Annotated in this window: 42 protein-coding genes and 2 pseudogenes (1 of these 44 running past the window's edge); 19 read left to right on the top strand and 25 right to left on the bottom strand. The window is 71.8% G+C overall.

Annotation, left to right across the window (positions count from 1 at the left end):
* Together ACIPWY_RS24715 and ACIPWY_RS24710 are read right to left on the bottom strand one after the other, a co-directional pair.
* Nucleotides 1-990: the 5' portion of a hypothetical protein gene (locus ACIPWY_RS24715; protein ID WP_393705896.1), read on the bottom strand. 648 nt of this gene lie to the left of the window's left edge; 990 of the gene's 1,638 nt are visible here — the first part of the coding sequence; the start codon lies at nucleotides 988-990; its stop codon lies off the left edge, out of view.
* 37 nt (nucleotides 991-1,027) lie between these two features.
* Nucleotides 1,028-1,222, bottom strand: coding sequence for a hypothetical protein (locus tag ACIPWY_RS24710; protein WP_266668277.1), 195 nt, complete (start codon nucleotides 1,220-1,222; stop codon nucleotides 1,028-1,030).
* 282 nt (nucleotides 1,223-1,504) lie between these two features.
* On the opposite strand from ACIPWY_RS24710, the gene ACIPWY_RS24705 reads away from it, so the two are divergent.
* The 5 genes from ACIPWY_RS24705 to ACIPWY_RS24685 all read left to right on the top strand — a co-directional run bounded on the left by ACIPWY_RS24705 (nucleotide 1,505) and on the right by ACIPWY_RS24685 (nucleotide 6,927).
* Nucleotides 1,505-1,897 (top strand): ankyrin repeat domain-containing protein, encoded by a 393-nt coding sequence (locus ACIPWY_RS24705; protein WP_362908985.1) that lies wholly within the window; start codon nucleotides 1,505-1,507, stop codon nucleotides 1,895-1,897.
* A gap of 278 nt (nucleotides 1,898-2,175) precedes the next feature.
* Complete coding sequence (locus tag ACIPWY_RS24700; protein WP_393705895.1) at nucleotides 2,176-3,594, top strand: HEAT repeat domain-containing protein; 1,419 nt, start codon at nucleotides 2,176-2,178, stop codon at nucleotides 3,592-3,594.
* Between the two features lie 140 nt (nucleotides 3,595-3,734).
* Nucleotides 3,735-4,859 (top strand): glycosyltransferase family 4 protein, encoded by a 1,125-nt coding sequence (locus tag ACIPWY_RS24695; RefSeq protein WP_393705894.1) that lies wholly within the window; start codon nucleotides 3,735-3,737, stop codon nucleotides 4,857-4,859.
* Complete coding sequence (locus ACIPWY_RS24690) at nucleotides 4,856-6,073, top strand: glycosyltransferase (RefSeq protein WP_362908980.1); 1,218 nt, start codon at nucleotides 4,856-4,858, stop codon at nucleotides 6,071-6,073. Before ACIPWY_RS24695 ends, ACIPWY_RS24690 begins: the two co-directional genes overlap by 4 nt.
* The gene (locus tag ACIPWY_RS24685; protein ID WP_362908978.1) at nucleotides 6,070-6,927 is read left to right on the top strand and encodes an SGNH/GDSL hydrolase family protein; all 858 of its coding nucleotides are present in this window, start codon (nucleotides 6,070-6,072) and stop codon (nucleotides 6,925-6,927) included. Before ACIPWY_RS24690 ends, ACIPWY_RS24685 begins: the two co-directional genes overlap by 4 nt.
* A 117-nt stretch (nucleotides 6,928-7,044) precedes the next feature.
* Here ACIPWY_RS24685 and ACIPWY_RS24680 read toward each other — a convergent pair whose 3' ends face one another.
* The 5 genes from ACIPWY_RS24680 to ACIPWY_RS24660 all read right to left on the bottom strand — a co-directional run bounded on the left by ACIPWY_RS24680 (nucleotide 7,045) and on the right by ACIPWY_RS24660 (nucleotide 11,535).
* Nucleotides 7,045-7,914, bottom strand: a complete 870-nt coding sequence (locus ACIPWY_RS24680) for a biotin-dependent carboxyltransferase family protein (protein WP_393705893.1) — start codon at nucleotides 7,912-7,914, stop codon at nucleotides 7,045-7,047.
* Entirely contained in the window at nucleotides 7,911-8,531 is a 621-nt protein-coding gene (locus ACIPWY_RS24675) for an allophanate hydrolase subunit 1 (protein WP_393705892.1), read from the bottom strand. Before ACIPWY_RS24675 ends, ACIPWY_RS24680 begins: the two co-directional genes overlap by 4 nt.
* Nucleotides 8,528-9,283, bottom strand: coding sequence for a LamB/YcsF family protein (locus ACIPWY_RS24670; protein ID WP_393705902.1), 756 nt, complete (start codon nucleotides 9,281-9,283; stop codon nucleotides 8,528-8,530). The genes ACIPWY_RS24675 and ACIPWY_RS24670 overlap by 4 nt, the downstream gene beginning before the upstream one ends.
* A 96-nt stretch (nucleotides 9,284-9,379) precedes the next feature.
* Nucleotides 9,380-10,237, bottom strand: a complete 858-nt coding sequence (locus tag ACIPWY_RS24665; protein WP_362908970.1) for a putative hydro-lyase — start codon at nucleotides 10,235-10,237, stop codon at nucleotides 9,380-9,382.
* A complete protein-coding gene (locus ACIPWY_RS24660) occupies nucleotides 10,234-11,535 on the bottom strand; it encodes an MFS transporter (protein ID WP_393705891.1) in 1,302 nt (433 codons plus the stop codon). The genes ACIPWY_RS24665 and ACIPWY_RS24660 overlap by 4 nt, the downstream gene beginning before the upstream one ends.
* Before the next feature lie 160 nt (nucleotides 11,536-11,695).
* On the opposite strand from ACIPWY_RS24660, the gene ACIPWY_RS24655 reads away from it, so the two are divergent.
* The 4 genes from ACIPWY_RS24655 to ACIPWY_RS24640 all read left to right on the top strand — a co-directional run bounded on the left by ACIPWY_RS24655 (nucleotide 11,696) and on the right by ACIPWY_RS24640 (nucleotide 19,813).
* Nucleotides 11,696-12,400: a GntR family transcriptional regulator gene (locus ACIPWY_RS24655; RefSeq protein WP_383894711.1), complete on the top strand. Its 705-nt coding sequence runs from the start codon at nucleotides 11,696-11,698 to the stop codon at nucleotides 12,398-12,400.
* Between the two features lie 103 nt (nucleotides 12,401-12,503).
* Entirely contained in the window at nucleotides 12,504-14,030 is a 1,527-nt protein-coding gene (locus ACIPWY_RS24650) for a hypothetical protein (protein WP_362908965.1), read from the top strand.
* Between the two features lie 100 nt (nucleotides 14,031-14,130).
* Entirely contained in the window at nucleotides 14,131-15,027 is an 897-nt protein-coding gene (locus ACIPWY_RS24645; protein ID WP_362908963.1) for a hypothetical protein, read from the top strand.
* 82 nt (nucleotides 15,028-15,109) lie between these two features.
* On the top strand, nucleotides 15,110-19,813 hold the full coding sequence (locus ACIPWY_RS24640) for a hypothetical protein (RefSeq protein ID WP_401534997.1): 4,704 nt from the start codon (nucleotides 15,110-15,112) through the stop codon (nucleotides 19,811-19,813).
* A 12-nt stretch (nucleotides 19,814-19,825) separates the two neighbouring features.
* On the opposite strand, the gene ACIPWY_RS24635 is transcribed toward ACIPWY_RS24640, so the two are convergent.
* From ACIPWY_RS24635 to ACIPWY_RS24600, 8 genes are all read right to left on the bottom strand, one after another.
* Nucleotides 19,826-21,376, bottom strand: a complete 1,551-nt coding sequence (locus ACIPWY_RS24635; protein ID WP_401535249.1) for a GMC family oxidoreductase — start codon at nucleotides 21,374-21,376, stop codon at nucleotides 19,826-19,828.
* An 8-nt stretch (nucleotides 21,377-21,384) separates the two neighbouring features.
* Nucleotides 21,385-22,956: an APC family permease gene (locus tag ACIPWY_RS24630; RefSeq protein WP_362908959.1), complete on the bottom strand. Its 1,572-nt coding sequence runs from the start codon at nucleotides 22,954-22,956 to the stop codon at nucleotides 21,385-21,387.
* Nucleotides 22,953-24,455 (bottom strand): aldehyde dehydrogenase family protein, encoded by a 1,503-nt coding sequence (locus ACIPWY_RS24625; RefSeq protein WP_393705888.1) that lies wholly within the window; start codon nucleotides 24,453-24,455, stop codon nucleotides 22,953-22,955. The genes ACIPWY_RS24630 and ACIPWY_RS24625 overlap by 4 nt, the downstream gene beginning before the upstream one ends.
* On the bottom strand, nucleotides 24,448-25,578 hold the full coding sequence (locus ACIPWY_RS24620) for an aromatic ring-hydroxylating dioxygenase subunit alpha (protein ID WP_393705887.1): 1,131 nt from the start codon (nucleotides 25,576-25,578) through the stop codon (nucleotides 24,448-24,450). Before ACIPWY_RS24620 ends, ACIPWY_RS24625 begins: the two co-directional genes overlap by 8 nt.
* Before the next feature lie 128 nt (nucleotides 25,579-25,706).
* Complete coding sequence (locus ACIPWY_RS24615) at nucleotides 25,707-28,175, bottom strand: FAD-dependent oxidoreductase (protein WP_362908953.1); 2,469 nt, start codon at nucleotides 28,173-28,175, stop codon at nucleotides 25,707-25,709.
* A 33-nt stretch (nucleotides 28,176-28,208) separates the two neighbouring features.
* The gene (locus ACIPWY_RS24610) at nucleotides 28,209-28,829 is read right to left on the bottom strand and encodes an MBL fold metallo-hydrolase (RefSeq protein ID WP_401534991.1); all 621 of its coding nucleotides are present in this window, start codon (nucleotides 28,827-28,829) and stop codon (nucleotides 28,209-28,211) included.
* Nucleotides 28,826-29,911, bottom strand: coding sequence for an S-(hydroxymethyl)mycothiol dehydrogenase (locus ACIPWY_RS24605; RefSeq protein WP_362908949.1), 1,086 nt, complete (start codon nucleotides 29,909-29,911; stop codon nucleotides 28,826-28,828). Before ACIPWY_RS24605 ends, ACIPWY_RS24610 begins: the two co-directional genes overlap by 4 nt.
* A gap of 203 nt (nucleotides 29,912-30,114) precedes the next feature.
* The gene (locus ACIPWY_RS24600) at nucleotides 30,115-30,933 is read right to left on the bottom strand and encodes an IclR family transcriptional regulator (RefSeq protein WP_362908947.1); all 819 of its coding nucleotides are present in this window, start codon (nucleotides 30,931-30,933) and stop codon (nucleotides 30,115-30,117) included.
* Nucleotides 30,934-31,108: 175 nt separating this feature from the next.
* On the opposite strand from ACIPWY_RS24600, the gene ACIPWY_RS24595 reads away from it, so the two are divergent.
* Nucleotides 31,109-31,429 (top strand): bifunctional 3-phenylpropionate/cinnamic acid dioxygenase ferredoxin subunit, encoded by a 321-nt coding sequence (locus ACIPWY_RS24595; protein WP_362908945.1) that lies wholly within the window; start codon nucleotides 31,109-31,111, stop codon nucleotides 31,427-31,429.
* A gap of 32 nt (nucleotides 31,430-31,461) precedes the next feature.
* Complete coding sequence (locus ACIPWY_RS24590) at nucleotides 31,462-32,649, top strand: NAD(P)/FAD-dependent oxidoreductase (protein ID WP_393705900.1); 1,188 nt, start codon at nucleotides 31,462-31,464, stop codon at nucleotides 32,647-32,649.
* Between the two features lie 25 nt (nucleotides 32,650-32,674).
* Here the strand turns inward: ACIPWY_RS24590 and ACIPWY_RS24585 are convergent.
* Nucleotides 32,675-33,070 (bottom strand): annotated as a pseudogene (locus ACIPWY_RS24585) (hypothetical protein); the annotation flags it as partial.
* A 467-nt stretch (nucleotides 33,071-33,537) separates the two neighbouring features.
* On the opposite strand from ACIPWY_RS24585, the gene ACIPWY_RS24580 reads away from it, so the two are divergent.
* The 5 genes from ACIPWY_RS24580 (at nucleotide 33,538) to ACIPWY_RS24560 (ending at nucleotide 41,574) form a co-directional block, all read left to right on the top strand.
* A complete protein-coding gene (locus ACIPWY_RS24580; RefSeq protein WP_393705884.1) occupies nucleotides 33,538-36,417 on the top strand; it encodes a nitrate- and nitrite sensing domain-containing protein in 2,880 nt (959 codons plus the stop codon).
* A complete protein-coding gene (locus ACIPWY_RS24575) occupies nucleotides 36,414-36,854 on the top strand; it encodes a roadblock/LC7 domain-containing protein (protein WP_100597501.1) in 441 nt (146 codons plus the stop codon). The genes ACIPWY_RS24580 and ACIPWY_RS24575 overlap by 4 nt, the downstream gene beginning before the upstream one ends.
* A gap of 9 nt (nucleotides 36,855-36,863) precedes the next feature.
* Complete coding sequence (locus tag ACIPWY_RS24570) at nucleotides 36,864-37,268, top strand: DUF742 domain-containing protein (RefSeq protein WP_393705883.1); 405 nt, start codon at nucleotides 36,864-36,866, stop codon at nucleotides 37,266-37,268.
* A gap of 72 nt (nucleotides 37,269-37,340) precedes the next feature.
* Nucleotides 37,341-40,988, top strand: a complete 3,648-nt coding sequence (locus ACIPWY_RS24565; protein ID WP_393705882.1) for a hydantoinase B/oxoprolinase family protein — start codon at nucleotides 37,341-37,343, stop codon at nucleotides 40,986-40,988.
* The gene (locus ACIPWY_RS24560) at nucleotides 40,969-41,574 is read left to right on the top strand and encodes an ATP/GTP-binding protein (RefSeq protein WP_362908935.1); all 606 of its coding nucleotides are present in this window, start codon (nucleotides 40,969-40,971) and stop codon (nucleotides 41,572-41,574) included. The genes ACIPWY_RS24565 and ACIPWY_RS24560 overlap by 20 nt, the downstream gene beginning before the upstream one ends.
* A 144-nt stretch (nucleotides 41,575-41,718) precedes the next feature.
* Here the strand turns inward: ACIPWY_RS24560 and glpK are convergent, their stop codons facing one another.
* The 6 genes and pseudogenes from glpK to ACIPWY_RS24530 all read right to left on the bottom strand — a co-directional run bounded on the left by glpK (nucleotide 41,719) and on the right by ACIPWY_RS24530 (nucleotide 48,745).
* Entirely contained in the window at nucleotides 41,719-43,236 is a 1,518-nt protein-coding gene (gene glpK / locus ACIPWY_RS24555; RefSeq protein ID WP_362908933.1) for a glycerol kinase GlpK, read from the bottom strand.
* A gap of 71 nt (nucleotides 43,237-43,307) precedes the next feature.
* Nucleotides 43,308-44,061: pseudogene (locus tag ACIPWY_RS24550) on the bottom strand (MIP/aquaporin family protein).
* Nucleotides 44,062-44,432: 371 nt separating this feature from the next.
* Nucleotides 44,433-46,121 carry an EAL domain-containing protein gene (locus tag ACIPWY_RS24545; protein ID WP_393705881.1) on the bottom strand — a complete coding sequence of 563 codons (1,689 nt, stop codon included), beginning with the start codon at nucleotides 46,119-46,121 and terminating at the stop codon, nucleotides 44,433-44,435.
* A gap of 106 nt (nucleotides 46,122-46,227) precedes the next feature.
* Nucleotides 46,228-47,418: a lipid-transfer protein gene (locus tag ACIPWY_RS24540; RefSeq protein WP_393705880.1), complete on the bottom strand. Its 1,191-nt coding sequence runs from the start codon at nucleotides 47,416-47,418 to the stop codon at nucleotides 46,228-46,230.
* The gene (locus ACIPWY_RS24535; protein ID WP_393705899.1) at nucleotides 47,415-47,840 is read right to left on the bottom strand and encodes a Zn-ribbon domain-containing OB-fold protein; all 426 of its coding nucleotides are present in this window, start codon (nucleotides 47,838-47,840) and stop codon (nucleotides 47,415-47,417) included. The genes ACIPWY_RS24540 and ACIPWY_RS24535 overlap by 4 nt, the downstream gene beginning before the upstream one ends.
* A gap of 80 nt (nucleotides 47,841-47,920) precedes the next feature.
* Entirely contained in the window at nucleotides 47,921-48,745 is an 825-nt protein-coding gene (locus ACIPWY_RS24530; RefSeq protein WP_393705879.1) for a M15 family metallopeptidase, read from the bottom strand.
* Nucleotides 48,746-48,817: 72 nt separating this feature from the next.
* On the opposite strand from ACIPWY_RS24530, the gene ACIPWY_RS24525 reads away from it, so the two are divergent.
* Nucleotides 48,818-49,351, top strand: a complete 534-nt coding sequence (locus ACIPWY_RS24525; RefSeq protein WP_362908923.1) for an NUDIX domain-containing protein — start codon at nucleotides 48,818-48,820, stop codon at nucleotides 49,349-49,351.
* Nucleotides 49,352-49,389: 38 nt separating this feature from the next.
* Here ACIPWY_RS24525 and ACIPWY_RS24520 read toward each other — a convergent pair whose 3' ends face one another.
* Nucleotides 49,390-51,747 carry a TIM-barrel domain-containing protein gene (locus tag ACIPWY_RS24520; RefSeq protein WP_393705878.1) on the bottom strand — a complete coding sequence of 786 codons (2,358 nt, stop codon included), beginning with the start codon at nucleotides 51,745-51,747 and terminating at the stop codon, nucleotides 49,390-49,392.
* Nucleotides 51,748-51,961: 214 nt separating this feature from the next.
* Here ACIPWY_RS24520 and ACIPWY_RS24515 point away from each other — a divergent pair, with 214 nt between their 5' ends.
* On the top strand, nucleotides 51,962-53,938 hold the full coding sequence (locus ACIPWY_RS24515) for an acetoacetate--CoA ligase (protein WP_393705877.1): 1,977 nt from the start codon (nucleotides 51,962-51,964) through the stop codon (nucleotides 53,936-53,938).
* Nucleotides 53,939-54,016: 78 nt separating this feature from the next.
* Nucleotides 54,017-54,919, top strand: a complete 903-nt coding sequence (locus ACIPWY_RS24510) for a hypothetical protein (protein WP_393705876.1) — start codon at nucleotides 54,017-54,019, stop codon at nucleotides 54,917-54,919.
* Nucleotides 54,920-54,981: 62 nt separating this feature from the next.
* On the opposite strand, the gene ptsP is transcribed toward ACIPWY_RS24510, so the two are convergent.
* Entirely contained in the window at nucleotides 54,982-56,652 is a 1,671-nt protein-coding gene (ptsP, locus tag ACIPWY_RS24505) for a phosphoenolpyruvate--protein phosphotransferase (protein ID WP_362909051.1), read from the bottom strand.
* 74 nt (nucleotides 56,653-56,726) lie between these two features.
* Nucleotides 56,727-57,176 carry a PTS glucose transporter subunit IIA gene (locus ACIPWY_RS24500; protein WP_362908917.1) on the bottom strand — a complete coding sequence of 150 codons (450 nt, stop codon included), beginning with the start codon at nucleotides 57,174-57,176 and terminating at the stop codon, nucleotides 56,727-56,729.
* Nucleotides 57,177-57,671 lie beyond the last annotated feature (495 nt).

Raw genomic sequence — 57,671 nt, 5'->3', positions numbered from 1 at the left:
GGCGCCGGCGAGACCGCACTCGACGGCCAGGACACCGCTGCGCCCGGTCAGGCACGCGTAGTCGCCCGTTCCGTTGCCCTCCACGATGAGGACGTCACCGTGCTGCAGGGCCTGGAGCGCGATGGAGCGCAGGAGTGAGGTGGTCCCGCTGCCGGGGTGGCCGACGGCGAGGAGGTGCGGCTCGGTGGAGCGCATGCCCGTACGCCAGACGACGGGCGGTACGTCGCGCGGCTCGTCGCCGTCACCGAGGGGCAGGGTCCGCTGCGTGCCGCTCTCGTCGGTGAAGCCCAGGACCATTTCGCCCGGTGCCGTGACGAAGCGCTGGGCGGCGATGTCGGTGGCCAGCGGCGGCAGGACGGTGACCGTCAGCCGGTTGCCCTCCTCGTCCCACTCGAAGCGGTACTCGCGGCCCCGGCCCGACTTGGCGTGCAGGAGTTGTTCGATACGGGCGCGGGAGTCGGCCTCGCCGTCCGTGAAGTACGCCGGGTAGCACACCACGATCCGTGAAACGCGCCCGTCGTCGTCGAAGTCGTACGACTCGAAGGCCTTCTCCCACTCGCCGCCGTGGGCGAAGAGCGGGCTCGGGTCCTCTGGGACGGAGAAGTACGGGACAAGTGCTTCGTAGAGCGAGGTGAGCCGCTTGACCTGGGACTCGTCCGGGCCGGTCGGCGCCGGCGGAGTGAGATCCCTGCCCTTCCACGCGGCCGCTGCCATCAGGGTGATGAGCGCCAGCAGCGGCCCGTACGGAATCATCATCACGACCAGCACCACGGCCACCATCAGGAACAGCAGCGGTCCGCGCCGGTCCTTGGGGGTGTCGGCCCACTTCTGCCGCCCGGCGGATGCCAGGCGGCCCATGCCTTTGCTGATCGTGATGAGGGGATGGAGTACGTCGATGGCCCCGTCGGCTGCCGTCCGTGCCAGTTCCCGGCTCCGGGCGATGGGGGCGCTGCCGTTGCTCAGAATGCGGGGGAGGGGGCGCCGGGCCACGTCTGTCTCCTGAAGGTGCGTGCGAGGGAGGAGGGGGTCAGAACTTGATCCCGCCGAGCAGGCCGGCCAGGCTCGCGCCGCCGGCCTTGATGCTCGGGGCGATGGCGGTGCCCGCGAGGTAGAAGCCGAAGAGGGCGCAGGTCAGGCCGTGCGAAGGCTTGAGCCCGTCTTTGCGGAAGAAGAGGAAGGCAATGATTCCGAGCAGCACCACGCCTGAGATGGACAGGATCATTTGAGTTCTCCTGGTCGATGGGGACAGTCACCATGAGTTCTTCCAGGCTCACAGCATGTATCTATACGACAAAAGGTGCAAATGGGTGGAATATTCTTTATTTCACCCGTTCGGCAGGCGCTCGGTGAGCCTCCTGAGTGCGTGCCGTACCGCCGTCAGGGCCCGCCGTGATCTTTGCCTCGGGCGGCGCCGCTCATGTGCCGAACCGGGCAGTACGCTGTCGATTCACTCGTACGGCCGCACGGTCGTAGCACTCCGTATACGCAAAGGCGGTCTGTTCCGATGAGCGAAGCCCCCGACCCGGAGGTCGTGGAACTGGCTACCAAGATCTTCGATCTTGCGCGCCGGGGCGAGAGCGAACAGCTCGCCTCTTATGTTGACGCGGGCGTCTCGCCGAACCTCACGAACGACCGCGGCGACTCCCTCGTGATGCTCGCCGCCTATCACGGGCACGCCGAGGCGGTCCGTGCCCTCCTGGCGCGTGGCGCCGACGCCGACCGCGCCAACGACCGGGGCCAGACCCCGCTCGCGGGCGCCGTCTTCAAGGGTGCGGACGACGTGATCCGGGCGCTGCTCGACGGCGGGGCCGACCCGGCCGCGGGGACCCCGTCGGCCATCGACACCGCCCGCATGTTCGCCAAGGCGGAGCTTCTGGAGCTCTTCGGCGCATCCTGACGCACACGCTTTGACCAGGCAGAACGGGGGAGCAGGAAATGTGGTCGCGGTGGGAAGAACCGCTGGGTCATCATGACGACGTGATTCACGGACGCGACGGTGGGGCAGATGGTGCCACACCGCGCGGGCCGTGAACGGTCCGCTTCGGACCACAGACGAGAGGCAGAGGAAGATGGTCTACAGCAAGCAAGAGACGGCGGGCGCCCCGCAGTGTTGTCGCGCGGCCAGGTAGTGCAGTTCCCCCGGTTGCGTCGACGCTTGATGTGAGGCTGTTTCCCATGTTCGATCCGTTCATAGCGCCCAGCGGCACGCTGCTCGGCCTACTGCAGAGGGGCCGCGGCGACGGCACCCTGCACGCGCTGACGGCGCCGCGCGCCGAAGCGCTCGCGGCTCTCAACCACTGTGTGCTGAGCGACCCCCGCCACGACTGGCAGGTGGAGAACCGCTCGCTCTACTACGCCCGTCTCTACCTCGACCTCCACGGAGAGCTCGGGGAGATCGAGCGCCACCTCTTCGACCCCGACGACGTCCTCGATACGGACGAGTCACGCACGGGCCTCGCGCTCTCGGTCCTCGGCCACCTCGCCTCGTACGGCAGGCGCGACGCCCTGGAGCTGCTGCGCCGCTATGCCGCCTTCGGCTCCAGCTGGGCCTGGGCCCTCGACGAGCTGGCCCTGCGCGACGACGACGCGGGGCTGCGCATACTCGCCGCCCCCATCCTCGACAGATTCCCCGAGGACCCCGAGGGCGACGCGGAACTCGCCGCCGCCGTGCGCGACGCATACGAACCGCGCCCCTGGCGGCTGTGGGCCGACGACCCCAGGGAAGCCATCGGCGCCCGCGTGCGCGCCGCCCAGGACCGCGGCTCCTTCGACCAGTGGCAGCGCCAGATGCGCCCCGCCGGGCCACGCCCCGGATGGAGCGTGCAGGCCGTCTTCGACTGGGCCCAGGAAGGCCTCGAACGGGGCGCCGTCCTGTACGTGCCCGCCGCGCGCTGCCTGACCGCCGTCGCCGGACCCGACGACAGGGACGAAATCGTCCGGGCCGCGCTCACCGGGCACGACGGCGCCCGCTGTACGGCCCTGCGCTACCTCGCCGACACCCATGATCCGGGCGTGCTCGATCTGATCGAGGCCGCCGTGGAGAGCCCCTCGCACGCGGTCGTGGACGCCGCCCTCGACGCCTTCGAACGCATGCGGACGGTCTCCTCCCTGGAGCGCGCCCGCCGCTGGGCCCCCAGGCCGGACGCCCTCGGCGCCGCCGCGGGACGCATGCTCGCCTGCCGCGGTGGCGCCCAGGACACCGAACTCGTCCTGGCCGCACTGCGCGAGGCGGTGCGCGGCGAAGGCGCCGACGCACCGACCCTGTGGCCCCTGGTCGACGGGGCAGGACGCCTCGGCATCGCCTGCGCCGCCCCCGTCCTGCGCCACGTCTACAGAGAGACCGCCTCGTCCCACCTGCGCGGCCATGCCGCCAAGGCCCTCGCCGCCACCGACCCCTCCTTCGCCGCCGGATTCGCCGTCGAATGCCTGTGGGACTGTGAGGAGTCCACCCGCGAGGTCGCCGCGCGCCACGCGGAGACCGGCGACGCGCGCGTCGTGGACCAGCTCAGGAGACTCGCCGCCGACCCGGCCGAGGAGGCCGAGGTGCAGACCGCGGTGCGCAGCAGAATCGGACCGGACGCGACGGCTTTGTGACCGGCGGCTTTCCGGGAGGCAACGCTCGAAGGTCGCTGCCTCCCGGTCGCCGACGGGCGAGGGCCAACGCTCATGGGACGTTCCTCGCCAGGAAAGATCCACGTTGACGTGCCCACGCTCGACGCGACGACAACACCGGTATGCGTGTCGTCATCGTCACCGAGTCCTTTCCCCCCGACATCAACGGTGTGGCTCACTGCGCCCTGCAGACCGCCCGGCATCTCGCCGCCCGCGGCCACGACCCCCTCGTCATCGCCCCGGCCGCAGCGTCGGGCCCTGACGCCGACACCGACGCCCCCTGCCCCGTCGTACGCGTACCGTCCCTGCCCCTGCCGGGTTACCCGCAGGTCAGGGTGGCCCTGCCGAGCCGCCGGGTGGCCGCGGCCGTGGCCGCCCACGGCGCCGAACTCGTCCACCTGGCCAGCCCGTTCATCCTCGGCGTACGCGGCATGGCCGCCGCCGCACGGCTGCGGATCCCCGCCGTCGCCGTCTATCAGACCGACCTCGCCGGTTACGCGCGTACGTACATGGGGGCCGGAGAGGCCACCGCGTGGCGGCGGATCCGCGGCGTCCACGGCGCCGCCGACCGCACGCTGGCCCCGTCCAGCGCCGCCGTGCGCGACCTGGAGGGGCACGGGGTGCCGCGCGTGCGCCTCTGGCCGCGCGGGGTGGACACCGTACGGTTCCGGCCCGACCTGCGCGACGAAGCGCTGCGGCGCGAACTCGCCCCCGACGGGGAGCTGATCATCGGCTACGTCGGCCGGCTCGCCCCAGAGAAACAAGTCGACTTGTTGGCAGGTGCGTGCGGCCTCGAGGGGGTGCGCGTGGTCGTCGTCGGCGACGGCCCCAGCGAGCCCGGCCTGCGCGAGGCACTGCCCGGCGCCGTCTTCCTCGGCCGCCGCACCGGCGCCGAACTCGCCCGCATCTTCGCCTCGTTGGACATCTTCGCCCACACGGGCCCCTACGAGACGTTCTGCCAGACCGTGCAGGAGGCCATGGCCAGCGGCGTGCCGGTGATCGCGCCCGCCGCCGGCGGGCCGCTGGACCTCGTCGCACACGGCCGGACCGGGCTCCTCGTCACGCCCGGCGACGCGTCCGCCGTACGCGACGCCGTCTGGTCGCTCGCCGAGGACCCGCTGCGCCGCCTCGCCTACGGGGCGGCGGGCCGCAGCACGGTCGAAGGACGGACCTGGGAGGCCGTCGGGGACCAGCTGGTCGGCCACTACGAAGAGGTCCTCGACGCGCGGACGGCGGTGGCGGCATGAGCGGCCTGCGGATCGTGCGTCTCGCCAACTTCGTCGCGCCCGCCTCGGGCGGACTGCGCACCGCCCTGCGGGAGTTGGGGACCGGCTACCTCGCCGCCGGGCACGAACCCGTCCTGATCGTGCCGGGGGAGCGGGCCGGCGAGCACGAGAGCACGCAGGGCCGCGTCATCACGCTGCCGGGGACGCTGCTCCCCGGCACCGGCGGCTACCGCGTCCTCACCGACCGGCGGCGCGTGGCCGAACTGCTCGAACGCCTCGCCCCCGACCGCATCGAGGTGTCCGACCGGACGACCCTCAGGTGGACGGGGGAGTGGGCGCGGCGCGCCCGCGTGCCCGCCGTGATGGTGTCCCACGAGACGGCCGACGGGGTCCTGCGGACCTGGGGCCTGCCCGAGAAGTTCGCCCTGCGCGCCGCCGACGCGCTCAACTCCCGCACCTCGCACGCCTACGCGCGCGTGGTCTGCACGACCGAGTACGCCGAACGCGAGTTCATCCGCATCGGTGCGCGCAACGTCGTACGCGCCCCGCTCGGCGTCGACCTGGAGCGCTGCCACCCGGCCTTGCGGGACCCCGCCGTACGGGAGCGGTACGCGCGCGTGGGTGAGGTGCTGCTCGTCATGTGCTCGCGACTCTCCGTGGAGAAGCGCCCCGGCACCGCGCTCGACGCCCTGGACGCCCTCCGCCGCCGGGGGACGCAGGCGGTGCTCGTCGTCGCCGGGGACGGGCCGCTGCGGGCGCGTCTCGAACAGCAGGCACGCGCACGGAGGTTGCCGGTGAGGTTCCTCGGGCACGTGGCCGACCGCGGACACCTCGCGGCGTTGCAGGCAGCGGCGGACGTGTGTCTCGCGCCGGGGCCCGCGGAGACGTTCGGGCTCGCCGCGCTCGAGGCGATGGCCTGCGGCACCCCCGTCGTCGCCAGCGCGTCGTCGGCGCTGCCCGAGGTCGTGGGTCCCGCCGGGGGAGTCGCGCAGGACACCGGCGAGGCGTTCGCCGCCGCCGTGCAGGAGCTGGTCGCACGGCCCAGGGACGAACGCCGGGAGGCGGCACGCGCGCGTGCGGAGTGCTTCGGGTGGGGCGCGGCGGTGGACGCCTTCCTGCAGGCACACGACGCCGTACGGGTAACGGCCGACGTGCCGCGCCGGACAACCGCCGACGTGCCCTTCCGGGAAACGGCGGACGTGCCTCTGCGGGTGACCGGGCGGGATGCCGTATGAGCGCGGTCCTGCGGTTCGCCGCCCTCGGGGACTCCCTGACCGAAGGGGTCGGCGACCCGGTGGGTGACGGCTGGCGCGGCTGGGCCGAGCTGCTCTCCGCCGGGCTCGCCCCGGACGGCGTACCCGTGGAGTTCCACAACTTCGCGGCGAGCGGCGCCCAGACGCACGACGTCCTCGACCGGCAGATGGCGGCGGCGCTGGCCCTGCGGCCCGACATCGCCTCCGTCCTCGTAGGCGTCAACGACACCTTGCGCCGCACCTTCGACATCCACGCCGTGGCCGCCCGCCTCGACCATGTGTACGCGGCTTTCACGGAGCAGGGCGCGGTCCTGCTCACGGCGTGCCTGCCCGACCCCGGCACCATGCTGGGGCTGCCCGGCCTCCTCGGTCAGCCTCTCGCGAGGCGTCAGCAGGCGGTGAACTCGGTCGTCCACGCCCTGTCCGAGCGGTACGGCGCCGTGCATCTGCACGCGGCCGAGGGGGCATGGGTCACCGACCGTTCCATGTGGAGCGCGGACCGGCTGCACCCCGGGGAGCGAGGGCACCGGATGCTCGCCGCCCGGTTCCACGCCCTGCTCGCGGCCGACGGGCGTGCCCTGGGCACGCCGCCGTCACCGGAGCCCGAACGGCCCGCGCCCACGCGCTCGGCGAGCCTGTTGTGGCTCGCCACGGCGGGCACGGGCTGGGTCGCACGGCGGTGCACCGACCTGCTCCCCCAGCTCCTCACCCTCGCCGCGGACGAACTGCGCCACCGGGCACGCGGCACCAGCGCCCGCCTCGACCTGCGGGCGTCCAGCTCGGTGGTCTCGGCGCTCGCGGCGCTGGCGGCTGTGGAACAGGTGGACGCGGCCTGAGGGGCGCAGTGGGTGCGAGGTGACGTGGCGACGGGCGCGTCCGGCCACCGCACGAGGGTGGGCAGCCGGCTGGGAGTCGGGTGGCCCGGTGGTCGGTGGTCGCTGTGAGGGCTGCCGTCAGCGGCCCGTCGCCGGGACGAAACGGACCGGTGTGCCAGGGGGCGCCTGTGCGGCCGCGGGCAGGTCTTCCTGGCGTACGACGGCGACCACCGGATAGCCGCCCGTCGTCGGGTGGTCGGCGAGGAACACGACGGGCCTGCCGTCCGGCGGAACCTGTACGGCACCCAGGACCATTCCCTCACTGGGGAGTTCGCCCTCCAGTGCCCTGAGCAGAGGCGGGCCCTCCGTACGCAGCCCGATGCGGTTGCTCGCCGACGACACGCGGTACGCGCGCGTGGTCAGCGTGCGCAGGGCGTCCGCTGTGAACCAGTCCGCGCGCGGCCCGAGCGAGATCCGCAGGACCAACTCACGGGGCGGCCCCGGCAGTGGGGCCACGTCCACGCGTGCGTGCGCCGACGACACCGCTCCCAGGGGAAGCACCGTGCCGTCCGCGAGGGGGGCCGGTCCGAGCCCGGAGAGCAGGTCGCTCGACCGGCTGCCGAGGACCGGCTCGACGGCCACCCCACCGGCGAACGCCGCGTAACTGCGTACTCCGAAGAGCGCGGGTCCGAGATCGAGCAGCGCCCCGGCCGGGACCCGTACCGGCGCGCCCCAGGCGACAGGGCGCCCGTCCACCGTCACCGCGCACGGCGCTCCCGCCACGGCCACCGTCACATCACAACGCGGCCGCACGGCACATCCGTTGAGGGTGGTCTCCAGGACGGCGGCCTCGCGCGCGTTGCCGACGAGCCGGTTGGCGAGGCGGGCCGCCGGGAGGTCGAGCGCGCCGGAGTGCGGCACCCCGAGATGCGCGTGCCCCGGACGGCCCTCGTCCTGCACGGTGGTCAGCGCTCCGGCCCGGACGACGGCCATGGCACGGTCCGTCATGCGGCCACCTCCGGAACGAAGCGGACCCGGGTCCCCGGGGCGAGGAGGGCGGCAGGCACGCGCGCGTGGTCCCACAGCACGATGTCCGTCGTGCCGATCAGCTGCCAGCCGCCGGGCGACGAGCGGGGGTACACGCCCGTGTAAGGCCCCGCGAGCGCGACGGAGCCCGCCGGGACGGAGGTGCGCGGCGTCGGCCGGCGTGACACGTCGTACCGGGCGGGCAGCCCTGTCAGATAGCCGAAGCCGGGCGCGAACCCGCAGAAGGCGACCCGGAACTCGGCCGCCGCGTGGATGCGCGGCACCTCCTCCACCGGAACGCCCCACAGCGCGGCGACGTCCATCAGGTCGGGGCCGTCGTAGCGGACGGGGATGTGGACGGCGTCGCCCCCGCGCGGGGGCAGCGGTGGGACCTCCCAGTGCGGCAGCTGCGCGGCGAGCCGGGCCGCGGGCTCGTCGAGGCCGTCGAGGAGCACCGTGCGGGCCGCGGGCACGATCTCGCGTACGCGCAGCTCGCCCGCGGCGCGGCGGCGCAGCAGCTCGGCGTGGAGCGCGGCGGCCTCCTCGCCTCCGGAGACCTCGACGAGCAGCGCCCGGTCGCCGACCGGAAGGGCCTTCACGCGAAGGCCTCCACCCGGACGCCCGCCGACTCCAGCCGCCCCCGCACCCGTCGGGCGAGGTCCACCGCGCCGGGAGTGTCCCCGTGCAGGCACAGGGAGCGTGCGCGTACGGAGATTTGCTCGCCGTCGTGCGAGGTGACCGTCCCGAAGCGGGCCAGGCCGACGGACCGCTCGACCACGGACTCGGGGTCCGTCACCACGGCGCCGTCGCTGCCGCGCGGCACGAGCGTGCCCCGCGCGGTGTAGGCCCGGTCCGCGAACGCCTCGGTCACGACAGGCAGTCCGGCCTCGCCGGCCACCTCCAGGAGGCGTGAACCGGGAAGCCCGAGGACGGGCAGCGTGTCATCCGCAAGGCGGACACCGTCGACGACCGCCCAGGCCTGCTCCTGGTCGTGGACGACACGGTTGTAGAGCGCTCCGTGCGGTTTGACGTAGGCCACGCGCGTGCCCGCCGCGCGCGCGAAGACCTCCAAGGCGCCGATCTGGTAAGCCACTTCGGCCGCCAGCTCCTCGGGCGGCACGTCCATGGCGCGCCGCCCGAACCCGGCCAGATCCCGGTACGAGACCTGGGCGCCGACCCGGACACCGCGCTCGGCCGCGAGGGCGCACACCCGGCGCATCGTGGCCGCGTCCCCGGCGTGGAAGCCGCAGGCCACGTTGGCGCTCGTGACGACGGACAGGAGCTGCTCGTCGTCGGTCAGGCGCCAGCGGCCGAAGCCCTCGCCCAGGTCGGCGTTCAGGTCGACGGTCACCGCCGTGGGCGGGGCCTGCGCGGTCAGTGAGGTCGGTGAGGTCGGTGAGGTCGGTGAGGTCACGGAACCCTCTTCTTCCGGTGGGGTGTTGCGGGATCAGGCGACGCGGTACTGCTCGTCGCGCGCGTCGGTCAGGAACATCCGGCCGGGCGCGTGCGTGATGGCGAACGGCGGCCGCGAGGCCATCACCGCGGCCTGGGGAGTGACGCCGCATGCCCAGAACACCGGGATGTCGCCCGGCTGCGCGGCCACGGGATCGCCGAAGTCCGGCCGCCCGAGATCCTCGATGCCGAGCCCGGACGCCTCCCCGCAGTGCACCGGGCTGCCGTGCACGGCGGGCAGCAGCGCGCTCTCCCGGATGGCCGCCGCGAGATGCTCCGGCGGCACCGGGCGCATCGACACCACCATCGGCCCCCGCAGCCGCCCAGCGGGCCGGCACTGGCGGCTGGTCGTGTACATCGCGACATTGCTGCCCTGTTCGATGTGGCGCATCGGCACACCGGCCTCGGACAGCGCCCACTCGAACGTGAAGCTGCACCCGATGAGGAACGACACGAGGTCGTCGCGCCAGTGGTCGACGACGTCCGTGGGCTCGTCGGTCAGCTCGCCGTGCTCCCACACCCGGTAGCGCGGCAGGTCGGTGCGCAGATCGGCGCCGGGAGCCAGCGGGGTGGTCCAGGAGCCCGCGTCCGTGACGTCGAGGACGGGACAGGGCTTGGGATTGCGCTGGCAGAACAGCAGCATCTCGTACGCCCAGTCGATGGGGACCGAGATGAGGTTGGCCTGTGTGTGGCCGCGCGACCAGCCCGCGGTCGGCCCCGACGCGCCGGCGCGGATGCGGGCGCGGGCCTCGGCCGGGCTCCACGCGTGCGCGTGGCTGTCGACGAGTTCCGTGGCGGCCGGGGACCTGTCGCGGCTGACGGTCTCCGTCGGGAGGGCTTGCGTGCGGTTCACAGCAGCTCCCTTCCGCGGGTCTCGGGCAGTCCGAAGAGGGCGATCACGGCAAGTGCGTACCCCACCGCACCGAAGATCAAGGCGCCGCCGACACCCCAGCTGTCGGCGAGGTACCCGACGAGCGTGGGGAAGACGGCTCCGACGGCACGCCCCGTGTTGTACGTGAAGCCCTGTCCCGTGCCGCGCACGGCCGTCGGGTAGAGCTCGCTCAGGAACGAGCCGAAGCCGCTGAAAATCGCCGACATACAGAACCCGAGCGGGAAACCGAGCACGAGGAGAAGGCCGTTGGCCCCGTCGGGGATGCTCGTGTAGGCGGCGATGCTCACCGCGGACAGCACCGCGAAGAGAGCGATGTTGCGCTTACGGCCGAGCAGGTCGGTGAGGTAGCCCCCGGCCAGGTAGCCGGCGAAGGCGCCGGAGATCAGAAACGTGAGATAGCCGCCGGTGCCGACGACGGTCAGGCCGCGCTCCGTCTTGAGGTACGTGGGCACCCAGGTGGCGAGCGTGTAGTAGCCGCCCTGGACGCCCGTCGACAGGAGGACCGCGAACAGGGTGACGCGCCGCAGGTCCGGGGCGAAGATGGCCGAGAAGGACCCCTTCTGCGCGCTCGTGCCCAGCTGTTCGGTGGCCTTCGGGGCGTCGTGCACCCGGCGCCGTACCCACAGCACGAGGAGCGCCGGGAGCGCGCCGGTCCAGAACATCACGCGCCATGCGAGGTCGTCGCCGAGGAACTGGAACACCAGGGTGTAGACGACGGCGGCGAGCGCCCAGCCGATCGCCCACGCGCTCTGCACCGCTCCCAGGGTGCGGCCGCGGTTCCTGGCCGTGGCGTACTCGGCGACGAGGATCGCGCCGACCGCCCACTCGCCGCCGAAGCCGAGGCCCTGGAGAGCGCGGAAGACCAGCAGGGTTTCGTAGTTGGGAGCGAAGCCGCAGGCCACGGTGAAGACCGCGTAGGTGATGACCGTGATCAGCAGGGCCTTCACGCGGCCGATGCGGTCCGCCACGACGCCGGCGACGGCGCCGCCGACCGCGGAGACGACGAGCGTGACCGTGGTCAGCAGGCCCGTCTGGCCGCTGTCGAGCCCGAAGTACGCGGCCAGCGCGACCATGCTCAGCGGCAGTGTGAAGTAGTCGTACGAGTCGAGCGCATAGCCCCCGAAGGCGCCCCCGAAGGCGCGTCGGCCGCGCGGGCCGAGATCGCGCAGCCAGCCGAACGCGCCCTCGGAGGGCGGGAGTTCACCAGGGCGTGTGGGGGAGTCGGCCAGGGTCGCGTCGGGCGGTGGAGTCGTGCTCATGGGCACCTCGCGGGAGGGGGGATGGGTGCTTCCTGAGTGGGCTGAACCGAGGGGCGCGGAACGTGCGGGGATCCGCGTCTGACCGACAAGGTAGAGGATCGTTGAACGATCCCTCAATACCCATGTTGTTTCGTTCTGGTATCTGCGCTTGAATTCGGGCGTGGCCGAACTGAACGGACTGGCGGACGATCGCGCGCTCCTTGGGCGCACCAGCACCGCCGAGCGGGTCGCCGACATCCTCAGGAGCCGCATCGCGGAGGGGTACTTCCCGCCCGGCACCCGCCTGTCGGAGGACAGCATCGGCGGCGCACTCGGCGTCTCGCGGAACACGCTGCGAGAGGCGTTCCGACTGCTCACCCACGAGCGGCTCCTGGTGCACCAGCTCAACCGCGGCGTCTTCGTGCGCGTGCTCACGGTCGAGGACGTCGAGGACATCTACCTCACACGCCGCCTCGTCGAGTGCGCCGTCGTACGCGGCCTCGGCCGGCCCCCTTACGACATCGGGCCCCTGGCCGACGCGGTCACCGAAGGGCACCGCGCCGCCGAGGCGCGGGAGTGGAAGGGCGTCTCCACCGCCAACATCCACTTCCACCGGGAGCTCGTGGCGCTCGCGGGCAGCGCGCGGACCGACGAGCTGATGCGCAGCGTCTTCGCCGAACTGCGCCTCGCGTTCCACGTCGTGGACGATCCGCGCCGCCTGCACGAGCCCTATCTCGCCCGCAACCGGCAGATCCTCGAAACCCTGGGGGCCGGGCGCCGCGACGACGCCGAGCGGCTGCTGGCCCAGTACCTCGACGACTCCCGCGAAGGCCTGGTCGACGTCTACGGCCGCCGGGTCGCCAAGGGTGAACAGCCGGACGCCTGACGGCTGCCGACCCGGTGGCGCGGCCCGCGCGGAGCGTGCGGTGCGGGCGGTCGCTTCTGCGCCGTTTCGACCGTTGTCAGACCTAGGACCTAGTCTGTGCTCCGTGACTTCGCCTGCCACCACGGAATCCGTTCCGCCCCAGCTCAGCGCGGGGCCGCGGCCCGCACCGGGCCCGGCCGCCGACGAAGGGCTCGCGCGCCGCCTTCGCGCGCTCGCCTGCACCGCGCCGCTGCACGACCTCGACGTGCGCAAGGCCAATCTCGCGGGCGAGTATTCCGGATACGGCATGGCCGAGGTGGCGCTCTCCGCCATCGACCTCGTCACGCTCAACATGGACTTCGACACGGGCGCCGACCACGAGCAGATAGTGGCCAGGCTCATCCCCCGGGTCGGCGCACAGGCCCCGCAGCGCCCCGCCGCCGAGCACGAGCGCGTGGCCCGCTGGGTCCTGGAGAACCTGATCAACGTCGGCAGCGTCGACCGCGGCTTCCGCGCCGTGTACGGCACGTTCGCGCCCGACGGCTCCTACGTCCGCAGGGACTACGACTTCAAGCTGATCGAGGAGGTCCCCGGCTACGGGGGCAGCGTCTACCTCCGCACCACCGACGAAGCGGTCAACGTCCTGGTGGGCGCTCTCGACACCGACGTCACCAGCGCCCAGATCGCCGCGGAGGTGAAGCTGGAGGTGCTGATCAACCGCGGCCGTCTCGCCGACGCCCAGCTCGCCGCCGAGCAGGCCAGGTACCGGACGGTGCAGTATTCCGAGACCCTCCGAAGGGCCCTGGACGCGACCCGGAGGAACGTCCGCGCGGTGGACTGGCTGAACGCCGTCCCCGACATGATCGCCGAGGCCCTCGACCACGTCGCCGACCGGTACCGCCACGAGAACGCGATCCTCACGAACATCCGCAAGGCCCGCGACGAGTCCGAGGACCCCGAGCACAAGCGGCGCGCCGCCGAGCTCGTCGACATCGTCAAGGACTGCATCCGCCGCCACACGCAGCTCCAGTCCCGCCTCCTCGAAGCGGGCCCCCTGTTCCGCGCCGAACAGGACCGGCAGGCGTTCGCCGCGCCGTCCGCGCGCGCGGGCCTCGACCTGTACGGGCAGCTCGTCGCGCCCCTGCTGCCGCTGCCGGTCGAGCAGGCGAGCCGCGTCACCGACGCGTTCTTCGCGCGCGGGACGGGCATGCGGACGCCCGTGTCCGTACGGGTCGGGGACCTGATCGACATACTGCTTACGCCGCCCCAGGAGCGGGAGCACCTCGGCGTCGAGATGCCCGAGCCCGACCTGATCGCCACGCCCGACGACAGCCGGTTCAGCGAGGAGCAGCTCGCGAGCGCCATGGAGCTGCTCGACCTGCCCTCCGACGCGCCGCGCCGGCTCTCCGGACTGCTCGCGGAGGCGCGCCGCCGCGACCCCGAACTGCCTTATCTGGTCGCCCTGTTGTCCGTCCACGCGGCCAGCCCTCCGGTCGGCACGGCCTATCGGCAGGGCGAGGAGAAGCTGCTGTTCGCCGTGGACGACGGCACCGAACTGGACGACCCCGAGTTCGGCGGCGCCGACCTCATCGTCGGCACGGCCCTCCTGGACGCCGCGGGCATGGCGGCCGACCGGACGGAGGCCGCGTAGTGCCGATCACAGCGCACACAGCGCACCAGGCCCCCGCGCCGCACGCATCCGCCGACGTAGACCCGAGCTTCGCAGCAGACCTGACCGAGGAGCACCAGCCGTGACCACCGATCACCCCGCAGAGCACACCGCGTGGGGCGAGGCTGAGCCCTCCGAGGCTCCGGCGGCCGGCGCGCCCGTCACCCCGGGCGACGCCGCCGACGCGGCCCGGCTCGTGGCCTTCGGCCTCCAGCCCAAGCTGCAGCCCGCCCGCGACCAGGAGTACGCCGAGCTGCTGCGCCGCTACCGCGAGGACCCGCCGTTCGCGCGGCTCGCCGATGCCGTCGCCGCCGGGCTCGGCCTTGTCGTCCTGGAGGTCTCCACGCGCGCGGGGATGGCCGTCACCGCCGCCGAGGACTCCGTCTTCGCCGTCCGGATGGGCGACTACGCGCGCCGCACCTCCGCCGACGGAACCGACCGCTTCCTGCACGGCCTCGCGCACCTCGCCGTCGCCGCCATGGCCTTCCCGCGCCCCGAGGACCTCGCCGACGACGGATACATCGGCCGCGTCACGGTGAACGGCGTGGACGCCTTCGTCCGCCAGGCCTGCCGCCGCCTGGAGGAGCGCGCCGAGGAGCAGGGCGAGAACACGGACCCGGTCTCCGACGCCCCCGGCCTCGAGGCCGCGTGGCGCATCTGGGCCCGGCGCAGCTCGACGGGCGCCACGAAGGACGCGCGCCGCCTCGCCGGATCCACCACCGGCATCGTCGCCAAGGCCGTCGCGTTCCTCACCGACTCCGGGTTCCTGCAGAGAACGGGCGACGACTCGGGCGGCACCTACCGCACCACGGCCCGCTACCAGCTCCAGGTCCGCGACCTGGCCGGCACCGCCGCCCTCTCCGAGCTGGCGGACCTCGGCATCGTGCCCGTCACGGACGGCTCCGCGAGCCTCCTGCCGCCCGCGGACGAGGACGACGGGGAGCTCGTGGCCGACGCGGGACTCCCCTTCCACTCCTGACCGGCCGCGCACCACCGCCCCACGACGCACCCCCTTACCGACGTACCGCCTCACCGACTTACTACGACGAGAGTCCGCCGCCATGTACGAGCTGTCCCGGATTCGCCTCTACTCCATCGGGCCCGCCGGTGCGCGCTACGCCGACACCGTCCTGGACCTGCGGGGCGTGGGCGAGCCCGTGCCCGACCCCGCGCCCACTCAGGCGGAGTTCTTCGAGGACGAGCCCGTCGGGCTGCCGCGGCGCCCCGCGCCCGCGGGCGTGCTCTTCCTGGAGAACGGCGGTGGCAAGTCCGTCCTCCTCAAGCTGATCTTCTCCGTGATGCTGCCGGGCCACCGGAACACGCTCGGCGGCGCGAGCTCCGGCGTGCTGCGCAAGTTCCTGCTCGCCGACGACTGCGGGCACGTGGCCCTGGAGTGGCAGCACACCCTCACGGGCGAGTGCGTCGTCGTCGGCAAGGTCAGCGAGTGGCGGGGGCGGCAGGTCTCGAACGACCCGCGCAAGTTCGCCGAGGCCTGGTACTCACTGCGGCCCGGACCCGGCATGAGCCTGGACTCGCTGCCCGTGGCCGAGTCCTCCGCCGTACGGGCCTCGGCCGAGGGCGTCTCGGGCGCGCAGGGGCGGCGGCGCACCATGAAGGGATTCCGGGACGCTCTCACCGACGCGGGCAAGGCGTACCCGCACCTCGAAGTGCACTGGGAAGAGATCCACGACCGGTGGAACGAGCACCTGGGCGACCTCGGCCTCGACCCCGAACTCTTCCGCTACCAGCGCGAGATGAACGCGGACGAGGGTGAGGCCGCCGGCCTCTTCGCCGTCAAGAAGGACTCCGACTTCACCGACCTGCTGCTGCGTGCCGTCACCGACACGCGGGACACGGACGGGCTGGCCGACCTGGTCAGCGGGTTCGGCAACAAGCTGGGGCGGCGCGCCGAGCTGATCGCCGAGCGCGAGTTCACCGCCGGCTCCGTGGATCTCCTCGGCCGCATCGTGGACGCCGCGGACAGCCGGGCACGCGCGCGTGACGTGCACGCCGGGGCCGAGCGCCGCACCCGCACCCTGGCCCGCAGGCTCGCCGCCCGCGCCGCCCTGGAGCGCGGCCGTGCCGCCGACCTCGCCCAGCAGGTCACCGCCGCCGCGCACACCGTCGGCGAGGCGGAGCAGGCTCGCGGCCGCAGCGCCCTGATCGCCTCCGAACTGGCCTACAGGCACGCCTCGTTGGCACTCGCGGGAGCCGAGAAGGCCGCCGCCGCACAGAAGCGTGAGCTCGCCGACGCGCGCACCCTGCACGCGGCCTGGCAGGCCGCCGAGGCAGTCCTGCGCCACCGCGCCGCCGCAGACCGCTCCGCGCGCGTGGCCGTCGCCATCCGCGAGGCCGAGCGGGACGCCGCCCCGGCCCTCGCCGCCCGCGCCAAGGCCGCCGCCGACCTCGTACGCGCCCTGCACGGAGCGGCCGAGAGCGCCGAGCAGCTGGCGAACGAGGGCGAGGAGCGATCCGCCGCGCTCCAGGAGGCGGGCGAGACCGCTCACCGTGACGCGACCGTCGCCGCGACGGAGGCGCAGCGCGCCCGCAGCGAGGTCGGACACCTGCGGCAGCGGCTCTCCGAGGTCGAGCAGGAGACCGCCGAGGCGGTACGGGCCGGCTGGCTCGACGACACGGCGCCCGACGCCGACCCCGCGCGCGCGGCGCTCGCCGCGAGTGACGCGGAGAAGACCACGGTCGCCGCCTGGGACACGGCGCGCGACGCCGCGCGGCGCGCGAGCGAACACGCCCGGGAGACGGCGGGCGCCGAGGCCCGCGCCGAACTCACCGCGGCCCGCGCCGCGAACGCCGCCACGGCCGCCGAGAACGCGTACGCGGCCGAGCACCGTGCCGCCGATGCCCTCGCGCGCGAAGAGCGCGTCGCCGAGCTGCTCGGACTGTCCGGGGCCCCCGGGATCCCCGCCGCAGGGGTGCCCGCACCCCGGGGCGCGGGGGCCGACGGAGCCGCCGCGACCGGGCATGCCCGCGTGGCGACCGTCACCCGCGATCTCACCGAAACCCCGCTCACGGCCGAGGAGCTGGACCGCGCGGCCGACGAGCTCAAGGCACTGCTCGACGACGGCGTGGCCTCCGCCGAACGCCAGCTCTTCGACCTGCGCACGGCCGCCGCCGACGACGCACGCATCCTCGGCGCGCTCGGCGACGGAGGGCTCCTGCCGCCCGGACCCGACGTCCTCGCCACCGTCGAGTTCCTCGGCGAGCACGGCATCCCCGCCCTGCCCGGCTGGCGCTATCTGGCCCAGGCCGTCGACCCCGCGGACCACGCGCGCGTGCTCGCCGCGCGACCCGAGCTCGTCGACGGCGTCGTCATCACCGACCCCGACACGCACGCTCGCGCCCGCGAGGCACTCGCCGGCGCCGCCCTGCTGCCCCGCTCCGCCGTCGCCGTCGGCACGGCGGCCGCCCTCCTCGCCCCGACACCCCACACCGAAACCGGCGACGGCCGCGTCTCCAGTGTCTTTCTCGTGCCGCCGAACCCGGCGATGCACGACGAGCACGCCGCCGACGAGGAGCGGCAGGCGCTGCGCACGCGCGCGACCGAGCGCGACGAGGAGATCCGTGCCCTCGCCGCCCGGCTCTCCAAGGACCGCGAACTCGCCGCCCGGATCGGCTCCTGGCGCACCGGCTGCCCGGTCGGACGCCTGCCCGAGCTGGCCGCCGCAGCGCAGGAGGCACGCGCCTTCGCCGACGAGACCGAGGCAGAGCTCGCCGAGGCCCGCACGGTCCGCGCCGAGGCCGACGAGACCGCGGTCGAGGCGACCCGCGTACGTGACGAGCGGCAGGACGCGGCCCAGCGGGCCCGGCGCGTCGCCGACGCCCTCGCGGGCCTCGCGTTCCGGCTGCGCGAGCGCGCCGGCTGGCAGGTCAAGCTGCGTGAACTCGCCGACGAGGCCGTCGAGTCGGAGGCACGCGCCCAGACCTGCCTGGAGCGCGCCCGCGCCGCCGACGAGGACCGCAGGGCGGCCCAGCGCGCCGCCGACGACGCCCGCCGTACCGCCCGCGCCCTGCGTGCCGAACGCGCGGAGATCGCCGGCGCCCCCGACGACGTACCCGAGGACCCCGAGCGGCCCGCCCTCCAGGCGCCGAAGCCGTCGCTGCCCGCCCTGCGCGAGGCGTACCGCGCGGCCTCCCAGGTCTACGAGAAGGTCGGCGTCGGCGCCGACCTGCGCGCCGAGCAGGCCCGCGCGGAGAGCGACGAGAGTGCCTCGCTCGCCGAGCTCGACCGCCTCAGCAACAAGGTCCGCACCCGCGCCGCCCAGCTCCTGGAGTCGCCCGACGGCTCCGACGGGCCGTCACGGCAGGCCGCCGCGGCCCGCGCCGACGAGCTGGTCCAGCTCCTGGAGGCCCGCGTCTCCACCGCGAGCGAGCAGCTCGGACGCCTGCGCGGCGAGGCCGAGCGGCACGCCCCCCAGGACGGCGACGACGCCCACACCGAGCTGCCCGACGACCTCGTCCCCACCGGCGCCGAGCACGCCCAGATGCTCCTGCGCACCGCCACGGGCGAACTCGCCGCGCGCACCGACGCGTTGACCGTCGCCCGCGCCGCCCACACCGAACTCCTCGACGCCCACCGTGCAGCCGAGGAGGCCACCGGCGGGTTCGAGGAGACCGCCGCGCTCCTGAAGGACCTGCTGCGCGAGCACCCAGACCGGCACGAGGCCGAGCAGGACGAGCCGGAGCCCTACCCCGGGACCCTCGAAGAGGCCAGGCAGGCGGCGGCCGAGGCCCGGCGCTCCCTGCGCGGCTGCGCCGCCGACCTGTCCGCCGCCGAGGCCGCCGTGCGCGACGCGAGCGACATCCTCGTACGGCACGCGAACGCCACGCGTTACGAGCAGGTGCGCACGCCGGCCCGGCAGCAGATCCGCGAGCTGCCCGCCTCCGCGCTGCCGGAGCACGCGCAGAAGTGGGCGGACGCGTTCGCGCCCCGGCTGCGCGTCCTGACCGACGAGCTGGAGCAGCTGGAGCGCAACCGCGACTCGATCGTGGACCGGCTGCGCGGGCTCGTCGAGTCGGCGCTCGCCACGCTGCGGTCCGCCCAGCGCCTGTCCCGCCTCCCGGAGGGGCTCGGCGAGTGGTCGGGCCAGGAGTTCGTGCGGATCCGCTTCGAGGAGCCCGACCAGGCGACCCTCGTGGAGCGGCTCGGCGAGGTCGTCGACGAGGCGACCCGCGCCGCCCTCAAGAAGAACTCCGACCTGCGCCGCGACGGCATGTCCCTGCTCCTGCGCGGCGTCGCCGCGGCCCTCCAGCCCAAGGGCATCGCCGTGGAGATCCTCAAGCCGGACGCAGTGCTGCGCGCGGAGCGGGTCCCCGTCGGGCAGATGGGCGACGTGTTCTCCGGCGGCCAGCTGCTGACCGCGGCCATCGCCCTGTACTGCACGATGGCCGCCCTGCGCTCGAACGACCGGGGCCGCGACAAGCACCGGCACGCGGGCACGCTGTTCCTCGACAACCCGATCGGCCGCGCCAACGCCACGTACCTGCTCGAACTCCAGCGGGCCGTGTCGGACGCGCTCGGCGTGCAACTCCTGTACACCACGGGCCTGTTCGACACGACGGCGCTCGCCGAGTTCCCGCTGGTCATCAGGTTGCGCAACGACGCGGACCTCAGGGCCGGCCTGAAGTACATCAGCGTCGAGGAGCACCTGCGGCCGGGCCTGCCGAAGCAGGACCCGGGCGAGGAGACCGTGCACGGGGAGATCACGGCGACGCGCATGTACAAGCGCCCTGCCCACCAGGCGACCTAGCCCGCCGAACAGCTAGGCGTCCGCGCGCAGCAGATCGGCGCACTTCTCGCCGATCATCATGGTCGTGATACACGGGTTGACCGTGACGAGGTCCGGCATCACGGAGCCGTCGGCGACGCGCAGGCCCTCGGTCCCCTTCACGCGCAGCCGCGCGTCGAGCGGCGCCGAGGCGTCGTCGTCCGCGCCCATCTTCACCGTGCAGGCCGGGTGATAGACGGTGTTGTGCGTCTTGTGGATGTAGTCGAGCAGTTCGTCGTCGGTGCGGACGTCGGGCCCCGGAGCCAGCTCCGCCCCGCCCCAGCCGCTGAGCGCCGGCTGCTCCGCGATGCGCCGCGCCAGCTTCAGCCCGTACGTCATCACGCGCGCGTCGTGCTCGTGAGTGAAGTACCGCGGGTCGACCAGCGGCTTGTCCCGGTAGTCGCGGGTGCGCAGGCGGACGGTGCCGCGCGACTTCGCCCGCGTCACGTTGGGCGTGAGACAGAAGGCGTTCTCCGACGTGGGGTAGCCGTACCGCGCGGTGTTCATGTCGAAGGGCACGGAGCCGTAGTGGAACATCAGGTCGGGCCGGTCGAGGCCGGGCTCGGTGTCGTAGAAGATGCCGGCCTCCCACCACTGGCTGGACGTGGTGGTCATCGGCTGCTTCGCCTCCCACATGATCACGCCCTCGGGGTGGTCCTGGAGGTTCTCGCCGACCCCGGGGGAGTCCACGAGCACGTCGACGCCCCTCTCGCGCAGATGGGCTTCCGGGCCGATCCCGGACAGCATGAGGAGCTTGGGTGAGTCGATGGAGCCGCAGGAGAGAATCACCTCGCGGCGGGCCCGTACCGTCCGGGTGTGGATGAGATCGGGGTCGAGGTACTCGGCGCCCACGCAGCGCCGGCACTCGAAGACGAGCCGCTTGGCCCGTACCCCGGTCCGCACCTCCAGGTTGGGCCGCTTGCCCATGACCGGGTGCAGATAGGCGACCGAGGACGACTGGCGGATGTTGTTCTCGTCGGAGTTGATCTGGAACCAGTTGGCTCCGCGCACCACCGTGCTGCCCGAGTTGAACGGCGTGGTCGGGATGCCCGCCTCGGCGCAGGCCGCGAGCAGGGCGCTGCCGCAGGGGTCGGCGCCCTTGAGGGTGCGCAGCCTCACCGGGCCGGAGCGGCCGTGGTGGTCCCCGGGGGCGTCGTTGTTCTCCAGTCGCTTGTAGAGGGGGAACACGTCGGCCGCGCCCCAGCCCGTGCACCCCGCCGCCGCCCAGTCGTCCAGGTCCTCGGCCGGTGCCCAGAAGGCGATGCACGAGTTGTGGGACGAACAGCCGCCGAGGACCTTGGCGCGCGCGTGACGCATGAAGCTGTTGCCGCTGGCCTGCGGCTCGACCGGGTAGTCCCAGTCGTACCCCGACTCCAACAGGCCCATCCAGCGGTCCAGTTGGAGGACGTTGTCGTCGCCGACGTCGCTCGGTCCCGCTTCCAGGACGCACACGCTGACGGACGGGTCCTCGGACAGACGCGCCGCGACGACGTTCCCGGCGGTGCCGCCGCCGACGACGACGTAGTCGAAGACGTCAGAGTTCATGGGCTGGTTCACGGGGTGGTGACCTCCTCCAGGGCAGCGGAATCATCGGACGGGGCAGGCTCGGCCGCGTGCTCGGCCAGGACGCCGGTGCGGTGTCGCTGGACGAACCAGTAGTAGGCGAAGCCGCCGCCCGCGATCACCGCGATGAACAGGACGGCGCCCCAGCGCAGGTACCAGTGGTAGGGGGCGGCGGCGTTGTAGACGGCAGATCGCGGCCAGATCAGGTTGAGCGTCATCGCGCCGCCCCACAGCACGGCGACGATGTTGACGGGCAATCCCCAGCGGCCGAGGGAGAACTTCCCGTCGCCCGCCGGCTGCCACCTGCCGCGCAGCCGCGCCACCAGCATCGGACCGGTGACCAGCAGATAGGCGAGGTAGATCATGATGATGCCGATGCTGGTGACCACGGTGAAGATCTGCGGCTGGCGGATGTTGACGATCAGGATCGCGAGCGCCAGTACGCCGATGACGACGGCCGGGACGACCGGCGTTCTGAAGCGCGGGCTGACCCGGCCGAGTACCGACGACGCCGGCAGGTTGTTGTCGCGCGACATCGCGAAGGCGAGGCGGATCGCGGCCGTGTGCACGGCGAGGGCGCACACCGTGACCGCGATCAGGACACACCACAGCATCGCCTTTCCGGCCGTCGGGCCGAGCACGTCCAGGACGACGTACTGGAGGCCGTCCGTCGACAGCTTCTTGCCGCTCAGGCTCGACACGCTCATCAGGGCGAGCAGCAGGATCAGCCCGCCGAGGACGAACGAGGCGACGATCGCGCGGATGATGGCCCGCGGCGCGCCCCGCGTCGGGTCGAGGGACTCCTCGCCGAGCGAGGCCGCCGTGTCGAAGCCGTACATCACGTACGCGGAGGCCAGCGACGCGACCAGGAACGCGCTCAGGTAGCCGAACGGCTGGCCGTGGCCCGCCCCCGCCGTGTGCGTCACGACCTGCGGGCCGCGCACGATGTGCACCGCGAACAGCACGATCAGGACGACGGTCGCGATCAGTTCGAGGAAGACGCCGGCTGTGTTGATGGTGGCCATCAGCTTCACGCCGAAGGCGTTGACGAGCGTCGTGAACAGGATCAGAACGGAGGCCAGGACGACGGCGTTGGTCGCGACGTCGTACGGGCCGGTGCCGTCCCCGATGAACTGGAAGGCCGACGAGATCTGCGGCAGCGTCAGCTGGTAGGCGAGCGCGACGGCCGCGATCGACACGACCGAGGCGAGCAGCATCATCCACCCGGCGAGCCAGCCGACGTGCGGATTGCCCACCTTCTTCGCCCAGTTGTAGACGGAGCCCGCGACGGGATAGCGGGCGGCCAGTTCGGCGAAGCAGAGGGCGACCATGAACTGGCCGCCGAACACCATCGGCCAGGACCACCAGTAGGCAGGGCCGCCATTCGCGAAGCCGAAGTAGAAGAGCTGGAAGGTGCCGGTGAGGATGGAGATGTAGCTGATGCCCGCGGCGAAGGTGTGGAAGTTGCCCAGCGTGCGCTTGAGTTCGGGCCGGTAGCCGAACTCGGCGAGTTCGGCGTCGTCCCCGCTCCGCGTCTCCTGTGTGTTCTCGTCCTGGCTCATGACGGCTCACCGTCCTCGGAACACTCCGGCGGCGCACCGAACCAGCCCTGAGCGACGGGCCGCGTATTGCGCCAGATGTGCTTGGTCTCGCGGTATTCGGCGAGCCCCGAGGGGCCGAGCTCGCGCCCGGTGCCGGACTGCTTGTAGCCGCCCCACTCGGCCTGGGGGACGTACGGGTGGTAGTCGTTGATCCAGACCGTGCCGAGGCGCAGGGCGCCCGCGACGCGCGCGGCCTTCGCCTCGTCGCCCGTCCAGACGGCGCCCGCGAGCCCGTAGATCGAGTCGTTCGCGAGCCGCACAGCCTCGCCCTCGTCGGCGAACCGCTCGACGGTCAGGACCGGGCCGAAGGACTCGTCCTGCACGACGGACATGCCGCTCGTGCACTCGTCGAGGACGGTCGGCAGATAGTAGAAGCCCTGCTCGTACGCGGCCGAATGCGGCCGTTCGCCGCCGCAGCGCAGCACCGCCCCCTCCTCGACGCCCCGCGCGACATAGGCCTCGACCTTGGCGCGGTGCGCGGCCGAGATCAGCGGCCCCGTCTGCGCGTCCTCGTCGAACGGGCCGCCCAGCCGGATGAGTTCGGCGCGTCGCACGACCTCGTCGACGAAGCGGTCGTGCAGCGAGTCCTCCACGAGGAGCCGCGCGCCGGCCGAACACACCTGCCCCGAGTGCAGGAACACCGCGGTGAGCGCCATGTCGACGGCCGCCTCGAAGTCGGCGTCCGCGAACACGATGTTCGGGTTCTTGCCGCCGAGTTCGAGGGCGACCTTCTTGACCGAGCCCGCCGCGGCCGCCATCAGCAGCCGCCCCGTCTGCAGGCCGCCCGTGAACGACACGAGGTCCACGTCCGGATGGTCACCGAGCGGAGCGCCCGCCTCCGGGCCCGCGCCGAGGACCAGATTGGCGACGCCCGCGGGCAGCCCCGCCTCGTCGAGCAGCCGCATCAGATGGATCGCCGTGTGCGGGGTCAGCTCGCTCGGCTTGAGGACGAAGGTGTTCCCGGCGGCGAGCGCAGGGGCGACTTTCCACGCGGTCTGCAGGAGCGGGTAGTTCCACGGGGTGATCAGGCCGCACACCCCGACCGGCTCGTACACGACCCGGCTCTCGGCGCCCTCCGTCCCCGTCTCGACGACGCGTCCGGTGTCGGCGGCGGCGAGCCGCCCGAAGTAGCGGAAGCAGTTCGCGATGTCGTCGATGTCGTACGCGCTCTCGACCAGCCGCTTCCCGGTGTCCAGGGACTCGGCGCGGGCCAGCGCGTCCTTGTCGCGCACGAGCAGGTCCGCGACGCGCAGGAGGAGGTCGCCGTGCTCGGCCGCCGGCATCCGGGGCCACGGGCCTTCGTCGAAGGCGTGGCGGGCCGCGGCGATGGCGTCGGCGGTGTCCTTGGCGCCGGCCTCGTCGACCACGGCGACGAGCGAGCCGTCCGCGGGGCAGCGGATCTCGCGGGTCCGCTCGTCCCGGGCGGTGGTCCACACGCCGCCGATGAACAGGTCAGGCATGGGCACCGCCCAGCTTGGAGGTCAGCCATTCGTGGAAGATCCCGATGTGGTGCTCGGTCGGGACGAGCACGCCGCCGCGCCGGTAGGCACGGGAGTCCATCGCCGGCTGGGTGCGCTCACAGGCCTCGAAGTCCTGGGCGTTGACCCGGTGGAACAGCTCCACGGACTTGGAGACATCGGTGCCCGACGCGACGACCTCGGGCGCGTACAGCCAGTCGCACTCGACGACCGTACGGTCCTCGGCCAGCGGGAACATCCGGTGCAGGATCACATGGTCGGGGACGAGGTTGACGAAGACCGTCGGCCGCACGGTGATCGCGTAGTAGCGGCGGTCCTGGTCGTCGGCGACCTGGGGCAGCCGGCCGAAGCCCTCGCTGCCGTCGACGGTGAATCCCTTCACGCCGTCCCCGAACTCGGCTCCGTGGCCCACGTAGAACTGGGCGGCGTAGCCGTCCGCGAACTCCGGCAGCACGTCGGTCAGTTCGGGGTGGATCGTCGCGCAGTGGTAGCACTCCATGAAGTTCTCGATGATCAGCTTCCAGTTGGCCTGCACGTCGTACGTGATGCGCTTGCCGAGGGCCAGGTCCTGGGTGCGGTACCGCTCGATCGAGGCAGCGTCGCCGAGCCGTTCGACGGCCGCGCCGACCACCGACTCCTCGAACGAGGGCGGCTCGTCGGCCAGACAGACCCAGGCGTAGCCGAGCCACTCGCGCAGGGCGACCTTGACGAGGCCGTACTCGGTGCGGTCGACGTCCGGCATCTGCGCCAGGTTCGGCGCCGCGGCGAGCTTGCCGTCGAGGTCGTACGTCCACGCGTGGTAGGGGCACTGGAGGTTGCGGCGGACCTGGCCGGACTCCTCCGTGCGCAGGCGGGCGCCGCGGTGGCGGCAGACGTTGAGGAAGGCCCGCAGTTCGCCGGTGCGGGAGCGGGTGATGAGGACGTTCTCGCGGCCGACCTGGACCGTGCGGAAGGCGCCCGGCCTGTCGAGGTCCGCCGCGCGCACGGCGCAGAACCACATCGCCTCGAAGATGCGTTCCTGCTCCTGCCGGAAGATGTCCGGATCGGTGTAGTAGTGGCCGGGCAGCGTGGCCATCAGGCTCGGGGGAATCGGGGTCGTCGTCACGTGCGTAGTTCTCCTCAGGCGGGCGCGGCGGCGAGGCGGCCGGGGTCGAAGAGGTCGATGGGGTACGCGGTGGTGCCGGTGGGCGCGAGGCCGGCGACGATCTCGCCGACGACGGGCACGTACGGGAATCAGCGGCGGATGCGGCTCATCTTCGGGTCGAACAAGGGCTCTTCGGCGACCGTCGCCGGCACCTTCTCGCCGAAGTACTCGATGTGGACGCCCGTACCGGCGGCGAGCGGCGGCAGCCACGCGTAGGCGACACAGCGGCCCAGCGTGTAGCCGTACGAGGCGCTGGTGACGTAGCCGGCCGGGACCCCTTCGACGTGGACGGGCTCCTTGCCGAGCACGACGGCCGCGGGGTCGTCCAGGAGGAGCGGCGTGAGCCTGCGGGCCGGCTGCTCGCCCTTGCGCTCCAGCGCCGCCCTGCCGAGGAAGTCACCACGGTCCATGCGGACGGCGAATCCGACGCCCGCCTCGTACGGATCGTGCTCCTCGGTCATGTCGTGACCCCAGGAGCGGTAACCCTTCTCCAGGCGCAGGCTGTTGAACGCCGAGCGCCCGGCCGCGATCACGCCGAGCTCCCGGCCCGCCTCCCACAGCGTGTCCCACAGGCGCAGCCCCAGGTCGGCGCTGGTGTACAGCTCCCAGCCCAGCTCACCCACGTACGACAGGCGCATCGCGGTGACGGGCACATGGCCGAGGTGGGTCCGCTTGGCGCGGAAGTAGCCGAAGCCCTCGTGCGAGAAGTCGTCGCGGGTCAGCGGCTGGACGAGGTCACGGGCGAGGGGGCCCCAGACGCCGATGCAGCAGGTGCCGGAGGTGATGTCCCGGATCCACACGTCCGCGGGCGCGTGCCGGATGAGCCAGTCCAGGTCCGCGGGGGAGTTCGCGCCGATCTGGAAGAGATCCGGCGCGAGGCGTGCGACGGTCAGGTCGGACCGGATGCCTCCCGCCTCGTTCAGGAGCAGCGTGTACGTGACCGCGCCCGGCTTCTTCGCGAGATTGTTCGACGTCATGCGCTGGAGGAAGCCGAGGGCGCCCGGGCCCGTGACCTCGAGCCGGCGCAGCGGCGTCATGTCGTACAGGGCGACCTTCTCGCGCGTGGCCCTGGCCTCGGCGGCCGCGATCGGGGACCAGTAGCGGGCCGACCAGGCGTCACGCTCGGGCAGGTCGCCGGTGGGCAGGTCCGCGTTCGCCTCGTACCAGTGCGGACGCTCCCAGCCACCGCCCTCCAGGAAGTACGCGCCGAGCTGCTCCTGGCGGGCATGGAAGGGGCTCACCCTCAGCGGGCGTGGCTGCTCGGCGGGCTGGAGCGGGTGCAGGACGTCGTAGACCTCGGCGAACTGCTGCGCCCCGCGGTCGTGCACATAGGCGGGGGAGCGCTGGGCGTCCTCGAAGCGGGTGAGGTCGCACTCGTGCACGTCGACGGAGGGGCGCCCGTCGACCATCCACTCGGCGACCGCCCTGGCGACGCCCGCGGAGTGTGTCACCCAGACCGCCTCGGCCAGCCAGAAGCCGCGCAGCGCGCGGGATTCGCCGAGGACCGGCATCCCGTCGGGCGTGAAGGAGAAGACGCCGTTGAAGCCCTCCTCGATCTCGGTCTCCCGCAGCGCCGGGATCAGCCACCGGCAGTCCTGCCAGCTGGGTGCCCAGTCCTCCTCGGTGAAGGGCAGCGACGACGGCATGTCCAGGTCGCCGGCCCGCGCCTCGTCGTAGTCGAGGATCTCGAAAGGATCGACGGGCAGGGGCTTGTGGGCGTAACTGCCGATGCCGATCCGGTCGGTGTGCTCACGGAAGTACAGGTCACGGTCCTGGAAGCGGAGGATCGGCTTCGAGGCTTCCGTGCGGGGGTCGTTCGCTCCTTCGAGCTCCGGCATGGGCCTGGTCTTCGCGTACTGGTGCGCGAGGGGCAGGAGCGGGACGTCCACGCCGGCCATGCGGCCGATGACCGGGCCCCAGAACCCCGCCGCTGACACGACGTGGTCGGCGGGGAAGGTGCCGCGGTCGGTGACCACCGCCGTGACCCGGCCGTCCTCCTGCTCGATGCCGGTGACCGTGTGCCGGTCGAGGAAGGTGGCGCCGCGTTCGCGGGCGCGTTCCATCTGGGCGCGGGAGGCGAGCAGGGCGCGGGCCAGGCCGTCGTCGGGGGTGTGGAAGCCGCCGAGTACGGCCGACTCGTCGATGAGGGGCCACAGTTCCTTGCAGCGCGCGGCGTCGACGAGCTCGCCGCGAACGCCCCAGGAGGCGGCGTAGCCGGCCTTGCGGTGCAGGTCGGCCCAGCGCTCGGGGGTGGTCGCCAGCTCCAGGCCGCCCACCGGGTTGAAGCAGGAAAGTCCGTCCGCCTCAAGGGTGTTGAACTTCTCCACCGTGTATCGGGCGAACTCCGTGAGGGTCTTGGACGGGCCCGTCTGGAAGACCAGGCCGGGCGCGTGCGAGGTGGAGCCGCCGGGGGCCGGCAGCGGGCCCTGTTCGAGGACGGTGACGTCGGTCCAGCCGCGGGCCGTGAGCTCGTCGGCGAGGGAGCAGCCGACGATTCCGGCGCCGATGACGACGACGCGAGGGCTGGTTGTTCCGGGGTTGCCGGGCGTGCTGGACATGCCCCTCCTCATGCTGGTGGGGATGGAATGGCCTTATGCGGCGGGTATGTTGGCGCGTTCCGCGGCGATGGTCGTGTCCTGGCCGTGGCCGGTGTGGACAACCGTGCCGCCCGGCAGGGTGAGGAGCCGGGCGCGGATGGACGCCGTGATCGTCGGGGCGTCGGAGTACGAGCGGCCGGTCGCGCCCGGACCGCCGTGGAAGAGGGTGTCGCCGGTGAAGACGGCGTCGAGGAACGGCACGTAGAGGCTGCAACTGCCCCAGGAGTGGCCGGGGGTGTGCAGAACCTGGACATCGATCCCGGCGACGGTCAGGAGCATTCCGTCGGTGAGCTCGGCGTCCGGCTTGTGGTCGGCGTGCACCGCCTCCCACAGCTCGTGCTCGGCGGGGTGCAGGAGGACGGGGGCGCCGGTCGCCGCGGCGAGGCCGGCGGCGGCGCCGATGTGGTCGTCGTGCCCGTGGGTGCAGATGATCGCGGTGACACGGCGCCCGGCGACGGCGGCCGTGATCGCCGCCGCGTCGTGCGCGGCGTCGACGATCAGGACCTCCTCGTCGTCGCCGATCAGCCAGACGTTGTTGTCGACGTCGAACGTCTCGCCGTCCAGGCTGAATGTGCCGGAGGTGACGACGCGTTCGACGCGGGCCGCAGGGCTCACAGGACCACCACCGAGCGCAGCACGTCGCCGCGGTGCATCTTCGCGAACGCCTCCTCCACCTGGTCGAGGGCGATCGTCTCGGTCACGAACCCGTTCAGGTCGAGCAGCCCGTACAGGTACTGGTCGATGAGGACCGGGAAGTCGCGGCTCGGCAGGCAGTCCCCGTACCAGGACGACTTGAGGGCGCCGCCGCGCGAGAACAGGTCGATGAGCGGAATGTCCAGCGTCATCGCGGGGTCGGGCACACCGACCTGGACCAGTACGCCCGCGTGGTCGCGCATGTAGAACGCCTGCTTGTACGTCTCCGGGCGGCCGACCGCGTCGATGGCGATGTCGACGCCGAACCCGTCGGTGAGCGCGCGCACCGCCTCGATCGCGTCCGTGCCACGGGAGTTGACGGTGTGCGTGGCGCCGAACCGCTCGGCCTGGTCGAGCTTCTTGTCGTCGATGTCTACGGCGATCACGCGACGCGCGCCGTTGAGACAGGCGCCCGCGATGGCCGCGTTGCCGACGCCGCCGCAGCCGATGACGGCGACCGTGTCGCCGCGCTGCACATTGCCCGTGTTCACCGCCGCGCCGTAGCCGGCCATCACGCCGCAGCCGATCAGGCCCGCGGCCTCGGGGCGCGCCGCCGGATCGACCTTGACCGCCTGTCCGGCCGCGACCAGGGTCTTCTCGGCGAACGCGCCGATACCGAGCGCGGGGCTCAGCGGCGTTCCGTCGAGGAGGGTCATCGGCTGTGCCGCGTTGCGCGAGTCGAAGCAGTACCAGGGGCGACCGCGGCGACAGGAACGGCAGTTGCCGCAGGGGGCGCGCCAGGCGAGCACCACGTAGTCACCGGGGGCGAGGTCGGTGACCCCGTCGCCGACGGACTCGACGGTGCCGGCCGCCTCATGACCGAGCAGGAACGGGAAGTCGTCGTTGATGGCGCCCTCCCGGTAGTGCAGATCCGTGTGGCAGACCCCGCACGCCTGCACCTGGACCAGAACCTCGCCCGGACCGGGATCGGGCACGACGATCGTCTGCACCTCGACGGGTGCGCCCTTCTTCACAGCGACGACGGCGCGGACCTCATGTGGCACGACCAAACTCCTCTGCTGTTGCGCACTGCACGATCGGTTGCGCGATGAGGAACATCTTGGAAACGCCATCAAGGCCCCGTCAAGAGGTGGGAGTTAATGCTTGGCAAAACGATCGGCAGCCCCGAAACCTCGTCGACACACGCAGAACGCGGGGCCAGGTTTCCCTGACCCCGCGTTCAGTAACCGTACTGAGGAACGCCCTGCTAGAAGCCGTATCCCATCCGGCGCGACAGTTCGGCCGATGCCGCGACCGTGCGTTTTGCCAGCTCGGGGAGGTGTTCCTCGGTCACCCGGTACACGGGGCCCGACGCGCTGATCGCGCCGATGACCTTTCCGTCGTGGGCGAACACGGGTGCCGCCACCGCGGCGAGGCCGACCTCCAGCTCCTCCACGGCGACGGCGAACCCCTGGTCCAGCACGGCCTCCAGTTCGGTCCGCAGCGAGGCCGTCCCGGTCGTCGTGTGCGGGGTGAAGCGCGCCAGCGGGCGGGCGAGCAGGCCCTCGCGCAACGCGGACGGCAGATGGGCGAGCAGCACCTTGCCGCTCGACGTGGCGTGCAAAGGCGTGCGTCTGCCCAGCCAGTTCTGCGCCGTCACGGAGGCGGAGCCGCGCGCCTGCATGATGTTGACGGCGACATCGTCGTCGAGGATCGCGATGTTGACCGTCTCGCCCAGCTCGTCGGCCAGTTCACGGCAGACGGGCACGCCCTCCTGGGAGATGTCGAGGCGCACTGCCGCCGCCCCCGCGAGGTGCAGTACCCCCGCCCCCAGGTAGTACTTGCCGCGGTCCTTGGCCTGCCCGACGAGGCCTCGGTTCTCCAGGACTCCGAGCAGCCGGAACGCGGTGGACTTGTGCACGTCCAGCTCGTCGGCGATCTCCGTGACCCCTGCCTCGCCGTGCCGGGCGAGGATCTCGAGGACACTCACCGCGCGGTCCACGGACTGGACAGCGCCGGCCGCGCCCTTGGGAGTTTTCTCCGGTGCCTTCGTGCCTGGTTCAGCCTGCGATTCCTTGCGGGTCATCACTCAACTCTCACCACCTTGCGACCCGTTCACGGGTCGCATCTTCGAGAAGCCCTTGACGCGGCAGCCATCTCGACCGGACTCTGTTGCGCAGAGCGCCCTGTCGTGCGCGATACGAAACTTCATGTTACCGAACAGTCCTGAGTCAGACAGCCCTGGACCAAGAGGGGGGCCCGTGATTCCCGTCTGCCGCCTTGAAGACCTCCCCGATGGCGGATCCGTCCGCATCGACACAGCACCGCCCATCGCCGTCTTCCACGCTGACGGTGAGCTGTACGCCATCGACGACACCTGCACCCACCAGGACGCCTCCCTGTCGGAGGGGTGGCTGGAGGGCTGTCTGGTCGAATGCCCGCTTCACGAGGCTTCATTCGATCTCCGCACGGGGCAGCCGACCTGCCTCCCCGCCCGCCGCCCCGTACGCACCCACCGCGTGACCGTCGAGGACGGCGTGGTCCATGTCCACCCGGCAGCCGAGGAAGGTACCGCCGCATGAGCACTGTCAACGGAATCACGACCGACTCCGGCATGAGGACCGTGACCGTGGTGGGCGCCTCGCTCGCGGGACTGTACGCGGCCCGCGAGCTGCGCGCCCAGGGCTTCGACGGCCGCCTCGTCATCGTGGGCGAGGAGCCGCACCGCCCGTACGACCGGCCGCCGCTGTCCAAGGACTTCCTCACCGGGAAGGCCGGCGAGGACCAGCTCGCCCTCTCCGACGTCGACGAGACGCTGGAACTGGGTGCCGAGTGGATGTTCGGCGTACGGGCCCGCGGGCTCGACGCGCGCGGCCGCACCGTCCTCCTGGAGGACGGCCGCACGGTGTCGACGGACGGGGTCGTCATCGCGACGGGGGCGAGCGCCCGCCGGCTGCCCGGCCCCGCCCTCGCGGGCGTGCACACGCTCCGGACCCTCGACGACGCGCGCTCCCTACGTGCCGAACTGCTGCGCGGGCCGCGGCGCGTGGTCGTGATCGGCGGCGGGTTCATCGGTGCCGAGACAGCCTCCTCGTGTGCCGCGCTCGGACACTCCGTCACCGTCGTGGAGGCGGCGCCGCTGCCGCTCCTGCCCCAACTCGGCCCTGACATGGCTGCGGTGTGTGCGGGACTCCACGCGCGCGGCGGCGTGGAACTCGTCACGGGTGTGGGGGTCGCGGCACTCCACGGCGACCTCGCGGTCCACGGCGTGGAACTGGCCGACGGGCGCGTGCTGCCCGCCGACGTGGTCGTCGTCGGCATCGGGGCCGTCCCCAACACGAGCTGGCTCGCCGGTTCGACGCTCGCGCTGCACGACGGGGTGCTCTGCGACGACGGCTGCGTCACGGCGCTGCCCCAGGTGGTGGCCGTGGGCGACGTGGCCCGCGTGGGCGGGGCGCGGGCCGAGCACTGGACGAGCGCCACGGCCCAGCCGCGGGTTGCCGTACGCAATCTGCTGGCGGGCCGCACCGTCGAGACCGTGCGGCCGCTGCCGTACTTCTGGTCGGACCAGTACGGCTCACGCATCCAGTTCGCGGGGCGCCGGGGGGACGGGGATCTGGTCCGCGTCGTCGAAGGCGCCGTGCAGGACGGGAGTTTCCTCGCGCTCTACGAGCGCGCGGGCGTGACCACGGCCGCGCTCGCGGTGAACCGGCCGCGGCCGTTCACACGGGTGCGGCGGGAGCTGACCCGCGGTGAGGCGATACCGGTCGTGCCGAGCGTCGCGGAGCCCGTCGCGCTGTGACGGCGGCTCTCGCCTGAGTACGCGCCTACGTATGCGTCAGCTGTCCGGCCCCCTCGCGCCTCCGTATGCGCTCCGGGGCCGGATGGCCCTGCGCGCGTGCCCGGCGACGTGCCTGCCGGCGCGCCTGGCGCCGCTCCCTGCGCAACTGCCGCGCCGTGCTGTTCGGCGCGGACACCACGCCGTTGCGCTGGTTCCACACCTGTCGGGTCACCCAGACGTCCAGCACGCCCCAGGTCGCCACGACCGTGCTCCCCACGCTGCTCAGCACCATGGGGAACGCGAGCCAGGAGTCGGCGACGGTGCACAGGAACGCGATCACCGCCTGCATCAGGGTCAGCGCGACGATGAGCACCGCCCGTACCGCCGCCGTCCGCACCGGATCGGGCATCCGCCGTCGCCTCGCCGGCTCCTCGACCCACAACTCCCCGCGCCGCTCTGCCGTGCCCATCAGTTCGTCACTCCCCCCGCCGTCACAGCCCGCCGCCCCGAGTGCTCCCGCACCGGGGCTCTTCGATGGCTGCCCGGATTGCGCTGCTTTACGCTGCCCGCTGACCTCGTGCGGGCCTCATCACCTATGACCCGTACTGAAGGACGTACGGCGGCGTCGAAAGATTCCCCCGGATTGCGTCGGTCACTTCCGTCCCGCCGAAGATCGATCGATTCCGGCCAACTGCCGTCCGCGTCGGGCCGGATGATGCCGGATTCTGAGCGCCACTTTGCGGGATGCAATCTCCCGCAATGCCCGGACACATGCTGACGTCCCTCTCCACTCGCCGCCGGACAGCATCCGGACAGCCCTTCGAGTTGCTCCTGCGTCAGTAGTAGGCTCGCGCCGTTTGTTGCCGCACATGTGTACCCCTGACGACAGGGGTCGATCTGGGGGAGGCCATGCGCTTTCGCGGGAAATCCATCCGCCGGAAGATCGTGGCGTTGCTCCTGGTGCCGCTGGTATCCCTGACCGCCATCTGGGCCTTCTCCACGGTGATCACGGGCCGCGCCGCGACTCAGCTGCTGTCGTCGGGGAGGGTCGCCGACGAGATCGGCTACCCGATCGCCGACGCCGGCCGGATCCTTCAGGACGAGCGCCGCCAGACCCTCGTCTATCTGGCCGATCCCCGGGCCTCCGACGCCCTCTCCGAGCTGCGCAGCCGTCGCAGCGCCTCCGACGAGGCGATGGCCCGGATCAGGACGAAGGCCGAGAACTCCGGGATCCGCGACGACATGAGCGACGACTCCCGGCGCCGCATCACCACCGTCGTCGAGGGATTCGAGGGCATCGAGTCCCTGCGCCGCAACGTCGACGAAGGAACCGTCACCCGCGCGCAGGCACTCGACTTCTACAACCGCCTGATCGACCCGACGTACGACTTCCTGCTCACGCTCAGCAACTTCGACAACTCGACGATGGACCGCCAGGGCCGCGCCGTCGTCGGTGTGCTGCGCGCGCGTGAACTGCTGTCCCGCGAGGACGCGTTGGTCGCCTCCGCTCTCGTCGCCCGCAGGATCACGCACAAGGAACTGCGCCAGGTCTCCGACCTCGTCGCCCAGCGCGGCATCCTGTACGAGACCAACCTCGCGCTGCTCCCCGATGACGACCGCGCCCAGTTCGAGCGCTACTGGAAGAGCGCCGACACAGCGGCCCTGCGCACGGCGGAGAACACTCTCGCCGACTCCGCCGCGGGCACCCCCAGGGGCGTCACCACACATGCCTGGAACGACGCCTCGGGCCAGGTGCTCGACGAGCTCATCAAGCGCGACACGGCCGCCACGGAGCGCTACCAGGACCGGGGGCGCCCCGTCGCGATCGAGGTCTTCCTGCAGGCCGGTGTCGCCGGCGTGCTCGGTCTGCTCGCGCTGCTGCTCTCGCTGTTCCTTTCCGTGCGCATCGGCCGCAGCCTCGTCCGTGACCTGCGGCGGCTGCGCCTGGAGGCCCACGAGGCATCCGGAGTCCGGCTGCCCAGCGTGATGCGCCGCCTCGCCGCCGGTGAACGCGTCGACGTGGAGACCGAAGCCCCTCGCCTGGAGTACGACAAGAACGAGATCGGGCAGGTCGGCCAGGCGCTCAACACCCTTCAGCGCTCCGCCGTCGAGGCCGCCGTCAAACAGGCCGAACTGCGCCACGGCGTCTCCGAGGTCTTCGTCAACCTCGCCCGGCGCAGCCAGGTGCTCCTCCACAAGCAGCTCACCCTGCTCGATACGATGGAGCGCAGGACCGAGGACACGGACGAACTCGCCGACCTGTTCCGCCTCGACCACCTGACCACGCGCATGCGGCGCCACGCGGAGGGCCTGGTGATCCTCTCGGGAGCCGCCCCCTCCCGGCAGTGGCGCAGGCCCGTCCAGCTCATGGACATCGTCCGGGCCTCCGTCGCCGAGGTGGAGGACTACGAGCGCATCGAGGTCCGGCGCCTGCCACGCATCGCGGTCACCGGCCCCGCCGTCGCCGACCTCACCCACCTCGTGGCCGAACTCCTCGAGAACGCCACGGTGTTCTCGCCGCCTCACACCGCCGTGCACGTCCTCGGCGAGCGCGTCGCGAACGGCTTCACGCTGGAGATCCACGACCGGGGCCTCGGCATGGCGGCCGACGCGCTCCTCGACGCCAATCTGCGGCTGGCCGAGACACCCGAGTTCGAACTCTCCGACACCGACCGGCTCGGCCTCTTCGTGGTCAGCCGGCTCGCCCAGCGCCAGAACGTCCGCGTCTCGCTCCAGCCGTCCCCGTACGGCGGCACGACCGCGGTCGTCTTCATCCCGGACACCCTGCTCACCGACGCCCCCGACACCGAGGGTGCCGGCTTCCGTCTCGACCGTCCCAACGGCCCCGGGCGCGGCGAGGCCCGGGGCGAGCGCTCCCCGAAGCTCTCCACAGCGGGCAGCCCGCTCCCGGGTCTTCCCGCCTCGGTCCTGGACGGCCCCGTGGAGCTGGAGGCGCCACTGGCGACGTCGGACCTCGCGCCCTTCCCCGGCGCTCTCGACGACGAGGACAGCGAGCGAGGCGGGCTCTTCCGGCCGCGCCGCCGCTCCGCAGGGCTCCCCGGGGAGCAGCACCAGCACGCGCGCGACGAGTTCGAGAACCGGGCCGAGCCCAACCGCCGGGCCGGCGGCCCCGACGCTGACGAAGCGCCCGTGCCGCTGCCGCTGCCGCGCCGCCGGGCACCCAAGCTCGTCAGCTCGCACGGCAGGCCCGTCACCCACACGCGGCCCGGCGAGGCGGAACGGGACAACCGACGCGCGAACGCCCAGCCCGAGAACCCGGGCAGCGTCCCACCCGAGCCCGAGCCCGAGCCCGAGGCCCCGACCCCGGACACACCCGGGGACGCGTACCGCCCGGAAGCCCCGCAGGGACCCCGCGAGCGTCGACTCGCTTCGGCGTCCGTGCCGGACCTGCCGCGCAGGCGCGCCCGTGCCCAGGCTTCGCAGGACGAGGCTCCCGCACGTGGCCCGGAGCCGGTGCGTGACCCCGCGCCGGAGCCGGCCGCCGACGCCCCCACGCTGAGCCTGCCGAGTGGTCTGCCCCGCCGGGTGCGCCAGGCCAATCTCGCCCCGCAGCTCAAGGAAGGACCCGACCTGCGCGCCGACCGCGCCGCGGACCGGGAGGGGCCCAACCACTCGGACAGCCCCGCCGAGCGCGACGCCGACGAGGTCCGCGACCGGATGGCCTCGCTCCAGCGGGGCTGGCGCCGCGGCCGTGAGGAGAACGCCGCAGGCGATGACGCCTCCGACGGCACAGCACAGGGAACGACATCTGAGGGGGACGGTCGATGACCGCACCGAAGGCCGCCGCACACACCACCGCGAACGGCGGTTCCGGGGAGCTGAACTGGCTCCTGGACGACCTGGTGGAGCGCGTCGCCAGTATCCGCAAGGCGCTCGTGCTGTCCGGGGACGGCCTCCCGACCGGGGTCTCCAAGGACCTCACCCGGGAGGACAGCGAGCACCTCGCCGCCGTCGCCTCCGGCTTCCACAGCCTGGCCAAGGGGGTCGGCCGGCACTTCGAGGCCGGCAGCGTACGCCAGACGGTCGTGGAGCTGGACGACGCCTTCCTCTTCGTCACGGCCGCCGGCGACGGCAGCTGCCTCGCCGTCCTGTCGGACGCGGACTCCGACGTCGGTCTCGTCGCATACGAGATGACCTTGCTCGTCAAGCGGGTCGGCGTGCATCTGGGGACCGCTCCGCGCACCGATCTGTCCGCCGGCGGGTAGTGGGCCGGTATGAACCGGGACGGGGAGGGGACGCAGGAGACGCACCACTGGTTCGACGACGACGCCGGACCGGTGGTTCGTCCGTACGCCATGACACGCGGCCGCACCACCAGCGCGGCCCAGCATCGCCTCGACCTGATCGCGGTCGTCGTCGCCGAACACCGCAGCGGCGACCCCGCTGCCGACCAGACGCTGTCCCCGGAGCACGTGGACATCGTCGGACTGTGCCGCGACAGCCCCCAGTCGGTGGCCGAGATCGCGGCGGAACTCGACCTTCCCATCGGTGTCGTACGCGTCCTCATCGGCGATCTCGTCGACGAGAAACTGGTCCATGTGACGCGGCCAGTACCCCCTGCCGAGCTCCCGGACGAGAGTATTCTGCGCGACGTGATCAACGGTCTCAGGGCGCTCTGACCGACGCGGACACCGAGGCCACACACGGGGGTGGGGACCAGGCGAGCAGCGGGGCGAACAACGGAGACGCGCGTGACAGGCTGGCAGTTCTGGATCGACCGAGGCGGCACGTTCACCGATGTCGTAGCGCGGCACCCCGACGGACGCCTGCTCACCCACAAGCTCCTGTCCGACAACCCCGGCCGCTACCGCGACCCCGCCGTCGCCGGTATCCGTGAACTCCTCGACAGCGAGGGCGAGTCGGGGAACGGCCGAGTCGACTCCGTTCGCATGGGCACCACCGTCGCCACCAACGCCCTCCTGGAACGCAAGGGCGAACGTACCGCCCTGGTCGTCACCCGGGGCTTCCGCGACGCCCTGCGCATCGCGTACCAGAACAGGCCCCGCATCTTCGCCCGCCGCATCGAACTGCCCACGCTGCTCCACGAACGGGTCATCGAGGCCGACGAGCGCGTCAGTGCCCAGGGCGACGTCCTCACCCCCCTCGACACGGGCGCACTCGAAGTGTCGCTGCGCCAGGCGTACGACGACGGGATCAGGGCCCTCGCCGTCGTCTGCATGCACAGCCACCTGTACCCCGAGCACGAGCGGCAGATCGGTGCCCTCGCGGCCCGGATCGGCTTCCCGCAGATCTCGCTCTCCAGCGAGGTCAGTCCGTTGATGAAACTCGTCCCGCGCGGGGACACGACCGTCGTCGACGCCTATCTGTCGCCGGTCCTCGGCCGCTACGTCCAACAGGTGGCGGACCAACTCGCGGGCGTGCGCCTCATGTTCATGCAGTCCAACGGCGGGCTCACCGAGGCCGGGCAGTTCCGCGGAAAGGACGCCATCCTGTCCGGACCCGCCGGCGGCATCGTCGGCATGGCCCGCGTGTCCCGCCTGGCCGGCTTCGACCGCGTCATCGGCTTCGACATGGGCGGCACGTCCACGGACGTGTCGCACTACGCGGGGGAGTACGAGCGCGTCTTCACCACGCAGATCGCCGGCGTGCGCCTGCGCGCCCCCATGCTCGACATCCACACCGTCGCCGCCGGTGGCGGCTCCGTCCTCCACTTCGACGGCAGCCGCTACCGCGTGGGGCCCGACTCCGCGGGAGCCGATCCCGGACCCGCCTGCTACCGCGGCGGCGGCCCGCTCACCGTCACCGACGCGAACGTGGCCCTCGGGCGCATCCAACCCGCCCATTTCCCCCGGGTGTTCGGCCCCGACGGTGACCAGCCCCTGGACCACGCCCTCGTACGGGACCGCTTCGCCGCACTGGCCCGTGAGATCCGCGACCGCACCGGGGACGACCGCACCCCGGAGCAGGTCGCCGAGGGCTATCTGCAGATCGCCGTCGCCAACATCGCGAACGCCGTGAAGCGGATCTCCGTCCAGAAGGGCCACGACGTCACCCGCTACGCCCTCACCACGTTCGGTGGGGCCGGCGGTCAGCACGCGTGCCGGGTCGCCGACTCGCTCGGGATCCGCGCCGTCCTCGTACCGCCCATGGCGGGAGTCCTGTCCGCGCTCGGCATCGGTCTCGCCGACGCGACCGCCATGCGCGAGCAGTCCGTCGAGTCGCCGCTCGAACCGTCCGCCATGCCGCACGTCCACAAGACCGCCGACGATCTGGAGGGCGCGGCCCGCGCCGAACTCCTCGCCGAGGACGTGCCCGAGGACCGCATCCGCGTCACCCGCCGCGCCCAACTGCGCTACGACGGCACCGACACCACGCTCACCGTGGAACTCACGCACCCCGACACGATGCGCACCGCCTTCGAAGAACGCCATCGCGCCACCTACTCCTTCACCCTCGACCGTCCTCTCGTCGTCGAAGCACTCTCCGTCGAAGCAACCGGCCTCACCACACCCCCCGATCTGTCCGCCCTCGCACCCCGCTCGGCCCCGCCCGCCACCCCTGAGACCGTCAGCCTCCACACAGGCGGCACCTGGCGCGAGGTGCCCCTGCACCGACGCGACCAACTCCCGCCCGGCGAAAGCGTCACCGGACCCGCGATCATCGCCGAGTCCGGCTCCACGACGGTCGTGGACGACGGCTGGCGGGCGGCCGTGACGGACGACGGTCACCTGATCATGGAACGTGCGGCGGTCACGGAGAGTTCCGACATCGGCACGGAAGCCGACCCCGTCCTTCTCGAAGTCTTCAACAACCTCTTCATGTCGATCGCCGAACAGATGGGCGCCAGGCTGGAGTCCACCTCCCAGTCGGTCAACATCAAGGAACGCCTCGACTTCTCGTGCGCGCTCTTCGACCCCGACGGCAGCCTCGTCGCCAACGCCCCCCACATCCCCGTCCACCTGGGATCCATGGGCACCAGCGTCAAGGAGGTCATCCGCCGCCGCGGCACGCGCATGCGGCCGGGCGACACCTACGCCGTCAACGACCCCTACCACGGGGGCACCCACCTCCCCGACGTCACCGTCATCACCCCGGTCTTCGACACGGAGGGTGAGCGGATCCTGTTCTACGTCGCCTCGCGCGGCCACCACGCGGAGATCGGCGGCATCGCCCCCGGCTCCATGCCCGCGGACAGCCGCACCATCGACGAGGAAGGCATCCTCTTCGACAACTGGCTGCTCGTCGAAGAGGGCCGCTTCCGAGAGGCGGAGACCCTGAGCCTGCTCACCGGCGGCCCTTACCCGTCCCGTAACCCACGGACCAACCTCGCCGACCTGCGTGCCCAGATCGCCGCCAACCAGAAGGGCGTCGACGAAGTCGCCCGCATGATCGACCACTTCGGGCTCGAAGTCGTCCAGGCCTACATGAAGCACGTCCAGGACAACGCCGAAGAGGCGGTGCGCCGCGTTGTCGACGCACTACAGGACGGTGAGTTCGCCTACGAGACCGACTCGGGCGCCGTGATCCGCGTCCGCGTCACCGTGGACCGCGAACAGCGCAGCGCGACCGTCGACTTCACCGGCACCTCGCCCCAGCTCGCCACCAACTTCAACGCGCCCTACGCCGTCGTCAACGCGGCCGTCCTGTACGTCTTCCGCACCCTCGTGGACGACGACATCCCCCTGAACGACGGCTGCCTGCGCCCCTTGCACATCGTCGTCCCGCCGGGCTCGTTCCTCGCCCCCGAGCCACCGGCCGCCGTGGTCGCCGGCAACGTGGAGACCTCCCAGGCCATCACCGGCGCCCTCTACGCGGCCCTGGGCGTCCAGGCCGAGGGCTCAGGGACGATGAACAACGTGACCTTCGGAAACGAGAGCCACCAGTACTACGAGACCGTGGCCTCGGGCTCCGGAGCAGGCGACGGCTTCCACGGAGCGTCCGTCGTGCAGACCCACATGACCAACTCGCGGCTCACCGACCCCGAGGTCCTGGAGTGGCGACTTCCCGTCCTGCTCGAGGAGTTCGCCGTGCGGCGCGGCAGCGGGGGACCGGGCCGGTGGCACGGCGGCGACGGCGCCGTACGCCGCCTCCGCTTCCTCGAACCCATGACCGTGTCCACCCTCTCGCAGCACCGCAGAGTCCCGCCGTACGGCATGGCGGGCGGCGGGCCGGGAGCTCTGGGCGCCAATTCCGTGGAACACCCCGACGGCACGGTCGACCGGCTCGCCGGCAGCGACTCCGCGGACGTGCTCCCCGGCGACGTACTCGTCATCGAAACCCCCGGAGGCGGCGGATACGGTCCGCCGCCTCCTGTCGGGAACGACCACAGCGACAGCAGTGAGGCAGGAGAAGAGACCCATGATCTTCGGGCGTTCTGAGCGCGGCAAGCCCCCCGTGGAGCCCGTCACGCTCAAGATCCTCGTGGCCGGCGGATTCGGCGTGGGCAAGACGACGCTCGTCGGCGCGGTCAGCGAGATCAAGCCCTTGCGCACGGAGGAGCTGCTCAGCGAGGCAGGCCGCCCGCTCGACGACACCCGGGGCGTCGAGGGCAAGCACACCACCACCGTCGCCATGGACTTCGGCCGGATCACGCTCCGCGAGGACCTGGTGCTCTACCTCTTCGGCACTCCCGGGCAGGACCGCTTCTGGTTCCTGTGGGACGAGCTGGCGACCGGCGCCCTGGGCGCCGTCGTCCTCGCCGACACCCGCCGCCTGGAGGACTGCTTCGCCGCCGTCGACTACTTCGAACGGCGCTCCATACCCTTCGTCGTGGGTGTCAACTGCTTCGAGGGATCGGCCCGTTACCCCGCCGACGCCGTACGCCAGGCCCTCGACCTCGACTCCGACGTGCCCGTCCTGCTGTGCGACGCGCGCGAGAAGGAGACCGTCAAGGAGGTCCTCATCGGCGTCGTCGAGCACGCGATGGCCGCCGGCGCCCGCCGACGCCAGCCGGCCACCACCTGACGCGCGAGCGCGGGAACAGCGGGCAGGGAAACAGCACGCATGGGAACGGCCCGCACCCTCGCCGACCGGGGTGCGGACCGTCGTCCACGCGCGCGTGGCCCTCACGAAGGCCACGCGCGAGTCACAAGAGGCGTACGCCGCTGCTCACGCCTCGTCGTCGTGCCAGCCGAAGCTCTTCTCCACGGCCTTGCGCCAGTTGCGGTACTCGCGCTCACGCGTCCCGCTGTCCATGGCCGGCGTCCACTCCGCGTCGCGCTGCCAGTGCGCCTTGAGCTCGTCCAGGTCGTTCCACACCCCCGTCGCGAGTCCGGCGGCGTACGCGGCTCCCAGGCACGTCGTCTCCGACACCCGCGGCCGAATCACCGGCACGTCCAGAACATCCGCCTGATGCTGCATCAGGAGGTTGTTCTTGGTCATGCCGCCGTCGACCTTCAGCGTCGTGATCTGCACCCCGGAGTCCTGGTACATCGCGTCGACGACCTCGCGCGTCTGCCAGCTCGTCGCCTCCAGGACGGCCCGCGCCAGATGGGCCTTGGTGACGTACCGCGTCAGGCCCGTGACGACACCGCGGGCGTCCGAGCGCCAGTACGGTGCGAACAGGCCCGAGAACGCGGGCACGATGTAGGCGCCGCCGCTGTCGCTCACACTCGCCGCGAGCGTCTCGATCTCGTCGGCCGTGCGGATGATCCCGAGCTGGTCGCGGAACCACTGCACCAGGGCGCCGGTGATCGCGATCGACCCTTCGAGGCAGTACACGGGCGGCTCGGAGCCGATCTTGTACCCCATCGTGGTGAGCAGCCCGTTCTTCGAAGGGACGGGCCGGTTCCCGGTGTTGAGCAGCAGGAAACTGCCCGTTCCGTACGTGTTCTTGGCCGTCCCCGTGTCGTAACAGGCCTGCCCGAAGATCGCGGCCTGCTGGTCGCCGAGAGCGGACGCGACCGGCACCCCGGAGAGCTGGCCGACGGCCGTCCCGTAGACCTCGGCCGACGACCTGATCTCCGGAAGGACCGCCTCCGGCACGTTCATCGCCGACAGGATCCCCTGGTCCCACTGGAGCGTCTCCAGGTTCATCAGCATGGTGCGCCCGGCGTTGGTCACGTCGGTGACGTGTACGCCGCCGTCCGTGCCGCCGGTCAGGTTCCAGATGAGCCAGGAGTCGATGGTTCCGAACGCGATCTCGCCCCGCTCGGCACGCGTACGCAGCCCCGGGACGTTGTCGAGCAGCCAGGCCGCCTTGGGCCCGGAGAAGTAGCTCGCGAGCGGCAGGCCGGTCTGCTCGCGGAAGCGATCCTGCCCGTCCGTCCCGCCCAGTTCGTTGCACAGCGCCGACGTACGGGTGTCCTGCCACACGATCGCGTTGTGCACGGGCCTGCCCGTGGCCCGGTCCCAAAGAACCGTCGTCTCCCGCTGGTTGGTGATGCCGAGCGCGCTGAGGTCGTCGGCCCGCAGCCCGGCCTTGGCGAGCGCCCCGGCGACCACGGCCTGCACCTTCGACCAGATCTCGGTGGCGTCGTGCTCCACCCAGCCGGGCTTCGGGAAGATCTGGCGGTGCTCACGCTGGTCGACGGCGACGATCTCGCCGCCGTGGTTGAAGATGATGCAGCGGCTCGACGTGGTGCCCTGGTCGATGGCGGCGACGTACTTCACCTCGTTGTCGGGCATGTGACTCCCCTTCGTCTTCGTCCGAGGTCCCCGCGCGGGGACGCTGAAGCGACGTGGCGGCGCGGCCGCGGTCAGAACGCCGCGTTGTAGATGAGCCCCGCCAGCGCGCCGCCGATCAGCGGCCCGGCCACCGGGATGATGGCGTAACCCCAGCCGGACGTCCCCTTGTTGGGGATCGGCAGGAACGTGTGCACGATGCGCGGACCGAGGTCGCGCGCCGGGTTGATGGCGTACCCGGTGGGCCCGCCGAGCGAGAGACCGATCCCGACGACCAGGAGAGCCACGACGAGCACCGTCGTGCCGGATTCCCCGAGCCCCTTGGTGAGCCCGAACGCGAGGATGGGCAGCACGAGGGCGACGGTCGCGATGATCTCGGTGATCAGGTTGGCCACGGGGTTGTCGATCTCAGGGATCGTGGAGAAGATCCCGAGCGTCGGAGTGGGCCCGTCGTCGTCCGCTTCGCTGTCTCCTGACCCCGACGTGACGTTGGCGTTGAACTGGGCCAGATAGACGAGATAGGCCAGGACGGCGCCCAGCATCGCGCCGACCATCTGGCCGAGCAGATAGACCCAGACCTTGTCCCACTTGCCGGTGTCCACGGCGATGCCGATCGTCACCGCCGGGTTGAGCTGACCCCCGGACAGCGGCGCGGCGGTGTACGCCCCGGCCAGCACGCCGAAGCCCCAGCCGAACGCGATGACGACCCATCCCGAGGCTCTCGCCTTGGAATGCTTGAGCGTGACCGCGGCGCACACGCCGGCGCCGAACAGAATGAGGATCGCGGGTACCGATGACCTCACCGACGAAGATGTCTCCATTGCTCATGGCGGCTCCTAGGCCCTCGCCCGGAGCGATACGCCCCGGTCCTCAGTGCAGGGTGCGTTTTCCATGGCTAATGCTGGTTCTGGGTGGCTCCGGCTGCAACGGCCGACTGGCAGGGGTTCCCGCGCCCCGCCCGGCGCCCGCGACAAGCGTTCCCGCTCGGTCGGACCGCTCGTATCGCCGGTGGGGGGAGTGCCGTGACCTGCCCGAACGCGACAGGAGGAGCCCGACGGACAGGCTGGGGCCCTGAGCGGCGGTGGGACGACGTGCGGCGATGCCGACTGACACCCGGAAGTGTTCACCGGCCGTGATGGAGCGTCAAGGTCGTGGACGGGAACGGTTGGCGGCACCTGCCCGCACGGCCCGCGCCCGCGTCATCCAGCTGCTGCCCGGCCCGATTCCGCTTCCGCGCGCGGCCCGGTCCCCGACCACGCCGTCCCGGACGCCGGGGCCGCCGGCGAGCGCACGCCACGCCGCACCTCGTGCCCCGGGGTGTCCGACCGGCCGATGACCCAACTCGCCCCCGGCAGCGCCTTGGCGGCCTGCTTGAGCGGCGCCAGGGACGCGGCCGCCTGCCGGTGGTCGGCGACGCTGCCCGCCGCGCACAGCACCGTGGCGAGCGACATCGTGACGGGCCGCCCGCCCGCTGCCCAGGGCACGTCGAGCACCGCGGACGCCAGCGGATCGAGCCCGTCCGGATCGGCCAGGACCAGGAAGTCGTCGCCCCCGATATGACCCACCCTGGTCGTGCCCGACGCGGCCCGTTCCAGAGACCTGCCCACCTCACGGATCAGATCGTCCCCCGCGGCGAACCCCGCCCCGTCGTTGACCTGCTTGAACCCGTCGATGTCCAGCCAGCTCAGGGCGAACCCCCGCCCCTGCGCGATCCGCCGGTCCACCTCGCCCGTGATGGCGTCCGAACCGGGCAGCCGCGTCAGCGGATTGAGCGCGGCCGCCTCCTCGACCCGGCTTTCGGCGAGCGCGCGCACAAGATCGGCGAGCCGCACGATGCCCACGCACCGGCCCCGCTTGTCGACGACCGCGACGTCGTCGGCCGTACGGCTGCGCTCGCCGTCCGCGAGTACGTCGAGGACCTCCCAGGCGGTGGCGTCCACACCCACCGTGCGCGGCTGGTCACCGTGGCGGGCGGCCGGCCGGTCGGCGTAGAGCGCATGCCCGTAGCGGCCCGACAGGGACAACAGGAAGCGGTCCCGCTGCACCGAGCGCACCGGTGCGCCCGCCGAGTCCACCAGGAGCACGCCGGACACGTCGGGAGAACCGGTGAGCAGGGCGCGTACGCGCCCCGCCGAGGCCGATGCGGGCAGCAACGCGGCGGGCCGCACGAACTGGCGCACCGGCGGCCCCGAGGGCGGCGGCGACGCCACCGGGGGAGTCAGCGCCGGAACGTACACATCGGCCGCCGGCAACCGCGACGGCGGCGCGAACAGCTCGCCCTGGGCCAGCTGCGCACCGGCCTCCCGCGCGGCGCCGCACTGCAACTCCGTCTCCACGCCCTCGACGGCGAGCAGCGCGCCCAGCCCCTCGCACAGCGTCCGCATCGCGCTCACCGACGTGGGACGCGACAGCAGTGAGGCATCGAGCTTCACGAGGTCCGGCGCCAGGTCGACCAGGAGCCGCAGGGGCAGGTCGCCGTCACCGACGCCGTCCGCACAGACCCGGAAGCCTTCCTCGCGCAGGGCCGTGACCCCCTCCAGGAGCGCTCGGTGAGGCACGTGGGTGAACGGGGGACCGATGTCGACCGTCACCTCCCAGGGCAGCCGCCCCACGTCCCTGACGGTGTCCCGCAGCGCGGCCAGACCACCGAGGTCCGCCACCGTCCCCGCGAACACATTGACGTGCAGCGGCAGCAGCGTCTCCCGCTGCGCCGCCGAGCGCACCGCCAACGCGGCAAGACGGCCGTCGAGTTCGGGGTCGCGCCGGGCCTGTGCCAGCACGTCACCGACCTCCGGACGGGCGAGTATCTCCAGGGCCGCCACGGCTCCGGTCGTCAGGTTGACGACCGGCTGGAAGGCGAAACGGAGAGCGTCCGTCCAGGAAGGCACGGAAGCATAATGGCGCCCCCGGCGCGCGCCCAGGCGCAGTTCACGAGCTGTTCACGCACCCTTTCGGCCGACCACGCAGCGTACGGATCCCTGGGAGAGTGCCGGGTCAGCGGACCGCGACCACGGACGAGCCGTGCCCGAACAGTCCCTGATTCGCCGTGATCCCCACGCGCGCGTCCGCCACCTGTCGCGCGCCCGCCGTGCCGCGCAGCTGCCACGTCAGCTCGCAGACCTGGGCGATGGCCTGCGCGGGGACCGCCTCTCCGAAGGAGGCGAGTCCGCCACTGGCGTTCACGGGTATGCGCCCGCCGGGCGCCGTCGCGCCCTCCCTCAGCAGCTTCGCCGCCTCACCCTCGCCGCACAGCCCCAGATCCTCGTACCACTGGAGCTCCAGAGCGGTCGACAGGTCGTACACCTCCGCGAGGGAGAGCTCTTCCGGGCCGATCCCGGCCTCCTCGTACGCGGCCCGCGCGATGGAGGCACGGAAGGTGACGCCGGTCGGCTCGACGGCCGCCGCCGAGTCGGTGGCGATGTCCGGGAGGTCGAGCACCGTGTTCGGATACGTCGGCGTGACCGTCGACACCGCGCGGATCCGCACCAGATTGCGCACCCCGCGCTTGCGCGCGAAGTCCATGCCGCACAGCACGAGCGCGGCCGCCCCGTCGGACGTGGCGCAGATGTCCAGGAGCCGCAGCGGATCGGCGACGACCGCCGACGCGGCCACCTCGTCGGCCGTCACGGTCTTGCGGTACCTGGCGTTCGCATTGAGTGCGCCCGCCGCCGCGTTCTTCACCTTGACCTGCGCGAAGTCCTCCAGCGTGTCCCCGTGCACGGCCATGCGCCGGCGCGCGTACAGGCCGAAGTACGCCGGGTTGGTCGCGCCGAGGACCCGGAACCGCAGCCAGTCCGGATCGTCGTGCCGGTCCCCGCCCGCAGGCCGGAAGAACCCCTTGGGAGCGGCGTCGGCACCCACCACGAGCACGACGTCGGCGAGCCCCGCGAGGATCTGCGCACGCGCCGCGCTGACCGCCTGGGCGCCCGAGGCGCACGCCGCGTACACGCTCGCGACCCGCGCGCCCTGCCAGCCGAGCGCCTTCGCGAACGTCGCGCCCGCGACATAGCCCGGGTATCCGCCCCGCACCGTGTCCGCGCCCACGACGGAGTCCACGTCGCGCCAGTCGATCCCGGCGTCGGCAAGGGCCGCCCGCGCCGCCACCGTCCCGTACTCGACGAAGCCGCGCCCCCACTTGCCCCAGGGGTGCATGCCCGCGCCGAGCACCGCCACGTCGTCCGTCATGCCGCCACCCCCGTCGGCCGCCAGTGCCACGTCGTCCAGGTCGTGTCCCCGTCCTCGTCGAGCACGCCGGGCACGACCTCCACCTCCATGCCCACCTCCAGGTCGGCCACGGAGAGCCCGGGAACCGCCTGCCCCAGCACCACCAGGCGCTCCGCCTCCAGCTCCACAGCGATCAACGTGTAGGGCTGCCACGGAAGTTCCGGATCGGACACGTACGGTGCGGGAGGCCGGTACCTGCTGTCCGTGTACGACCAGACCCGGCCGCGCCGGGAGAGCGGCACGGAGAGCAGCTCCCCTCCGGCGCAGCCGGGGTTGCGGCAGAAGGTGTCCTCGCGGGGGAAGAAGACGGAGGCGCAGGCCGAGCAGAGCGTGCCGATCAGCCGGAAGTCCTCTCCCTCCCCGGTGAACCAATCGGCCACCACAGGTGTGCGCGTACGCGACAAGGCCCCTCCCGCGCTGGATCCGACGACGCCACCAGAACACCAGCAGATCTGATGGACCGTCAGAAGTGTGTCATGGGCCGGCCACTCAGGGAACGCCGGGAGACGGGGAAGTCGAAGTACGTGTCCGGGAAGAGCTCCGGCTTGTACGTGAAGTGCCACCACTCCTCGGGCAGGTTCACGAACCCCTGCGCCGCCAGGGCGTCCCGAAGGAGGTCACGGTTCGCGCGCTGCGCCCCCTGGATCCGCGGGTCGTCGGTGTGGGCGAGCGTGTCGAAGCAGTCGAAGCCCGTGCCCATGTCCACCGAGTTGTCGGGGAAACGCTCCTTCTTCGGCCCGTAGCAGGGCGCCAGCCGCTCACCGGGCACGTACGCGCGCGTGGGCAGCGCCGGCAGCTTCACGACGGTCAGATCGAGGGTGGAGCCCCGGCTGTGCCCGGACTTCTCCGCGATGTAACCGTCCGTGAACAGCCGCGTCTTGTCGACCTGCGGATAGAACTCCGCCTTCATCCGCTGGTCGTCGAGGTCCTTGGCCCAGCGCACGAAGTGGTCGACCGCCCGCTGTGGCCGGTAGCAGTCGTACACCTTCAGCGAGTAACCCCGCTTCAGGAGCCCTGCCTGCGCTTCGTGGAGCGCCTTCGCGGCAGGCTCGGTGAGAATGCACATCGGCTTCTCGTAGCCGTCGACGGGCGCCCCGACGAAGTCGTGCGCAGTGATGTAGCGCATCTCCTGGATGATCGTCGGATCGACGTCCCGAAGCGCCACGAACTGCGGCGGAGCCTTCGGCTCGGGCTTCGCCTGCGCGGCGCTGGGAGTGGTGGCGGTCCACAGGAGCACGGCGGCAGCGGTGACGGCGAGTCTGCGTACGGCGGTTGCGATTCGGGTCATGAACCCTGCATCTATCAGGATCAAAGGTGGCCAGGGAAGAGCGCCGCTTCGCGATCGGATACAGTCCGCGGCGTGTCAGCACCCCACCACATAACCAACGCCGTTCCGGATTCCCACTGTTCGAGCTGTGGAACCGCCTACGGACCCGACATCTCGGGATGGCCGCGCACGTGCCCGGCCTGCGCCGATGTGAGCTACCGCAACCCTCTGCCGGTCGCGGTCGCCCTCCAGGCCGTCTACGACAGCCGCGGTTCCGCTCTCGTCGTGATCACCCGGAGCATCGCCCCCGCGCGCGGGGGAGTCGCCCTGCCCGGCGGGTTCGTCGACCACAAGGAGGACTGGCGCGCCGCCGTCGTCCGTGAGCTCAAGGAGGAGACGGGCATCGAGGCGGCGAGCCGCGACGTACGCCTCGCCGACGCCATGAGCTCACCCGACGGTCACCTGCTCCTGTTCGGCCTCCTCCCGGAACGCCCGGCAGCCGAACTGCCCGAGCCCGCCGGGACGGACGAGACCGAAGGCTGGCACCTCCTGCGCCGCCCGGCCGAACTCGCCTTCCCGCTCCACACCTTGGCCGTCCAGGCCTGGTTCGAGGGCCGATACGTCTGACGCGCACCCTCGCACGAACGCTCCGGCCCTCTGAACGCTCAGAGCCCGCGGACCCGCACCGGGTACGCGGGCTCGGCCGGCCCGCCCTCGTCCTGCCGCTCCACCACCACACTGCCGCCGCTCCACCGCGTGGTGTAGCGCTGGACGTCCGGCTCCTGCCAGCCGTCACCGACGTCGGGCACGACAACCCCGCCGCCCGTACGCCCCTGCGCCGGAGCCCACACCTCGAGGCACAGCTCCCCGTCCTCGCCCCGCACCGGGATCACCGCGCCCGCCCGCGCGAAGACGGGAACACGCGACAGCGGCGCGTCCACCAGAACCTGACCGGGCCCCTCCTGCGCCTGCCCGCTCTCCGTGTCGTACCAGAGCCCGCGCGGCAGCCGCACCGCCCGTCGATCCGCACCCGGCTCCAGGACAGGAGCCACCAACAAGGAGTCACCCAACAAGAACGCGTCCTCGCAGTCCCGCAGCACCCTGTCCTCCGGAGCACCCCACCACACGGGGCGCACGTACGGAGCACCCGTACGCCGTGCGAGATGAGCCAGCGTCACGAAGTACGGCAGCAGCCGCCTGCGCTCGACGAGCGCCACGCGCGCGTGCCCCAGCGCCTCTTCACCGAACTCCCACGGCTCCCGGCGCCCCGCCCGCAGCGCCGCATGCGTACGGAACAGCGGCAGATACGCACCCAGCTGGAGCCACCGCAGATACAGCTCAGGAGACGGATCCCCGTCGAACCCGCCGACGTCCGGCCCCGAGTACGGCACTCCGCACAGCCCGAGGCCCAGCACCAGGGAAAGCGACGCGCGCAGACCGGGCCACCCCGTGGCCACATCCCCGGACCACGTCCCCCCGTAGCGCTGAAGCCCCGCCCAGCCCGCGCGCGAGAACAGGAACGGCCGCTCCCGGGGCCGCAGTTCGCGCAACCCCTCGTAGCCGGCCCGCGCCATGCACAGCCCGTAGACGTTGTGCGCCTCCCGATGGTCGCCGCCCCGCCCCTCCAGGGAGTGCCGTGCCGAGCGAGGCAGCGTCGGGTCACCGAAAGCGGCGAACGACGCCGGCTCGTTCATGTCGTGCCAGAACCCCGAGAACCCCTGGGCCAGCCTCTCCTCGTACAGACCGCCCCACCACGTGCGCACCGCGCGGTCGGTGAAGTCGGGGTACACCGACTCACCCGGCCACACCACGCCCCGCACCGGCCTCCCCGCCGCATCCTTCACGAAGGCGTCCGCGGACGCTCCCGCGTCGTACACGGCGTTCCCCGCCTCCGCCTTGACGGCGGGGTCGACGATCGACACCAGCCGCACACCGTCCTCGCGAAGATCCTCGGCGAGCCGCGGGAGCCCCGGATACGTCTCCTGGTCGACCGTGAACACCTGAAACGCGTCGAGATGATCGATGTCCAGATGCACCGCGTCGAGCGGAAGCCCCCGCTCCCGGTAGCCCGCGACGATCCGCCGCACCTCACGGTCTCCGCCGAATCCCCAGCGCGCGTGCTGGTACCCGAGCGCCCAGGCCGGCGGCAACGCGGGCGCACCGGTCAGCGACGCCCACGCAAGCAGCACGCGCGCGGGGGCACCCACCATGACCCAGCAGCGCAGCGGACCGCCCTCCATCCGGACCTCGCACGTCCCCGCCCGGTCGTGCCCGGACCCGGCACCCTCCTCGCCCTCGGCCAGCGTCACCGTCCCGTCCCACGAGTTGTCGTGGAACACCAGATGGGTACCCGCGTCGGCGACCACCATCTGCACCGGCATGGTCAGGGACAGCGGATCGTCCCCCGGCCCGAACGAACCGCCCGGATCCGTGTTCCACAGCCGGTACGCGCCGCCGCGCAGCCGAGGCCCCGAGGCCCGGCCGCCCAGCCCGAAGAACCGTGCGTCGGGAGCCACTTCGGACCGCTGCACCCACCGCGCCTCGCCCCCGTCCGCGGGCTCCCACCAGCGCGGCGGCAGATCCCGCCGCAGCACCACACCGCCCGGAGTGCACACGGAGACAGCGCCGTGCCGCGACACGACGACGGTCACCCGCTCCGCCACCACCCGCCAGCCGCCGTCCTTGTCCGGCTCCAGGACGGCCCGCGGATCCGGCTGCGGACAAGAACCCGCCAGCGCGTACGACGGCTCCGGTTCGGCCCCGTCCCAGCCCCAGAAGACCGCACCCGTCACCGTCACCGTGATCCGCAGCCGGGACCGCGTGAACCGGACGACGCCACCACCGGGCGCAGGCTCGGCCCCCGTCACCGGACCCGGCACCCTCGCCCGCTCCGGCCCCCGGCGCCGCATACCCGCCGCATCGGCCCGCTTCCTGCGCCACGAGGACCGCACCGCCCGCAAACCCTGGACCGCCCCCACCAAGCCAACCGCCCTCACCGCGCGTACCAGGTCACGACCGTTCATGCTGCTCACCCTGTCATCGCGGGGCGTGCAAAGGTGAGTCGTTCAACTGCCGTTCATCCGTGGTGGCACCACATCTTCACGACACGGACTATGTGGGGCGTGACCTGGTGCGGAAGTCGATCACGTGGCATCGTCCCTGTCAGCCGCGTCACGCGCACACACCGGCCCGTGCGCGGGACCGACGCACACCACGCGTACATCCGGGAGCCGCCCCATGCCGTCCGCAGCGAATCCGACGCCGCTCTGGAAGCCCGACCAGGAATTCATCGCAGAAGCGCAGATCACACGCTTCCAGGCCTGGGCGTCCGAACACTACGGAGCCCCCGCCGACGGCGGCTACGAGGCGTTGCACCGCTGGTCGGTGACCGAACTCGACACGTTCTGGAAGGCCGTCGCCGACTGGTTCGACATCCGGTTCACCACCCCCTACACGCGCGTGCTCGGCGACCGCTCCATGCCAGGAGCCGAATGGTTCCCCGGTGCCACCCTGAACTACGCCGAACACGCCCTGCGTACGGCCACCGACCCCGCGCGCGCGGACACCCCGGCCATCCTCCACGTGGACGAGACACACGAACCCCGACCCGTGACCTGGGCCGAACTGCGCCGCCAGGTCGGCTCGCTCGCAGCCGAACTGCGCACCATCGGCGTACGCCCGGGAGACCGCGTCAGCGGCTACCTGCCGAACATCCCCGAGGCCGTCGTCGCTCTCCTCGCCACCGCGGCCGTCGGCGGAGTCTGGACGTCCTGCGCCCCCGACTTCGGCGCCCGCAGCGTCCTCGACCGCTTCCAGCAGGTCGAACCCGTCGTCCTGTTCACCGTCGACGGCTACCGCTACGGCGGCAAGGAGCACGACCGCCGCGACACGGTCGGCGAACTCCGCGCCGAACTGCCCACCCTCCGCGCGGTCGTCCACATCCCGCTGCTCGGCACGGACGCCCCCGAAGGGGCCCTGGAGTGGTCGGCGCTCACTTCCGCCGACACAGAGCCCGTCTTCGAAGCCGTCCCCTTCGACCACCCCCTGTGGGTCCTGTACTCCTCAGGCACGACCGGGCTCCCCAAGGCGATCGTCCAATCCCAGGGCGGTATCCTCATCGAGCACCTGAAACAGCTCGGCCTGCACTGCGACCTGAGCCCCGGCGACCGGTTCTTCTGGTACACGTCCACGGGCTGGATGATGTGGAACTTCCTCGCCTCCGGACTCCTCACGGGCACCACGATCGTCGTCTACGACGGCAGTCCCGGCTATCCCGACACCGGTGCCCAATGGGCCGTCGCCGAACGCACCGGGGCCACCCTCTTCGGCACCTCGGCCGCCTACGTCATGGCCTGCCGCAAGGCCGGCGTCCACCCCTCGCGCGACCACGACCTCTCCCGCGTCAAGTGCGTCGCCACGACCGGTTCCCCGCTCCCGCCGGACGGCTTCCGCTGGCTGCACGACGAGGTACGCGAAGACCTCTGGATCGCCTCCGTCAGCGGCGGCACGGACGTCTGCTCCTGCTTCGCCGGAGCCGTCCCGACCCTCCCCGTCCACGTCGGCGAACTCCAGGCCCCGTGCCTCGGCACGGACCTCCAGTCCTGGGATCCGCAGGGCAAACCGCTCATCGACGAAGTCGGTGAACTCGTCGTCACCAAGCCCATGCCCTCGATGCCGATCCGCTTCTGGAACGACCCCGACCGCAGCCGCTACCACGACAGCTACTTCGACACCTACCCCGGCGTCTGGCGGCACGGCGACTGGATCACCCTCACCTCCCGCGGTTCGGTCGTCATCCACGGCCGCTCGGACTCCACCCTGAACCGCCAGGGCGTCCGCATGGGATCGGCCGACATCTACGAGGCCGTCGAACGCCTCCCTGAAATCCGCGAGTCGCTCGTCATCGGCCTGGAACAGCCCGACGGCGGCTACTGGATGCCCCTGTTCGTCCACCTCGCACCCGGCGCCGTACTCGACGACGACCTCCGCGCCCGCATCAAGCAGACCATCCGCGAGAACCTCTCCCCGCGCCACATCCCCGACGACATCATCGAAGCCCCCGGCGTCCCGCACACCCTCACCGGCAAGCGCATCGAGGTCCCCGTCAAACGCCTCCTCCAAGGCACCCCCCTGGAAAAGGCGGTCAACCTCGGCTCGGTCGACAGCGTCGAACTCCTGCGCTTCTACGAGGAGATCGCCCGCAACCGCCCCTGACCGCACCCGGTTCCCCGCCGTTGTCAGTGCCCCCGATTACTGTGAGTGAGCATTGACCTACAGCTCTCAGGGGGAACCATGGCGCACACCCAGAACACCCAGCACGCCGGCATGCGACGCGTCCTGCGCCGTGAAGTCGCGGGAGTCATCGGCCTGCTCGCCGACGAACGCGACTTCACGGCGATGCAGAGCTACCGCACCTTCACCTTCGACGACCACGACACGTACCTCGAGCAGGTGGAGAGCCTTCTCCAGGCCCTCGCCGCACAGGGCGGACACACCACCGTCGCCCTCTTCGACCCCGACGAGTACGCGGACTTCTGCGCCGAGACCGGCCTCGAACCCGACACCCCCGCCAGCCGCACCCGCTTCACCGCCGAACTCGCCGTCATGGGCACCACCGTCCCCTACGCGGGACAGCCCCTGGCCGACCTGCTGCCCGAGCTGGTCGACGAGGCCGTCCGGCAGGCCACGTGGGAGTACGCCTCGTCTGTCCTCGCCCGAATCGGACCGTGCGGCGACTGCGGCCGGGACATCGGAAGGGACGCCTTCACCCGCGCCTCGCATCTCCTGACGCGGGTCCTCGACACGGCAGGCACAGGCGACCATCACCTCGTGTGCAGCGTCCCCACCGACGCGGAATCACTGCTGTCGGTACTCCACGTCGACTGCCCCACCGAGGACAGCGTGCGACTCGACGAGAAGGAAGCACTCGAGTTCACCACGGTCCTGGCCCTCGGCATCGCCACCGGAAGCCCGGGCGGCCTGGTCATGCGCACCACCGTCCCGGAGACGGACGACCGCGTCCAAGGCTGGCGCCTGCGCGACGAGCGCCTGCTACCGCTCACCGCGGCAGAAGTCTTCGACGCCTACTGCACCGACGCCCAGTCCGGCGACCTCGTCGCGCCCGAGTCCGGCGTCGACTACTGCGCCGCACGCGACCTCGGAGACGCCGGCCCTGGGGGCGGGCACACCCACTGAGACGACCGTGGGGCGCTCCACCACGAAGGTGAAGCGCCCCACGACAACGAACCGCCTTCCGGCTACTCGCCGGACAGCACCGCCTGAGCGGCCTTACGGGCCTCCTCGGCGGAGTCCGCGGCACGCGCGGCCGAGGCCGCACGCTCGCACTGCGCCAGCGTGTACTTGGCGAGCGTCGTCCGCACGTAAGGAATCGACGCCGCACCCATGGAAAGGGAGGTGACACCCAGACCGGTAAGGACGCACGCGAGCAGCGGGTCGGACGCGGCCTCACCGCAGACACCACAGCTCTTGCCCTCGGCCCTCGCAGCGTCAGCGGACAGCGCGACCAGGTCGAGCAGCGCGGGCTGCCACGGGTCCTGAAGCCGGGACACCGCACCGACCTGCCGGTCGGCGGCGAACGTGTACTGCGCGAGGTCATTGGTCCCCAGCGAGAGGAACTCGACCTCCTGCAGGATCGAACGCGCCCGCAGCGCGGCCGACGGAATCTCCACCATCGCGCCGAACTTCGCCTCGAGGCCCGCCTCACGGCAGGCGTCGGCGAAGGCCTTCGCGTCCGCCCGGTCGGCGACCATCGGCGCCATGACCTCGAGATAGACCGGCAGCCCCTCGACAGCCTTGGCCAGCGCGGTCAGCTGCGTACGCAGCACCTCGGGGTGCTCGAGCAGCGAACGCAGACCACGCACACCCAGAGCCGGGTTCGGCTCGTCGGCGGGCGTCAGGAAGTCCAGCGGCTTGTCCGCACCGGCGTCGAGGACGCGCACCACGACCCGGCCCTCGGGGAACGCCTCGAGAACCTTCCGGTACGCGTCGACCTGCTTCTCCTCGGAAGGAGCTTGGCTGCTGTCGTCCAGGAACAGGAACTCGGTACGGAACAGACCGACACCCTCCGCACCGGCTTCGAGCGCGGCCGGTACGTCGGCCGGACCGCCGACATTGGCCAGCAGCGGCACCTTGTGACCGTCGGACGTCGCACCAGGACCGGACGACGCGGCCAGCGCGGCCTTCCGCGCAGCGGAGGCAGCCTCCAACTCGGCCCGCTTCTCCGGACTCGGATCGACGAAGATGTCACCGGTGCTGCCGTCGACAGCGATCACCGTGCCCTCGGCGAGCTCACCGGCACCGGGCAGCGCAACGATGGCCGGCACCCCGAGCGCACGCGCCAGGATCGCGCTGTGACTGGTTGGCCCGCCCTCCTCGGTCACGAAGCCGAGCACGAGCGTCGGGTCGAGCAGCGCCGTGTCCGCGGGAGCCAGGTCCCGCGCGATCAGCACGTAAGGCTTGTCGCTGTCCGGAACACCGGGCATCGGTACCCCGAGCAGTCGCGCCACGATCCGGTTCCGCACGTCGTCCAGGTCGGCGACGCGACCCGCGAGGTACTCACCGGCTCCGGCCAGCAGCGCCCGATAAGACGCGAAGGCGTCGTACACCGCACGCTCGGCCGTGCTGCCGACCGCGATACGGCGGTCCACATCGGCCATGAGCTCCGGGTCCTGCGCCATCATGGCCTGGGCCTCGAGCACGTGCTGAGCCTCGCCACCGGCCAGGTTGCCGCGCGCAATCAGATCGGCCGCCACAGCTTCCACGGCCTGACGGGCGCGCCCCTGCTCGCGCTCCGCGTCCTCCGTCGGGATCTGCTTGGCCGGCGGCTCGAGAACCGCCGTCCCCATGTGCCGAACCTCGCCGATCGCCACACCGTGGCTCACGCCGACGCCTCGCAGCGTTGTCTCCATCTCACCGTCTCCGATAGTGCGGCGGGCCCAGCCGCCGCGGTGGTTGACCTGCATGCCGCCCGCGACGGCCCGCGTCACTTCCAGCTGAACAGCGCGTCACCGGACTTGACGTCGCCGTCCTCGACCACTTCGGAGAGGGACTCGGCGGTGGCCTCGAGAGCAACGATCGGGCAGATCGGGGACTTGCCGGCGGCTTCGACGGCGGCCGGGTCCCAGCGCACCATCTCCTGACCGCGCTGCACGGTGTCACCCTTGTTGACGAGCAGCTCGAAGCCCTCGCCATTGAGCTGAACGGTGTCGATGCCCAGATGCGTCAGAACGCCGTGGCCGTCCCCGTCCACTACTACATAGGCGTGCGGGTGAAGAGAGACGACGATGCCGTCGACGGGCGCGACAGCCGCGGAGGGCTCGCGCACCGGGTCGATGGCGGTGCCGGGACCGACCATCGCACCGGAGAAAACCGGGTCAGGAACGGCGGAGAGTCCAATGGCGCGTCCGGCGAGCGGGGACGTCACACTGGTCATGGCAAGCCTCCCAGGGGTGGAGATTGATGGTCACCGTCACTGCCTGTCCTGGACGGCGTACCGTTTCAGAAGAGTAAGTCATAAAAAGTCCCGGTTCCGCATGAGAGGTACCGGTTGGCTGATGTAGAGGGTGCACGCAAACGATTTGCGCCTGCCGTGTACCCCCATGTACTGTCGTCACCTGCTTGAGGCCGAGCAGCACCTTCGGGTGCCTGAAGGCTCAGCGGCAACCATCACGACAGATCCTAGCTTTGATCGACTTCTGCATGCCCGCAGGAGCCCGCGGTCAGAACAACGGAAATTGACTGATAGTGTTTGAACCGCCGGAAAGGGAAACGCGGAAAGCCGAAAGGCTGGAGCGGAAACCTGAAAGGCACCGAGGAAATCGGACACGAAAGAGTCTGATAGAGTCGGAAACGCAAGACCGAAGGGAAACTGCCCGGAGGAAAGCCTGAGAGAGTCTCTCGGGTGAGTACAAAGGAAGCGTCCGTTCCT

The sequence above is a fragment of the Streptomyces sp. NPDC090032 genome, from assembly GCF_044748025.1.
Lineage (GTDB): Bacteria > Actinomycetota > Actinomycetes > Streptomycetales > Streptomycetaceae > Streptomyces.
This window is presented reverse-complemented; position numbering and strand designations above follow the sequence as displayed.

What these genes read in the sequence shown, in the direction of transcription:
- ACIPWY_RS24705 (WP_362908985.1), top strand. Translation starts at nt 1,505, where the DNA reads ATGAGCGAAGCCCCCGACCCGGAGGTCGTGGAACTGGCTACCAAGATC.
- ACIPWY_RS24690 (WP_362908980.1), top strand. Translation starts at nt 4,856, where the DNA reads ATGAGCGGCCTGCGGATCGTGCGTCTCGCCAACTTCGTCGCGCCCGCC.
- ACIPWY_RS24660 (WP_393705891.1), bottom strand. Translation starts at nt 11,535, where the DNA reads ATGAGCACGACTCCACCGCCCGACGCGACCCTGGCCGACTCCCCCACA.
- ACIPWY_RS24630 (WP_362908959.1), bottom strand. Translation starts at nt 22,956, where the DNA reads ATGAGCCAGGACGAGAACACACAGGAGACGCGGAGCGGGGACGACGCC.
- glpK (WP_362908933.1), bottom strand. Translation starts at nt 43,236, where the DNA reads ATGCCCGACAACGAGGTGAAGTACGTCGCCGCCATCGACCAGGGCACC.
- ACIPWY_RS24560 (WP_362908935.1), top strand. Translation starts at nt 40,969, where the DNA reads ATGATCTTCGGGCGTTCTGAGCGCGGCAAGCCCCCCGTGGAGCCCGTC.
- ACIPWY_RS24530 (WP_393705879.1), bottom strand. Translation starts at nt 48,745, where the DNA reads ATGACCCGAATCGCAACCGCCGTACGCAGACTCGCCGTCACCGCTGCC.
- ACIPWY_RS24580 (WP_393705884.1), top strand. Translation starts at nt 33,538, where the DNA reads ATGCGCTTTCGCGGGAAATCCATCCGCCGGAAGATCGTGGCGTTGCTC.
- ACIPWY_RS24570 (WP_393705883.1), top strand. Translation starts at nt 36,864, where the DNA reads ATGAACCGGGACGGGGAGGGGACGCAGGAGACGCACCACTGGTTCGAC.
- ACIPWY_RS24640 (WP_401534997.1), top strand. Translation starts at nt 15,110, where the DNA reads ATGTACGAGCTGTCCCGGATTCGCCTCTACTCCATCGGGCCCGCCGGT.
- ACIPWY_RS24615 (WP_362908953.1), bottom strand. Translation starts at nt 28,175, where the DNA reads ATGTCCAGCACGCCCGGCAACCCCGGAACAACCAGCCCTCGCGTCGTC.
- ACIPWY_RS24710 (WP_266668277.1), bottom strand. Translation starts at nt 1,222, where the DNA reads ATGATCCTGTCCATCTCAGGCGTGGTGCTGCTCGGAATCATTGCCTTC.
- ACIPWY_RS24685 (WP_362908978.1), top strand. Translation starts at nt 6,070, where the DNA reads ATGAGCGCGGTCCTGCGGTTCGCCGCCCTCGGGGACTCCCTGACCGAA.
- ACIPWY_RS24700 (WP_393705895.1), top strand. Translation starts at nt 2,176, where the DNA reads ATGTTCGATCCGTTCATAGCGCCCAGCGGCACGCTGCTCGGCCTACTG.
- ACIPWY_RS24680 (WP_393705893.1), bottom strand. Translation starts at nt 7,914, where the DNA reads ATGACGGACCGTGCCATGGCCGTCGTCCGGGCCGGAGCGCTGACCACC.
- ACIPWY_RS24625 (WP_393705888.1), bottom strand. Translation starts at nt 24,455, where the DNA reads ATGCCTGACCTGTTCATCGGCGGCGTGTGGACCACCGCCCGGGACGAG.
- ACIPWY_RS24510 (WP_393705876.1), top strand. Translation starts at nt 54,017, where the DNA reads ATGGCGCACACCCAGAACACCCAGCACGCCGGCATGCGACGCGTCCTG.
- ptsP (WP_362909051.1), bottom strand. Translation starts at nt 56,652, where the DNA reads ATGGAGACAACGCTGCGAGGCGTCGGCGTGAGCCACGGTGTGGCGATC.
- ACIPWY_RS24520 (WP_393705878.1), bottom strand. Translation starts at nt 51,747, where the DNA reads ATGAACGGTCGTGACCTGGTACGCGCGGTGAGGGCGGTTGGCTTGGTG.
- ACIPWY_RS24695 (WP_393705894.1), top strand. Translation starts at nt 3,735, where the DNA reads ATGCGTGTCGTCATCGTCACCGAGTCCTTTCCCCCCGACATCAACGGT.
- ACIPWY_RS24590 (WP_393705900.1), top strand. Translation starts at nt 31,462, where the DNA reads ATGAGGACCGTGACCGTGGTGGGCGCCTCGCTCGCGGGACTGTACGCG.
- ACIPWY_RS24500 (WP_362908917.1), bottom strand. Translation starts at nt 57,176, where the DNA reads ATGACCAGTGTGACGTCCCCGCTCGCCGGACGCGCCATTGGACTCTCC.
- ACIPWY_RS24600 (WP_362908947.1), bottom strand. Translation starts at nt 30,933, where the DNA reads ATGACCCGCAAGGAATCGCAGGCTGAACCAGGCACGAAGGCACCGGAG.
- ACIPWY_RS24635 (WP_401535249.1), bottom strand. Translation starts at nt 21,376, where the DNA reads ATGAACTCTGACGTCTTCGACTACGTCGTCGTCGGCGGCGGCACCGCC.
- ACIPWY_RS24515 (WP_393705877.1), top strand. Translation starts at nt 51,962, where the DNA reads ATGCCGTCCGCAGCGAATCCGACGCCGCTCTGGAAGCCCGACCAGGAA.
- ACIPWY_RS24540 (WP_393705880.1), bottom strand. Translation starts at nt 47,418, where the DNA reads ATGACGGACGACGTGGCGGTGCTCGGCGCGGGCATGCACCCCTGGGGC.
- ACIPWY_RS24575 (WP_100597501.1), top strand. Translation starts at nt 36,414, where the DNA reads ATGACCGCACCGAAGGCCGCCGCACACACCACCGCGAACGGCGGTTCC.